The sequence below is a fragment of the Sporosarcina contaminans genome, assembly GCF_042679045.1.
Taxonomy (GTDB): domain Bacteria; phylum Bacillota; class Bacilli; order Bacillales_A; family Planococcaceae; genus Sporosarcina; species Sporosarcina contaminans.
This window is the reverse complement of record NZ_JBHTLT010000001.1, coordinates 57672-115342: the sequence shown is the minus strand read 5'-3', so window position 1 is coordinate 115342 and position 57671 is coordinate 57672. Positions and strand designations below refer to the sequence as shown.

The following is a 57671-nucleotide window of genomic DNA, read 5'->3' as shown; positions in this document are numbered from 1 at the left end:
TCAGCCATAGCGACAAATATATCTTCTTTATTAATCGTATATGGCCATCTACTCCCCTCATCCATAGCAATTACATATATAATAGAAGAAAATCGGTTTACAAATACAATTCGGATGATTTCTCCATCCTTGTTTCGTAGCAACATATTCTCCACTAACTCCATACATGCTCCTCCATTTCCATTAGAGTTAGGTTCTTAACCGTTTCCGAAAGGTCTATTAATTGATTCAAATTTATTCGAATATCTTTTTTCGCTATTAAATATCGGAATAGGAATAAACCAGTTCCCTTTGGTAACCCCTCTGTTTTATCAAATTGTCTTAAAACGTTTCTAACTGGCAAATGATCATTATTAAACAGTTCGCTTAATAAATGAGTAGATAATAAATCTTTATCAAATTCTTCTTCGTTACCTTCCAGTAAGGTTTCTCTGATCCATTCAAGATTTTTTGCAAGTTGTCGAGGCAGTTGCTTTTCTGTGATTACTTTCCACTCAATCCCTTTTTCTCTCCAATATCGCCTTTCTATTTCAAGCTTTTCCCAACTGATTTTCCTCTTTAGCTCTGACGTGTTTTTCACTGTTCGAGCGATAAATTTCTCGTTGCCAGTTTCATCTTTGGTCGTCAGCAAAAAATTAGTCGTAATCACGTAGGGTTCATTTGTTTCTTTATCTCGATATTTATCAAATCTCAAATTGTCTTGATCAATCGTTTCCATTACATCAAGCAACGGGTAAGTTTCCCGAATATCAATCACACTCGTTTGATACTCAAAGAGTAAAAATGCCCTGTACTGTATATCCGATTGCAAATGAAATATACGAGGAATTTTTATCCCTTTTAAACGTGTAGTTCTACCCAAAGATGAATAATCATGAGTCATTGTCCAAGGAAGATAATCTGCCCCAATTCCTTGCCCCCTACCTTCTTTTAAGTATTTTAAGATTTTCACACTCGACTTGTAATATGAAGAAACCTCCATAATGCTTAGATCAGACTCCTTTCGTTAAACTTGTAGATTATCCACTGCATTCTGCTTATCTTCAGCACTGGAATTTACATAGAACCGATAGAGCGTATCAACAGAACTATGACCACTTAATATTGCAACTGTTTTTGGATCAACCTTACCTTCCTTAATGAGACTTGAGCAAAATGTGTGTCTCGCCATATGGGGCGAAACAATGTATTCAAGCTGTGCCATCTTACTGTATTTTTCTAAAACTTTGTTTATAGCAAGTCTCGTCAATGATCCTCTTTGTCCTTGGAGTAGATTATTTGATGCTACATCGGGGCGAACTTTTAGATATTCTCTGATTGCCATGACAACCTGGGCATTCAAATTTACTTTTCTTACCTTATTTCCTTTTCCATTACGAACAACTACAAAGCTATAATTATTTTTTCCATTTCGTTCTGTTAGATGGATATCATCAATTTCAATTGAAACCAACTCGTTGCACCTAACCCCTGTTGCAAAAAGTAGATAATAGATTAAAATATCTCTTTTATTTCCTTCCGCTTCAATTGTTCGCTTTAGCCGATAAAGGTCTTGCTTCTCAACGATTTTCACTTCGTAATCCAGTTCAATGTTGTTTTTCAAAAGAACCTTTCGCAATTCAACTTCAGTCTTGCAAATTCCCTTTTTATGGAGAAAACGTTGAAATTGGACAATACTTTTTAACTTCCTATTAATACTGGTCACTTTTAATTTCTTTATTAGGTTCAAATATTGACGGTACTCACGAAGATCCGTTTCTGTAATCGTTTCTGTTTCAAAACCAATCGTTTCATTTAGCCATTCTAAAAACTGACCGATATCTTTTGAATAAGCTTGGATAGTTAAATGACTCTTTCCATCCTTTTGTAACTCTTGAGTAAATTCCGATAACATTTAATTTCCTCCATTCTTTTTTGGCAAAAAAAAGACGTTATCGCTTTTGGGCAAAATCCCATCTTTTTTTAAAAGATAGAAAAATACCCAAGCAATAACGCCTGTCATTCGTAATTTATTTACTATAACTCTATTATAGTAACAATTCCGTTATTTACAAGAAATAACATTCAATTTCGTTTACATCTTACATTAATGTACAATAATTTTAAGAATGATTCTTTAAAGGAGCGAAGGTAATGGATTTAAACGGTCTTATCTCCACCATTATTACAGCAACATCTGCCCTTGTCGCAATTATAGGTGGATTTTTAGTGAGTAGAGTTATCACATTATCAGGGGAAAGAAGTGCAATAGAAAGAAGATTAAAAGAAATAAATAACGATTTAATTACCAAACAAAAAATGTTAGAGCAAATTGAAAAGGACTTTCTTGAAGAAGATATTAAAGATTTTATAAATGACTATTGCGAAGAAATTATAATAGAGGAAAAAAGTATTCAACAAATTCTTGATGAAGATGATTCAAGCGATTTAACTCTTGAAATTTTAGAACCTTACATTGAAGAATTATTCTCTATTAGGGATGAAATTTTTAAATTAATTGAGAAAACTGATGAAAATTATGTACTTCCCAACAATTTGAATGAACTCATGAAGGATAACAACATAATAATTGAAGGAAAAAAGGATTTGCATGAATTAGTCTATAAAACAATTTATAATTTAATGCCTGATGAGCCTTCAACCATATTTGGAACAAATTTTAAGCTTACTGCTGTAGATCATCGCAACTTGTTAAAAGGCACCAGTGTATTCTCCCAACAAATGCTTAGGGATAGAATCAATGAAAGAAATACGCTTCGAAATGAAGTGCAAACTCTAATAATAAGGAAAAATGAACAAGAGAAAATACTCGGCGATTATGGGAAACCAAGTGGATTATGGGGAGGTTTATGGGTTCTAATATATGCCTGTATTGTCGGGATTGCGTATCCAAGTGTACTATTACCATACCCTAAAAATACTTATGATGACGTTACGACCAAATGGTTTTTGCTCTTCTTATTTTTCAGTGAACTAATTGCACTTTTTATTTATTTGGGTGTATCAATGTTTAAACTCACAAAAAACAATGGCTCACAAAATCTTTAAAAATAACCTCGCAACATAATTCTTAGTTATGAAGAGAGTTGTCTGTTTTCCAATAGAATGAATGTTGACTCGCCAACACTTTTAATAAAATAGGAATCAAAAAACTGTATACATAACTTTTTTAGGCTCAATTTATCGAAGATCTCTTTTAAGAAGTAACGTTTGATCAATGTGGATTGTTGACGTCTGATGACAATCAATTGCTAAAACTTTCTACAAATAATTAGTGTAGAATTAAATTAGATAAATAATCGGAGGTTGATAATTTTGAATGATGAGAAATTCAAGCTGTATCTATCAAAGAAATACACTAATCCAAGAGTGATAGGTGATGCAATTTCCAGATGTAAAAGAGTTGCAAAATACGAAGGGGATTTGGATAGTCACTTTAAAAAGGATCAGGGGAAATCTCTGCTTGACCGACTTTCTTACAGTAAAAAAGATGCTGAGTTACAAATCGAACCAAGGCATACGATTGATATAAAAGGCACAAAAGGATACATCTCCATTTACGAAGGAACATTATCTCTGTACCGAGCAGTTGAGCTATATTTTGATTATAAGAAAAGTAATATATACTAATTTTTGATTTTATTTGGTTGGACATATGGTAAATAAATCATAACTATCTACGTTCACTTCCTAACTCAATTAAACTACTTGTTTTAACAAAGTTTATACGGTTCACTTCCTAACCTTTTTTACTTTTTACTATTTGTCGCAATAAAGGATTTATTAATTCTCCAAAAAGGGTGGCTACTATGAACTTAATTCAAGAAAAACATAAGGAAATCATCAGTGTTATTGAATCCTATCGTAATTGCCAAGTCGTTGTTAGCAATGAAGAAAAACAGATTTATAATGTAGTTAGTACAACTGGACTCACTTGGAAAGCACGTTCAAATAAATGGGGGAAAATTTTCATTGGAGAGGATCGCCTAAGAATTGACTTAGATTATCCTGTTAATTTATTTACTGAAGAAGAGCTGAGAAATTTCACTCAACTTCCTTTAAAAAAGGAGCTATTGAATAAGAATAGTTATTCACATATCAATCCAACTGTCGGGGATATAAAGCATGATGTAGTCCGTATCATTCTTTATGAAGACAAGCTACAGCAGTATGACTTTACATCGTCATCGTTTCGGGCAATACTTCAAAAAATTATTAATGCGAATGTGCTGTGACTATGTAATGTGCTTTTCTTGCAATCGCAAGCTGAAGCACATTATCTTTTTGCTATTTATTATACTAAAATGTTATTTCAAGGAAGCGACTCATAATATTCCTCATAAAATTCATCCAACACCTCTTTAAAGTTTTCAAATTCCATTATACATGCCAACTTTAACGCATCATACATAGCTATACTTCTCCTACAATTCGAAAGTTCACTCTCTACCCTTTTTTCAATTCGATTATAATCTTTGCTTAAATAAGCCAACGGAATATGCCCCCAAGGAAGCCTACCATTATCTTTGCCTCCATATATTAATCCAGTGAATAAATCAAGATAACAGCCAGCTCCTTGAATTCCATATTTCTGATAATTTAAGAGTTTTCTTGCTACTTCCTCATAAGAGATACGGTTAATAAAATACAAAGCAAGTTCTTTTTCTATCACATCTTCACCTGGTTCAAAGTCCTTTTGGTAATTGTTTGTTAGTAGGTTAATAAAGATTTGATAATTCATTGCATCATTATAACTTGTAAATATTACACCATAATCCTCTGCTCCATCTACTCCATCCCAATCGCCTTCTAATCCATACTGGTTCTTAAAATCGTTCATTCGACCAGAATAGTTCCTATCTTCCACAAAATACATCTTTTTTATGATAGCACCTTCTTCTATTGCTTCTTGTACACTCGGTAAATCCTCCATAACGCTATTCTCAAAAATATCAACAATATAATGCCAATCTGTCCAAAACCAATCCTTTTTCTCATAGTCATCTCTGATACAATCAAATTGCTTAGAATAATAATCACAATTAACGTAATTAACATAAGTTAGTTTTAACGCTGTAACTTCTTTCATTTTTGGTCACTCCTTAATTCTAATTTTCTTTATTCTTATACTCTCCAAAGTGGAAATTCAATAGTTTCATTACTTGATCTGCATAGAAATCAATATTGAATCCGTTAAATTCTTCTATCCTCTTTTTATCGCAAAACTTGTACACCTGCTTTAAAAGTAATTCAAGCTCCATTTTTGCTTCATTCAAATTTTTAAACTTTATTTTGATATTTTGCTGAACAAGCGAATGCGTTATTTTTTTCGTAATACGCAATACTTGTTTGCGTATTAGCATTGTTTCGATTTCCCCAATACTTTCTCCATTTTCCTCTGTAGTGCGATATACTTCATGAAATAAATCAAGGGAACGCTGATACAATGCATTTTTTCGAAAATCTGGAACCCACATTATGATGCTTCTCCTTCAATTCTTTCAATACGATTCATCAAGCCAACCAGCATTTTTACGATTTCCTCAGCTTCTTTATCCAAGCATTCATAAGTTTCTTTAGTGATATATTTCTGCATAACGGACATGTCCAGGAAAGCCCGACACTCTGCAATACTACCTAATGCTGTGTTCAACCTGTCATATTCTTTACCATAATAATAATTCGCATTTCCTTCTGCGATGTTTGCGTAGCAACTGGAACTGGCTCTACGTAACTGGTCGATCAAATTATTTCGCTCATAAGATGGAAAACCTTCAATGATTCTATAAATTTTATTACTAAAGATAAGTGCTTTTTTGTACACCTCTAATTCTCTAAAATCACCAATAAACGGTTTCTTTTCTGCCATAATTCTTCCTCCTTAATAACTTTTTAAGTTAGGCATCTTGAAAATAGAAGTGAGTTGGATGATAGGTGAGATGGGTAATTTGAGTTTTATAAGGGGATGTGTTACTTCGAATTATCAGTTTAATAACATACGGGTTAAGTGTTGAGTGGAGTGTTTCATTATTATTGGGAGACAAGTGATTACTAAAGAGTATGATGTTATCAACATTTGTTTCAATTTCTATAGTGGTTCTGAATCCTGCGGTAATTCTTTCAAAGTCACCTTTAGCCAATGTTACATTCATCAAGATGGGTACTTCATATTCATTTGCTATTTTATTGATGGTTCTTATATGAATTTGGTCCCTTATTCGGTAAATAGTACGCTGATAAATTGGCGGTTCTTCCTCATCTAAAAGAATAACAACCTTTGAATTCGTTCTTTTAAAAGATTTAATCATATCCACCAACAAATCAGTATCAACACAATTGTTAGTTTCAACGTGAATATTAGTTAAGATTGGGTACAAGCTTGTTTGATATTCCTGAAGAGTACGGGAGGATGAAGAAATTTTGCTAATAATAGCGGAGAGAGAAGGAGCTTGTTCTCGGTGTAACTTATAATCATGTCTAACAAGTATCTTTTGTAAAATGCTATTTGCTGTGTCATGACTCGTATAATATAAAACTTTATATCCATTTAAAGCAAGATGCTCAGCCATAAATGACAAGAATGCATTTCGTTCATCACCCATTCTACCAATTAAAGCATGTAGCTGAGGTGAAAACCCTCCGCTTAGAGCAACATCTAAGTTTGATAATCCTGCAGAAACTTTTTGCTCATACTGGGTAGTTGCTTCATTAATAAAATCAGTTTCGAAGTAATGCCATAATCCATTCAATGTTTCCTTTAATTCTCTTGATTCAATTTCAACTTCCTTATTCATTAGAATCATTTTTTCTCACCTTTCCTTTTAACTATTGACATTAATTAGCAATAACATTTTTTGCGAAACACAATATGCGAGATTTGTTTGGGAGAGAATGGCTCCCCACGTGAGTTATCCTACTGACATAAAATCTGATAATCAATTTTATTTTGCATAGTGCAGTCACTCCTTAACATTAGATTTTACAGATAATAGGTAATTATGAAACCTATAATCTGTATGTAAAAAATAGTCGGAATTAAATATGTTAATCTAAAGTTGTGGGAGTAATTTAAGAAATGAGTAAATGTGGAATAAGGAGAAGTTTATAGCTTAATTTTATAAAACTATTAAATACTTGTCAATGCTTATATGCAATAAAATTTACTTTATTTAATATAAACAATACACGTATACCCTACAGAGAGCATACTTTTAAAAAGTCGTAAAGCTCATTTACTTGAATAAAAGAAAGATATCAATAAGATTTTCTCTTATTTAAAAAGTCGTATTTTCTATATCTTATATATAAGGGAGAACACTTATTTTACGACTTTTTTATATTAATGTACTGATATCATTGTTCGTTGCTACAATATCAATTGATTTGCGATTATTAGAGAAGCCCTATTTAATTGCCTATTCCCCATAATGATAATGTAAGAACCAGCAACACCTTGATAATTTGAACAATCTCCTTAAAGGTATTGACATTAAAAGAAATAACCCCTTTTAATGAATAAACAACTATTGGTTTATGGATCTACCAGAGAAGCCTCGTAGCTTTTGAATAATAACCAGTAAAAAATGCAACACTCTAATGTAAGTGTAAATAATATAGAACTTTTAATCTATGCAAAACAGATTATAGAAACTGTGCGTTATACCAAGGATATGCTTAAATCTTCTAATCTGTTTTCATAGTTCATTAAAACCTTTATTTAAGCTTCAACAAATGCACTACTCTTTGATATCTTAGCAAAAATGCAATAAACTGATTAAAAGTCATGCAAATAGAAGCTTTTCAGCAACTTATTTAAAGGCAACTGCAAGTTACTCTTCTATTTGCACATATAACTGCCGATTAAAATTGATATAATTGCATTTCATCCTACAATGCTTGGCAATGATTAAAAGTTCTTTTCCATTCCCAAAGGATGATAGCATTAACCCCATATAAAATAGAGATGTTTAATCTTCACAATGGTAATTGTAAATAAATTCACTGTTAATATGAACACTGTCTTTTATTATGCAGAATATCAATACATTTCGCATTACCCTTGATATGATTATTCATCTACTAAGATTACACTGCATTGTGTCTATTATCGGATTGTCTCTATCTTTCAGTTAATCAGAATAAATGAGCTTTACGACTTTTGGGTATAGAAAAACCGCAGAAAATCTCTGCGGTCAGGTGAGCTTACATTGCCATTTTCTCTTCGGTTTCTTCCCCTTGTTCAATATAAACATGTTGCCCCTTTGCATACATCTGATTGCTTATTAAAAACACTTCTATTGATTTTATTAACTTCGCAAAGTTCTTAGCATCGTGGTAGTCAATTACTTCCCTTATTTCTCGCTTGGCAACCTTTTCTTTTCCCTCTTGTTTGCAGTTGTAAAGGAATTCCATAATTTTCTTTTGCCTTTTTTCTGTTTTTGTTTCTTCTTCAGTTTTTCTTGCTGTGTAATCGACGTTTAATTCATACTGATAATAATTAATTCCTGGCATCTGTTGTCGGACTATATCAACGGCATCATTATTTGCAGTAAAAACAATATAGTGAGCATTTTTGCTGTTATCTCGATTTATTCGTTTCATTGCTTGATAAATTTCCCCCGCTATCATTGTTTTTCGAATTTGTTCAACCGTAAGATTTTTAAAGATTGGAATGTCCTCATTCAGATGCTTTAATGGTTTGTAATAATCATGTTGAAGTACATAATCTACATAATCAAAGTTGGGTGTTTTCATTATTACAACGGTTTCATAATCCCGATAATCATTTACCCCAATGATATTCCCGAAGTATTCAATAGTTATGATCTCTTCTACTATTGTTTGAATTTCTTTATCCGTCTTCCCAATCAATACAAGATAATTTTGAATCTCCTTTTTCAAGGTATCCTCGTTATCTTTGTCAGTCACAAATAGGATTTTTTCTTTGAAAGAGAGGGTAAGTTTCTCAAGGGCTTTTTGGTAGAAGTTAATATTACGAGATAAGGCTTCTTTACTTGTTTTAACGCAATAATGAGTGAAGGTTGAATTGGAGTAATCATAGAATTTATCTTGCGGATGAACAACGAAGAGGTTAGATAATTCGTAGCGATAATCGAAACCAGCATTGGCATCGAGAATAATATTGTTTTTAAGGAGTTTAGGCTTTATTTCACTATTAAATGTGTGTAAGACATTATTACTATAGCGACAGCCATTATTTAAAATTTGTAGGATTCTCGATAGAACTTCAGTTTCTTTCAACTGCTGGTAGTTTTTTATTATCGTTGGGAGGGATTGTTTATAAGGATCAAAGTATTTCGAAGAAAAATCGAGGTATGGGAAATTTCGAACATTATGAGGGTTAGTTATTTCTTGAGTGACAATATTTTTTAAATCGGTAACAAGTTTTTCGATGAACTCTTTCTCTTTGAAACGATAGGCATTTTCCCACAACTTGGATAGATCTTTTAATGAAATCGCAACCCTTTCCAAAAAGTCTGGAAACTCATCTATTATAAGAATATGCCTTCCGTCTAATATTTCCTGATGTTTTCCGAGACACACTCGCATATACATGTTGTGAGTAATGGCTAACACTTTTGCGTTTAATTTTCTGTTTCGAATTTCATTTTTTATTTTACTATTTCTTTCTTTATTGTCCTTACTGTCAATATACTCTGCTACCGAATAAACAGCATGGGAGTTGATGGTTTTTACAGTATCTATTAGTGCATCGCCACGTTTAAACTTTTGAACATACAGAACTTTATAATCTGTCCTTACTACCAATTCTGCAATTTCAGCCAGAGTAAATTGACTCTTACCTGTTCCCGCTTCGTGATTAAACACATGAAAAATGTTACTATCCCATCGACTCTGATCTGTGATCTGCTTCTTGAGTTCCACAAAGTAACTTGAATTCACTACTAAACTATTATTTTGCTGATGTGTTGCCTTTAACTTTTCCATGTTAAAATCATCTCCTTTACTAATATCTAAAATAGATAATAAAAGGAGCGTTGTTTTTTGTCAATGCCTATAAACAATATTTTTTGTTTCGTTCCATATAAACAATGTTTTTTAATTTCGCTAACAGAGAAGGTCCTCTATAAATTAATTATCTCTTCCATTTTCGTTATGAAAGTAACTCTATTCCCCTCTATATTTACAACCCAGCTTTCACCGTTTAAATGGACAGTTACGCTACCATGCATAATGTCTAAAAGCTTTGCCCCTTTTTTAGATACCAAATCTTGAATTGCAACAATTACATTCTCTCTATCAAACGAGCTGTTTTGGGATAATACTGCTTTAATATTCACTGTAAATTTAGTGTTCATAAATGGTACTTCAATACATTCGGTAGTTTCACACAAATGTATTTCCCTTAGTTTTTGTATTTCTTTTAACAAAGGAGAAAGTTGACCTAAATCTACTTCTACATATGAAAGTTCAAAAACAGTGTGGATTATTTTAATCAACGTTTCTTGCTGTTCATTGTTAATAATTCGATTATCCAGTGGGTTCTTTAGCTTATGTAAACGAATAAACTCATCTATTGAAAAGACAGCATCTTCATCATAATTTGTAATTAAATGATCAAAACCAAAGGAACGAAAAACTTCTCTCACATCCAGATTAAGTGCTGATGTTAACAAGCAAACTACTTTAAAAGACGGGTTTTTCTGTTCTTTTTCTAAGCGATTTATATAAGATGGATCTATTTCGTTATTTAGCAAACTCGATAGCTTCGCAAGTGATAAACCCTGCCTGTTTCGTTCTCTTTGTACAATAAGACCAAACGTGTTTTCCATGGAAAAACCCCCCATTATTGCATATATACAATATGTTTTTATTATAGCAAAAATTTATGTTAGTACATTGTCAGACATGATAAAACAATTTTTTATTATAAATCCTCCCCTGTCGCATATAAGAAAGAAAATATATTCTAAGGAGGAATCTATCTTGCACAACAAATTTTTTATTGCCGTTGATAGTGGCAAAAGCTATACAAAAGGAGTAATACGCACAGAAAATAAACTAATTGAAAGAGTAAAATTCAGAACAAAGGTGATGGAGGCAAACGGATTTGGTAATGACATATTAATGAAAAATACTAATGTTATCGAATATGAAAGAAAAAAGTTCCTTATCGGTGACTTAGTGAGTGAGGAGTATGTTTCCTATGACCTTACTAAGCAAACAAATGAACATCTTATCTCCATTTATTTAGCAATCACGAAACTATTAGAACGGTCGCAAGAATATACCGCAATGGCAAAGATATATTTGGCTGTAAATATACCGATAAACCTTTACAAGAACGAACAGAAGAGAAGAGAATATGAAGCTTTTATTCAACAGAATGGCAAGGTGATTGGAATAGAGGTAAATGGGAAACCATATTCTTTTACACTCGAAAAAGTGATTGCACTTCCAGAAGCATTAGGACCCATCTATTATCAAAGAAACGATTTTCGTCATAAGCGGGCATTAATTTTCGACATCGGCTCATTAAATACAAGTGTTTTAGAGTGTAATAGACTCATTCCAAACTTTGATAGGATGCTTGTTAGTAATCTGGGCATTAATATATTGCGGTCTTCCATTGCTGAACAACTTTCATCACGATATGCAATCTCTTTCACAAGTGACGACGCAGAACAAATCCTTCGTGATAAACGGATTATAGTAGATGGAACTGAACAAGAAGAAGGAAATGAAATCATTAAAACTGCCTTTGAACAGCATGTAAAGCAAATTATTAATTATGCGAAAAGCCGAAAAATAAGTTTTGCAAATACTGAATTAATTTTTATCGGTGGCGGTTCCATTTTGTTAAAGGAACAGTTTTTGAAACATTTCCCTAATGCAACTTTCACTCCCGAGGAAGATACCCAATTCTCCTCTATCCTCTCATTCTTAATAATTCTTGAGGCGAAATACAATGAACAAAGAAAGGCTTAGATTGAGTATTTCATTTCGTGAAGAATACCGCCATATCTATGAACACCTTCTAAAACAGCCCAATAAAAGTGATTATATTTGCAGAATTCTTCAGAAAGAAATGGAACGGGAGAAATGTCTTGAGGAAAGAATTGCAAGTCTATTAAGTTTCTTTTCTGACAGTAGTATACTTGCAACTACCGAATTACCAAATTCAACCACAAAAAAGGAACAGGAATTGCAAAACGAAGATATTGATTTGCTTAACACATTGTTTTAATTGAGTTATGACAATAACCAAAAAGGGTGGGATTTCTCCCAACCCTACATAAATTTTGCTATTGCATTTTCACTGAATAATGAAACTTCTAACTTACTCCCAACGCCTTATATACAGCATCAATCGGATCTGAATAGAAAATAGGTTGGACTTTTACTAATAAATCTGAAGGCACTGCTTGTAAATCAACAATTGAAATGGCTGGTATTAATACTCTTTTTGCACCTGCATCCACACATACTTGCAACATGTTCGCAAACTCTTCAACTTTTGATATCGTGCCTCCTACAGTCATGTTTCCGAGGACAACTAATGACTCTTGTACTGGCTTTTCTAAGGCTCCTGAGCATAAACCGATGAGTTCAGCTATTGCTAATTCATCTGTTAACCCAATCCCTTGCAAATCGCTTATATGCATCAAATAGTCTTTTGTCTTTGTACTGATCGTGTTGCTAATTGATTTGCTATTCGCCGTAAAAAAGCGAAATGCTGTATCAAGGCTTTCCTTAGCTCCTCGATGAGAGCCTACACCTGATTTATCGAATTTCCCTGTCCCTGATACGACTTGGTTTTCCAGCTTGTATACACCGATCATTCCCGAATTACCATGACCAACTACGTATACGTGTCCATGTCGCCCCATGCCTTCGGGGATTAGCTTACCTCCACCTTGTTCGGGTACAGAAACGTATTCTTCAGCCATTGTTTCTTTATCAAGATAGGAGAACATGACATCATAGAACTCCATGCCCCCTATTTTCTTGAGCTGTTCCTTCACACGACGACGACCTTCCAAGGCATATTGTAAAATTTCTTCAATATCTTCCCTTGTATATTCACCATTTGGGTAAATTAATTTAACTAATCCTGATACCGTTTTACGCACAGCTACTGTATCACGTTGATTTAAGTTGTTGCCAAGTTTGAAATAACGGTCAATTGCATCCGCAAAAGAACGCTTCCGCATTTCTCTAAAGAATTCAGCGATATAATCCACAATGAAACCATATTTATCGGTAAAATATTCAGGTCTCATTTTCGGTATCTCCCAACCTGCTAAATAGTAATGCATACGATCAAAGAACGCTGTATCATTTGCCATTTCTGGTGGGAATGGTGCAAATAAGTGAGATGTTTTAATTAAAGTGTCCACACTTTGGTTGATGTTCCCCACGAACACCATAGAAGCAGAGGCGGACTTTTCTTCCTTTCCTCTGGCAAAAGAACCCGATGCCATGTAGTCTTTCATGATCTGAATTCCATCTTTATCTTTAAAGCGAATTCCTGCTACTTCGTCAAAAGCAACACAGTCCCAAAGCCCAACAAGTCCTACTTTTCTTGAAGACATGTTATAGAAGAGGTTAGCAACTGTCGATTGACCACCCGAAACAAGAATCGAATTAGGTGAAACTTCTTTATAAACATGAGATTTCCCCGTACCTCTTGGACCTAATTCACACATATTATAGTTATTTTCTACAAGAGCAACGAGTCTTAACAATAGATGCCATTTCACACGCTCTTCTAATTGTGTTGGCTCCATTCCAATAGAACGAATTAATACATCTATCCATTCCTCTTTCGTAAATTGCCTTCTGCCCTCAAAAACCTCGTTAATGTCCATATTGGGCATTTGAATTGGCTTTAAGTTATTCACTGTAAACGGACTAATATTCCGTACTTCTTCATCATAAAAGTAATCAAGCTTGATCATGCACCAAATACCGCCCACAAGTAGTTTATCAAACTCTTTCACATAACTTGCTGGCACTGGTACTCCTTTTAAGCCCAAATTCGAAAATTCCGCCTCATACGTATCAATTTTCGGGTTCAATGCAACAGTTACTTTATCAATAATGGAATATTGACCAAGTTCTCGAATACGTGATTTTATTTTTTCTGCTTCGTCAGGGCGAACGAAATTGTCCGATAAGATTTTTTTAACACGTTCTACGCCTTCAAGAATACTTTGTTCATCATCAGTAGCACAGTACATACCGAGAAGATACTCCAACACATAGATAGGAACGTTTGCCCCTTCTTTAATGAGCTTTGTCAAATCTTTACGAACAACTCGACCTGCAAAGACACTATTTAACTTTTTATCAAGATCAAGTGTCATTGTCTCCTCTACCTTCTCATCCATTCTCACCCCTCCAATCTATTAGAAATCAAAATCACCGACAATTCCCAAGTTAATCGTGAACGGAACTTTTTCTGTAATTACTCCTGTTTCTGTATCTTTGATGATTAAATAATAGGTCTTATTCCGATCATACGGAATGCTTTTTAATACAAACTGTATCTTGAATGTACGGTCGGCAGGATTATCAAATGAACGATCACCAATAATGGTTTCTTCATTTGAGAGTACGTTCCCTTCTTCGTCAGCCATATAAATGACAACAGTCCGAGGTTTTGTTTTTTCTTCCACTTTTTCTGTTTGGAAGAAGTTTAAGTTAAAGATGCTATTTGTAATTTTTTGTGCCGTACTTGTCAACTTAATATCGACTTTTGAAATCGCCTGAACTCCCTTTTGACCAGCACGTTTATTCTTGAAGGATAGGAGTGGCACAACTATTTCTTGTAGACTTGCCCCTCCATGGTTGAAATTCACACCAGAACCTTGCATACGATTGCGAAGAATTCCATTTGGCACATAAGCGTATAGTTGCTGTTCATTTTTAATAACGGAAGCCAAATCAATCGTTAATTGCCCTGGAATGTCCTGTTTTTCTTTAGATAAAGCGTAACGGCGTTTTATTTCGATTGTTTCCAGTTGTACTTTTTCTATTTTATCGCTTTCTTCTAAAGCTTCTCTTTGATAAAGGAAGCCATGATCAGCCGTTACTAAAATATTCGTTCCTGATAGGTCGTCACGGATAATTTTTATAAGCGTAGATATTTCATCCAGTGCTTTTTCTACCGCATTAAACGTATAAATCTCCGTTGATGCTTTATCACCCATTGCGTCAATGGAGTCGTGATAGATATAAATCAGTTTCTTACCTTTAAATGTTTCACGTCTTCCAGCTTTGTTCATATTCACAACATCTTGGAAACGAACTGCCATACTATCTTCAACAGTCGATTCAATAATGGCTTTGCGGTTGTCCAGCCCAGATGAATCTTTGTCATTGACGAACACTTGTCCCTTCGAATCAAAATCAATAGATTTATGTGGGAGCAATGATGCCATACCTAACTTCGTAACAGAAGGGATAACGCCAAGCATGGCTTGGATATCACATGTACCAATCGTCTCAGCGTTTAATCGTTCTGTCAGTTCTACCCCAATTTCATATCGAAATGCATCGGAAATAATGACAAAAACTCGCTCACCTTTTCGAATATGCGGAGCTACAATGGAAGAATAAAACTTTTGTTGGTTTAACACGCCTGGTAATGACCATTGTTCCGTCATTTCAGCCTTTACTGCTTGCGACCAGTTTGCACTTAGCTCGCCCATAAACCAATGTGTATAGAGATGCTCCACCACTTCTTTTAATTTCTTAAGTATCTCATGATTACTTTCCTCATCATAAGCTACATAAAACTTACGATAATACGTATCCATCAAATAATATTTACTCTGATATGCTTCATAAATATCTATTGCTTGACCTGTTGGAATTCCTTGTTGGAACTCTTTATAGAATTCCTGCATTTTAACGGTGTAAAAAAGTGCCTCGTAAACATTTTCATATCGTTCGTAAAAATGTTTTGCCCGTCTTAGCTTAATTAATTTTGTATACTCGTCGTAATCTTCGAGTTTCTCAAGTAAATTATTGGCAATGTAAATGATGATTGCTCGGTCAATATAAGGGAACGTTTCGGCTTTCTTAAACTCGTCAATTGGCACTGTTTTCAAAACTTGTGACAGCTGAATTTCCTTTTCTGCCATTTCGACATATTCATTGAACACTTCAAAATCAGTTTTATGGTGCATCCAATGGTCAATGAATACAAGACAGTTCGTTCGATTACGCACAGCAATAAAATCTTTTATACTTGTCAAATATTGCTCATTTACAGAATGACTAAATGCCGTTACAGCCATATGTATAAACAATGTTTTTAATGTCTTAGAGTCACGTTCATAGCCATACTGTTTGAATACATACTTCCAAAATACTTCTATATCGAAAAACTTGTCCATCTGAGTTAAAAACTTATTATCACTATCTTCCAGCGTATCCATTAGTACAGTCTTTAACACTTCTTCAAAATCAGGAACTTTCACGTTACATAACACACTCATAATCGCCAGCTCAATCATTTCTTCACTGTATGATTCAATACCCAATGCTTGAAACTTACGATATCGTTCCTTGTTATGGAAGAAACGCTCATATTTTTTAATAACTCCACGTAGAGAAGAATCTATTTGAAGCTCATTTAAAATAAGCGAAATGCGATCTGCATAAAACGTCTTGGAATAGTACACCGTATCAGCTAACCAGTTATCTTCTAAACCTAATTCTAAGGTTGTATATATCAAATAATGAGAAGATGGATCTTCTTCCTCTAATAAATGTTTTAAATAAAATTGATTGTTTTCCGATAATGTTTGGACTTTAACTCCATCTATTGTCAATTGATCAATTTCCTCAATAAACTCTTGATCCTTATCCATCCAAAAGACAATTTTTCGTTGCTCCCCATCTTTTAATTGTTCTCTATAAATATCTTGTAAGGCAGAAACGATTTGAGTAATATTCAAGGTGTCACCTTCTTTCTGTTACGAGTTATGGCAAATAATTTACTTATTTCAAACCTCTACCAAAGTCTCATTAAAAATAAAGCTTCTATTATTTTTCGTTGGGGTTAATCTAATTAATTTACAGTTTAACTTTTGTGAAATGATTTTTAAACGACTTTCATTTTCTACGTTACATCTATCCGTAATGTAAATGGCAGTTGGTTTTATAGGAAGTTCTACAAGGTTTTCATTTTCTAAAAACAATAACCTCCATTCACGTTCATAAGACCAACTAATATGCTTAATTAAGTTCTTGTAAAACAGTAATCTTAGTAATGAATGATATTGTCCTTTTACAGCAACTTCAAATAAAAGTTGTAACACTTTACTTATATCTTCTCGTTCTTCTCGATATATAACAGGATATAACTGCTTTGTAAATTCTGATTCAATGTCCAACTTTTTAAAATCATATTCTACCACTAAACCAGTACCACTCTGGGCGTAATTTCCCCAAAGTGGTAGATTGTATAATTCACTGCTAAAGCAGGTGATTTTTAGTGGTGCTAATGCATTTTTGAACATAGTATCCATTTGGTCATCCAGATAATCCAGGCTATAATTTAAACCCTGTTTGTCTGAAATGTCTTTGAGAATAGATGTATCCCACCAAATCCCTAAACAATCAAAAGGATCATTAAAATTTTCGGCATCACTCATGTAAATCTTATTTTGTTCCAATGTATCTAAACGCACGTCTTCAAACTTTTCAAAACGAAATAAGCGATTAGGGATAGTTTTATACTTCTTCTCATAAAATAGATTCAAATCCCCTTTTACCGATTCCAAGAGAAAGTCATATATAGTCTCATTATTTATCAATTCATCTCTACTCCCAATAGTTAAATCTTCGCCACCAAGCCCTTAAACTTCTCATAATTTACTTTCACACCGTCATCAAGATCTATTTCGATTTGCATGTCTGCCATGTGGTGCAATAGTTCATCGTAAGCTTTCAACTCGTCGATTTTTTTATCGAGTGCTTTTAACTCTTTCTTGGCATTGCTAATTTCTTTTGCTGTATAGTCACCTTCAATGATTGTCAGTAAATCTTTCTTCTCAGCATCCATCCGTATTTGCACTTCATGTAAATAATCTGTACGAATACGAGAAAGCGTTGTTTTATCGTAACGATGCATATAAATTAGACAATTAAACGCCTTTTCTTTACCAGAAGTAAATAGCCAATAAATCGGTCGCTTCTTGTAAACTTGGACATGATCCTTATAGAAATCATTTAAGAAATAACGACGCAATGCTTCCCTTGCTGTTTCATTCGCTTTCCGCCCAATTGCATCAGCAATAAAATCAAGGTTTTCCTCAAGAGTCTCCTCACTAAACGATACACGCACAAAATCAACAAATCTTGTCACGATATCATCTTCAAAATATGCACCTGGTAATATCGGCAAGATGTTATCCTCATCCGCTGGGAATGTCTGATAACGAGAAGCATCAAACTCGCCACCTGCGTATACAAGTCCATCTTCATCGAGTGAATATCTCCCAAATAAATTACCTATAAAATACGAAATAAAGTCTTTTATTGCACCAGATTTCGTTAATATTTCTATTTCTTCTGACTCTGTATCAAAATTGGAATTTTCACCAATTTCATATAGCTGATAAGTAAGTGTATTTATACATACTTCATTTCTCTGTAAATTATTTAAAGTTATCGTATGTGATTTTTGATAATCCGAATAACTTTCCATGATAGTTTTTGATTTAAACTTTAATAGAGCATTTTTTTTGAAGTCCCATGAGATTTCACTATTATCCCATTCTTCCCTTGAAAAATTAATATTCTCTTTCACTAAATTTATAAGTTCTTCTTTAATTTCAGATTGTATTTTATATGGTATTTTTTTTATTTGACCAACTTCAAATCCTATTGTCGGTGATAGTATTTCTAAAGTTTCTTCAACAAATTTAGAATTTAATATCCCCAATAGCCAATAAAGTTCATCCATATTATTCTTTTCAAAAGGTATAAATGGTCCTTTATGCCCTGATAAATAATTTTCATCAAAATAACGAAAAGATGGTTTGCCTGAAGAGATTAACCCCCAAGTAATACCAGGTTTTAACATATGCTCAATATTCTGTGGTCTTGATTTCAATTTACCTCTTTCATCTTTATAATGCCTAATTTCATGACCATCGTTTTCCCAGTCAATTACATAGTAGTTATTACCATACCATTTTCTAAATTCTCCACCTTTATTATACGGATACCACTTACTCGCTTTAGAATTTTTAATTGTAAATCTTTCTGAATTAATTTCATACCAGTATCTAAGGAATTTATCATTATCTCCACTATAAAAACCCTGCATAGGAGTTGCTTTTTCTTCTAATAAAGGAGTATTCCAAAATGTATTAAGCATACTCTCAGATACCCAATACGCAATAGGGGTTCCAGGAATTTTATTAAAGTTTTCTTGGTTAATTGAATAACGGTATGAAACATTAGGATTTTTAATAGCCTCTAATGTTTTTATAGGTTGATTTTCTGGACCTCGAAAATCAGAAAGTCTTACGTATTCACCTTTAGTATTGCTAAAATAATTTCTTAATGTAAAGGTACCTATAGGCACTGTCGCTCCATCAAAACCAGAATACTCAAGTTGAATTAAGCTACTGATAGTTCGATCGTTAATAATTTTTTTTCTAAGTTTTTCATAAGAAGAAATAAACATCCACACAAACGGTGTCATAAAGCCCATCTGCCCATTTTCTTTTGTTGCATTGAAACTATACTCAATAAATGACGAAAACAAATCCGATTTTACATCTGGATAGTTTGTGTTCAAATAAGCAGACACTTCTGGCGTTAAATATTTACTACCTGCATATGGTGGATTTGTGATAAATACGTCATACTTTATTTCCATTAATGAGGCTTGTTTTATCAGATTTTCAAACAATGATAATATACGTTCTTTCATTTCTAATTCAAATAAATCGCCTGATAGTTCTTCAATTGCTGTTAAACGATTTTGTAGAAAATGTTTGTCGTATTCTTCCAATTTAATCAGAGAACCAATTGCTTTTGCATGTTTAAACTGATTGATAAAAGACTTCATTTTTTCATATGGCTCACCAGACGATTCACCAGCTAAAAACGCCACTTCTTCATCTGTCAACATATTCGTTTCCTGAATGGATGCTAAATTCATTGTTAATCCATCACGTTCAATACTTCTTAAAAAGCGTCTGTTATATTGTAATGCTTTCATGACAATTGAAAAGCTTGCTAATTGATAAGCTCTATCATCTATGTCTAATCCATACAAATTTTTCTCGATGATAAGACGTGGAATTTCTCTCTCCATATAGCCACATTTACTATAGATTTCAAAGAGAACATCAAACATATAAACTAAAATATGACCGCTTCCCATTGCAGGATCAAAGCATTTTATATCTTCTACATTCAACTCTTTATTGATGTACAGAGCTAATTTTTCTTCAAAATCAGGATCTGGATTTGGGTTTTCTAAATAGAACTCCCAATTTTGTATTAAGTCCCGATGTTCTGGATGAGATTCCACCCAATAACGACCTAATGCATTTTGCACCATGTAACGAACAATCCATTCAGGCGTGAATAGCTGTGTCGCAAATGGTAATTCCTCTGCTTTATAACGTTTTTTCGCCTTTATAACTCGCTCATTTTCCTCAGAAATGTAATACTGATATAACCATCCAATAATCTCGACATTTTCCCAGTCACTTTCTGCAATCACATCGGTGTTTGTCATTTGACGTACAAACGAATCTGTACCAAGTAAGCCTTCTGGAAATAAAATTTCCTTATAATCTTCCAGTGTTTCAAACATGAACGGCATGTAACGGTTTAAGTCGTTACAGTGCATTTTTATGAGGTACTTGAACAGTTCGTCTGTCTTGTTGTTCATTTTCAGGTCATACACATATTCTTTATCCAGGTCTAAATCAAGAGACAGAGCCTCTTTCATCATATCTGGCTCTGCACTTTCTTCATTTGCTGATGATAAAACCCGAACTTTTGTAGGAAGGTAGTCATTCACTTCCATGAAGCGTAACGCTATAAAACGGTTAAACCATGTATATGCTGTTTCTTCCATAACTCGATTAAAACCAATTTCGTTAATTCGAACAATCAGTTTGTTACGTTGTCTCCTTTCCAAATCCGAAAGCTGTCTGCCGTCAATAAAGACGGCATCCGAACTTTCTATATTCGCTTTTTGGATAGATTCAGCAGTAATCCCGATTTTCCTTGCTTGTAGCTCTACTCGTTCCAGCAATTCTTTTCTTGCTTCTGTTGCAAACTTTTTCAATGCACTTTTATTCATCTATTTCACCCTTATTCAATAAACTCAATCTGTTTATTTGCTTTAATTATCTGCTTTAGCTTATGAGAAAGCGTATTGATGTACAAATCAACCTCTTCTTCTGTTGACAATGTTTTCACCGTCACAAGCTCTTTTACTTTCACCGTCTGTTTCTGAACAACTGGTTCAATTGGTGGCTCTACAACTGTGCCTGCAATTTTCTTTTGTTCTTCCGCTTTTTTTCGTTGCCATTCTATAATTTCTTGTCGTATCTCTTTTAATGTCTTTTCTTTATAGCTGTTACTTTGCGAAATCGTTGCATCCACCTTGAATATATCAGTAAATTGCTCAAGGCTCGCCTTTAATCCTTGATAATATTGTTCCACTCGTTGTTTCGTTTCATTTGAAACACCATACTGAGTTGCTTGTAAAACTAACTCATTATAATCAGCTTGTAATTTTTCATGAGCATTCGCTTTTTTCTCTACTAACACATCATCTATTTGTTGCTCTAATGCATGTAGTAAACCAGGGATTTCCCTAATATTCTTATAAGGAATCGGATCTTCGACAATGTTACGAAGTTGATGCATTGCTTTTTCTACTTCGTTACCTGATAAGTAGGATTTATTTTCTTCGTACTTTACAAGTCCTGCTAAACCTCGGTCAAAAATTTCCTTTTGATTCGATTCGAAGAAGCTCTTTACATACACAATGTCTTCTTCCCAGTCCGCTAAATCATCTTCCATTTCTTTCAGTTTTAAGAAGAAAGATGCGTTATCAAGCTGTTTGTTAAATTCTCCAAAGTATTCTAACCCTTTGTTTAAAAGACTTAAGCCAGGATATCTTCGTCCTTCATAACGTGCTTTGAACGAGTTGATTTCATCTACTTGCTTGGCAATAAGCGAACGAATATCCTTCGCCAGACCGTCTTCATCATCTGCTAAATCCGTTGTATTAAATACTTCTTTGCAAATTCTTCTCGCAGTACGAAGAAGGGCTTCATCCACTTTCACTCGTTTTGTAATGATCCCTTTATCCGCTTCTGCTGTTTTTCCGAAAACCGTCAACAATTTGTTTGTGTCAATTTCTGGCTCTAAATACTCCGAATTATAACGAATACGGATACGTTGCTCTTTTAGCAATTGTGCAAGGAGACCTGCTATATCAAGCTGTTTCCATCCATAAGGTTTGTCTACGAAACGATCATATATAAGTTTCACTCGGACTTGCTTGTTCAATTGCTCCTGCAAGTCGATATATTCATAAACTTCACTTTTCGCAAGAGAATTTGGACTTTGAATCATTTGTTCGTCAAAAGAAATTTGTTGGTCATCAGAAGCTAAAATAGAAATGAGTTCTCTTTCATTTTCCAAATGCTCTTTTACATAGCCTAATTTCGTGTAGACGTTATCGACTAAATGCTTAAATGCTGTATTTATTTTTTCTTTTACAGTAGAGCCTTTAATGTCCATTTTGTCGCCGTTAACGAAGAATGCACCGTCTTTTATTGCTTCTTCTAACAATTCTCGCACTCGTCGTCTTCTCTCACGTGCTTCAGCTTGTTTGTTATTTAATATATTTTGGATGTTTTCAGGTAATTGTGTGATGTTCTTTTTCTTGCGATATTCTTCAATACGTAATGCTTCCTCCATTTCCTCAACATACGCTTCGTTGCCACCCAGTTTCAATATCGTTTCCCCATTGCCTGATGACATCATCATTAGCTCTTGGTCAGACTTAGCATAATGGTCTGATAGTGGTGACAAGATTTGAATGCCGATGTTTGACGTTTGATTGCCATAAGGCTTTTCATCCATTACTTGATTGTAAGAGAAAGAATATTGTTTTGAATAAGTGAAACGTTTTTCTTCGTATAAATCATTAAAGATATATTGGGCTAATTCACGTTTTACCAAATTTTCATCAACATTCAACTGCTTGATTTCTCGGTTAATATCTTGTTCATCGTCAGTTAAGAATAGGTAGCTGTCCCCGTTCTTTCCGATCAATGTTTGTGACATTAACTTCCGTAGTGCCACTTTGATTTTTTCTTTTAACTCCAATTTATCTTCGTCAATATGTGTGACCATAAGAGTAGCGATATTATCAATGTTTGCTGGAAGTTCTTTAATGTACTTGATCATGAACAGCACTTTTAACAAATCAATGTTAAACGGATCATCTTTTAAAGCAGGATTCATGCTTGCCCCTTCGATTACCCTTGAAATAGAAGGATTTAAAAATTCTTTGATCGTATCGTAAAACGCATAAAATGGGATAAGTGAACCTTCTTCTGCATCTTTATATTGAAGTCCCGCTTCCTTAAATGCAGATAACATCGAACGTTCCCCTTCAGATAAGTGCTTTCCTGAAGAACCATGCTTTCGTACTTGTTCGAACACGTTTTGTAGTAGCTTAAATTGATACGGTACGAACGGATACACTTCGGCAAATTCCATATCATCTTCATAACCACGAAGATCTGCTGTACTTTCTTTAAAGCTAATTAAATTTTTCAAGATGGCACTTTTATTTGGATAATCGGCTCTTAACTTGTCCAACACATGAGGATATTTCTCTAAAATACGCTTTTTGATCACTTCATCAACCGAGATAGATGATAGGGATAATCGTGTGTCAAAACGACCTTGGATACGTGAAAAGTCATCCCCTTTGACTTTAATAATTGAGTCAATACTTTCTTGAGAAGTGACCATAATCCATACTTTCCCTTGTGCATATGTCCCTAAATCTTCTGTTAACGTTTGTAAGTTCAGCATCAAGTTACGGTTATCCCCAATGTACTGTCCAATCTCGTCAACTAAAAACACCAGATGAAAATTTGGACCTTTACTATCAATGTATCCCTTTACATCTTTTGCGAATTTCTCAATGCTAATTTCAAAATTATTAACTCCACTTTCAAACCAATTACGTGCAGATTCTTCTGTCATATTTGTCGCTTTTACTAATGCTCCAATGACATAATCTGCATCGAAATAGAAGCTGTTTCGACGTTCTTCCCATGATTCACCCGCAAGAGCATGGAATTCGGTTTTAAATGTTTCGTAAACTCCCTGCTTATCTAAATACTTTTCCATCTCAGCAACACCAGGAATATCGCCGTAGTAGCCACGATGCTCGTAAAATACCTTCATGAACACACGTAAAATGGCATCTTCTTTTGATTTGTTATCTAATGAACTTTTGGAATCAATGTTAAATAGGATGACTTCTGTATCGACGTCTGCTGTTCGCTTCATATTGGCATACACAAGGGCGTCTTTTATTTTTTCTTCAAAGAAAGCAACAGGCTTCTTTCCTTGCACTGCTCTGTTTTCTAAAAGGTACGCAAGGATTTTAAGGAAGTGCGATTTACCTGAACCGAAGAATCCGCTGATCCAGACCCCCATCTTATCCGTATTACCTTGGACTCCTTTTAAATAGTTTTCATAGAACTTAGAAAAATGTTTATGTAATTCCTGTGTGACAACATACTCGTCTAATTCTTGATAAATATCCGCATCGCTTGTTTGGGCAACTTTAATAACCCCACGAATATCACGTTCAATATCTTTTAAAAACATCTCTTTAAGTAGCATCCAATTTCCCCTCTTCCATTAATCTACTAAGCGGAATGCACGATAGTAGTTATCGTCTTTAATTTTGCTAAATAATTGAAGTGATTGACCGTCATATTGACCTGGAAAAAACATGATGACGGGTGTTTTATCCAATACCTCTTGAAGGTTATTCAAAATATTGTGTGACCGTACGAACGGGTATACTTTCCCTACTCCTGTCAAGAGGACAACATTATGGTCTTCAATCTGCTCCTTAATTTTTTGCAGAAAAACATCTGGCTTTGCAAAGGTTGTCATTGCTTTGAACAGTGCATCTTTTCCTTGCCTTTTCTCCATCTCAAATATCCGATCAAAAATTCTCTTTTCTTTTGTTATTTCAATGAGCATTTTGTATAGATCAAACTCAATTATTCGTCTGTTCGTACCTTCATAAGAAAATTCTTTTTTTATGTGCTTCACATAATCTCTGACTTTTAATTCATGTTCAGGTTCATAGTCAAAAACATAGAAGCTTATTTCATTGCCAAGTCCTCTTCCTTCAATGAACTTGTCCTCTCTTATTTTAGGAATAATTTTATCCAGTCTGGCATTGATGTTTGTCATATTCTACTCTCCCATCGCATGGACATACTGTGCATCACCAATATGGATTAGATGCTCTCTTAATTGCTGATCAATGATAAGGCGATCTAACTCGTTACCACGTCGTTCCTTCAATATCCCGCTTTCATAAAGCACTTGCATATATGCCCGTTTCAATTTTTCCGTATTAATGGCACTCCAACTTGCAACCTTTTCACTTTGTTCAGCTTTTGCAGTGAAAAATACGTTCATATCTTTTTTCTCAATGAGGTAATCATTATGACGAAATTTCTCGCTTATGACTTCGTTCATAAATTCAAAGAACAGTAAATCTGTTTTCATAATGGCGTACAAATTAATCACTTTACTCATTTCAATTGAACCCTCTAACATAAGATCTGCTAATACAGGGTCTATTACTTCCAATCTCCTCATAATGGAGGGTAATGTCCGATTAATTCTTCCCATATTCTCAAATTGGAAAAGGTTTTCTTCAATCACTTTAGCTCTTATTTCTGATGATGTTAAACCTATTCGCTTTAATTTAACAACCTGTTTAAGTTCAAATAATAAATAGGACGCACCATTCAAACTTGAAGAGTATTCTAAATCTATTGTCATTCAATCCTACCTTTCACACAAGACTATTAACCTATTTCTTTTTCTAAAATTTTTCCAACTACCGCTAATCGTCTTTTTCCGCTTTGCTGTTGAACCACCTTGGTAAACTCATTATTCTTTATCAGCTTTTCCTGATTATGTTCGTACATACTCTTTATGCCTTCGATAAGTTCATCTTCCCTTATTTCTTCCTGCCAATATGCATCAACTATCTTGTTTAACGCTGTAGCCAAATCTCGCTGAGTGCGGTAAAAAAGCCTTACTTCCACGAAGTTCACCTCGTACAATTGAATTTCACTTAACTCTTATTTTACTCTTACTCTATCTTTAATTCAATTTTATCCTGGGCATTCGTCATATTCTCCAAAAATGCTACAAGAAACAAAAAAGACTTCACATCTCAACAGATATGAAGCCTTTAATGGTGTTACTTTGTTAACAACAGTTCGGATAATTCCTCCATCTGGATTCTATAACTGTCCTCAGTTGGAAATGGTTGCTCTGGTAACTCGATTGGAACTTGAACAAACTTTTTCATTATATACTCTTCCTGATCCTCTACTGAAACAGACATGCCAATTTCTTTTCCTCCAAGAATATAGGGGGAGAATCCATCTATCATTTTTTTAAAGACTTCTGCAATTTTCTCGAAGGTTTGTTCATAATCCTCCTCTGGCTTGAAATAAACCCCAATTCTCCTTTTCCTAAAGCACAAGTCCTTGTGGATAGTAGCAACGAGTTCCCTTTCAATACCTTTAAATGATTCGTACCAATCCTTTTCTGCTATATCGAAATACATCTCAACAAATGCGAGATTGCGAACATCCTTTGCCGAGCATCTATAGATTATTCCAGATTTCCCTGCACCAATTGTAAGGATGCGATCATTTTGATTTGTTTTTTTATCGTAATGGAAGTTAAGAAAATATGGGATTCGAGTCCGCAACTTCCTTAGCAAAGCCCTTTTCACGTCTTCAGGACGGTTATAATCAATCGTTGGTGGATTGGTGTTCATTTGACCACAGTGCTGTGAATGAATTTGTTTATGCTCTAACTCAACAGTTAGCAATGGATTCAGTTCGGCTAATAGATGAAGATTCTCATAGATATCCAGATTATGCATTTCGTTGAGTCTTTCCAAAACAGACGTGGTATCTTTATGAAGCGATAAAGCATATACATCAACGAATTTTTTATGGTGCAATGAAAGCCAGTCCCGCAGTTCATTCATAACCTTTTTATCAAATGCTCTGGCAATCCAGACAATAACGGATTCATTATATTTTTCAACCATTTCTTTTATACGGTTCAGATATTTCTTATTAGCTTTCATGAGCTGAACTTCGATAAAAACAGGAATTCTCCGTTGGGAATCAGCCCCACGAATATCTATGTTATTGTAAGCAATTCGATGTTCGAGAGTTATATTATCTACCCGAAATCCAAGTGTATCTTGAAGGATGTGCGGACGCAATTTCAAATATATTGAAAAAATAGACTCTTTAATTGAACCATTTTTACTCAACTTTTCCACCCTTTCGAAATTCCATTATTCCTTGCAGTTCAAATTTGGTAAAAAATAAATGCATGAAAAAAGCACCTACCAGATTCATTAATAAATTCGGTAAGTGCTTTGCCTTTTACTTATAAAATTGTTCTTCTGTCGGTTTTTTAAAACCATCTTTTCCACCTCATTTTCGCTATTTTCTGTGAATTATAAAGAGGTTATTGGCTATAGTCAAGCAATCTAATTTAACATTTATTCGGCTCAAAAACCATATGAATAACATCTATATATGTTCTATATATGTTATGTAAAGTTCTATATACCTGGTATCAGAGTAATCTATATTATATATGAAGTTTATCTATATATCTTTAATAACTTATATCTAATCTGTATGTAAACGGCAACAGATTATCTGTTACCGACGGAGAATTATAGGTCTTTTAATTCGCTGACCATTTCCCCGACTGCTTGGAGATCAGATAGAATGCTTTCTTTTGACCATTCTGCATCCAAAATAAATTCAATGATATCAAGTAGTAATTCCTTTTCTTCTGCAGTTAGCAATTTTCCATCATGCTGGATTTGATGATTGAATATCAATTCCTTAATGCTAATTGTCTCACCCTTGTCCCAGCTCAAACTGGAGCCAACCAATGTCCATGGTTCAACTTTTAATGCCTCTGCAATTGCCATAAGTTTGGTGAATCCTGGAGATTTCCTTTTAGACTGTTCCAACCTATTAAGGTAACTTGGGGAGATTCCTGTTAACTCTGAAAGCTTGCCAAGAGACATTCCTCTCTCTTCTCTCAGTTTTTTCAGCATTTTCCCGAAATCATCACTCATTTGTTCCTTTTTCAAAACTATCCTCTCCTTGTTCACGTTTTCCAAAATGGAAATCCTGTTTTCTGATCGGATGATCTTTATATAATAGATAAGAGAGGGATTTTGATAACTTTATATTAATAAGGATCTCTTACATTTCTATTATTTTATTTTGTGAACGCAGTAAGGATAGGGAATAATTATGTTCAAATTCTAACTGCTTCGGAATCAGCCAAAAAAACAGCCACTCATTTTAAGGATGAGTGACAGGTATGTCATTAAGTAGTTTCTTTTCCTTTTTGTTCATTTATGACTTTCCATACATAATTTGTGTAGGTCTTTAACTCTCGTGCAATTTCCACCTGCTTCACCCCCTTTTTATGAAGCCGTAGTATTTGCTCTTTCTTCGTCATTTTCTCATATAACATTTTAATCTCCCTCCGCAAATGTTTAAGCAAATTATATCTTGAAATAAATAATTGCGATAGTAATCGGGAGGTGTGATTAAAGAGTGTGATTGGTCTTTTTTATTGTTGTATTTGCTTTTTTAACGAAATGATTCGCTCTTTAGGAAGATGTGTTTTTTCTGCTATATAATCAATTTCTTTATGCTCTTTAAGAAGTTCAATTGCTTTAAATACATTATCCAACGCTTCCGCTTGGCTTCTTTTCGCAATTTCTTCGTATAATGATGTCATTTCAATCACCTCTAACATTTTATTAGTTTCGTCTTCCGATAAAAATTTATGCGAAATTTTACTTGCGATTTGAGCTTAAAAATATAAATTAAGTTCTGCATATAACCAGAAAAACTCTTCTGGTTATATGCAGATAAGATCACCTTTCTTAATATAAATTAGATGGCTCTATTATGAACACTTACAATAAACCCAGTAGTTTCAAATATTCCTCAGTATAATCTATAGCTAAAAAGTCATACTCATTTATTGAGAAGACACCAGGATAATCAGGTACTTTCACCTTGATTTTTTGTTCTGAGGTATCTATATTATGAACTTCAATTTCTATTTCAAATATTTTATGTTTAACACCGTTTGCTAACTCGTTTTCCCCAGTATTCAAAATTTCATAATGTCCAGACATAATTAATTGAATGTCCGAATCATATTTCACAAAAATTTGATTCGGAATATGTAGCCTTCTTACACGTTTAAGATTATCTTTTGAAAATTCCCCAACAAATTCATATTTATCTTCTTCAAAAGCAAATACACCTTCTTTACAAACTACAAAAAAGCCATTTCCTCCTTTCTCCACATAGTCACTTAATGGGCTATCTTCTTCTAACTGGAATGTGTTCGGAATAAAACGGATGAATATCGCTTGTTCTTCTAATTCTTTCTCTAAATCTTTAACACTTGCAAATTCCAGTTCATCAATCATAGTTGTTGATTCAAATATTCCTATATTGGGAGTATTGTATATGTAACGAACTTCTTCAAATTCAAGGTTGTTCTTATTCATAAGCCCTATCCCCTTTCACAAAAAACTCCTATGATTTCAATTAATATTATATTTTGTGATTTTTATTTTGCAATAAAAAGAACCACCCGAATCCTGGAAAGCGGGGTGGCTCTATACATGGATCTACTTTTGCCGAACCGAACCATCACAGTTCAGTTAGCGATAACGATACTCACCATATCGTATCAACCCAATTATAACCAATCTTCATCATTTTTAAAAGCCTCTAACAATTCACTGCACAAAAGCCAATCTTTCCACCTTAAACCTGACACCTTTGAAAAAACAAGAAAAAAAGTTTAACTTTTTCCCGTTTTTTCTTTTCTACTATGTTGCTTTAAAATAATCTCACCACATCTTTACTCCACGCAAACCCGCATTCCACCGTTGCCGTTTAAAATAAAATCACGCTATCTTTCGCTCATTTTCACACATTTCCGATCACGTTTTGACCGTTTTTCCGCCCTTTTTTCACGCTTTTTGTTCACGTTTTTTTCGATTTAAAAAGAAGTTGAGTAGAAATAAGGATACCAGGAACCGAGTAATGACAAGGGTTCCAGGGATTTTTGATACAGGACTTTATTTTAAACACGAAATAAAAGATGTTGCGACTTTTTTATAAAGTACAGGAGTTTATTGCTTGTCTACACTTCAACTCTATCAACGCCACGCACTCCACATGGGTTGACTGTTTTTGCAACATGGATTTTATAAGGCGGCATAAGTGGCATTTGGCCAATGAAAGAACGTTGATCTGACGGCATTCTTTCATTGGCCGTTCTTCTTTTATTTTGTACGGGCAACATAACTAATCAATAAATCTAACGCTTGTCCGCGTGTCATAGTATCGACTTTGGACGTGTGATCTTCGCTGAATACTTTTTCCTTGTACGCTTTAGCAAGCAGACCTTTCATGTCCGCTTTCTGCGTATTCGGCAATGGCTGGGCCATCTCGTCAACCTCCTTCTCCGGTGGTTCGGCTGCTGTTGCGCCCGGCTTCTTTTTCAAACCGAAATACTCCGCAACACTTTCAGCAATCGCTTTTCCGGCAGCGTCCAGGATCTTGTCATCCCGGAGCTTCACAATGTCAATGGTGCTGTCCATATAGCCGCCTTCAATCAGGATGGCCGGCATGGCGGATTCCCGCGTCATATGGAAATTGGCTTTCTTCAAACCGCGGTCGCGTAAACCGTAAACAGCGACCATCTTCTTCTGAACGATGGCGGCAAGACGTTCCGCGTTCTTCCAGCTGCCTGTATACGTATAAGTTTCCGTTCCTGTCCAGCTGCCCCACTTACCTGTATTGGCATTATGGTGCATGGAAATGAGGATATCGGCTTTCCACTTGTTCGCCTTATTTGTCCGGGTTGCAAGCGGCACGTCCGTTTTTCCTGTCGGATCGTCCAGGCGCAATACTTCCACGTTCGGATAATCTTTCAGGTATTTGATGGCCGCGGCAATGACCTTGCTGTTGAAGCTCCATTCGCGTTCACCGTCCGGAGTGCGCTTACCTGGTGTATTAATGCCGTGACCGGCATCCAGCGCTACTTTTACCATGTTCGCATTCTCCTTCACTTTATCATATTTTGCCAGATTGTACTGTTCGATTATCGCAATCAGCTTTTCAGGGTACTTCGGATCCGTGGCGTACCCGGCGGCGAAAACCGCATGAGCGGCTTTTTTATAATCCGTCTGATTGAGGACGGCTGCATACCGGTTATGCGATTCCCAGCCCGTGCCGTGCGTATATTTGTAGCATAGATCCTTGACCGCGCCCTCATAGGACGGGTACTTTCGAAAGTTCGCTTTCACCTGGTACGGTGTTCCGTTGGCGCGGTATTCCGTGGTGCTCTTCGCATAGACAGCACCGGTCCAGCCGGAACCTTCTTTGATGCCGAACAGGTTATTCGCTTTGACGGCAAGATCGGACGTACCACTTGCAGATTCCAGGACCCCCTGGGCGATAATCAAAGACGGCAAAACGCCGCTTGCCTGCCCAAGCTGGACCGCAAACGGCGCTAAACGTTCGATGAAATTCAATTTTGACGCTCCTTTCTGTGCGGGGCGTAAACAAAGTAAACAATGTAAAGGCGTTTTCCATCATGTATACGGATATAAGGGTTTTAAGAATATATACGTGTATATGCGTATATAGACGCCCTTATTTTCTTACCTATACTACTTTAATAGAATATATTGTTTACATTGTTAACGGTAGACCGCAAAGCGTTGGTATGACAAGATTAGAACCGTTAACAAAGTGCGTTAACAAACCGAAATAGTTTGTTTACATTGTTAACGGTCAGGCTGTCAGGTGTAAACAAAGTCTGAAGCGTAAACAAACTTTGTTTACGGCAGTTTCGATCCGCCGGCTCCTTTTTTGCTCGTTCCGTCCTGGTTGTCGAACAGCTCAAAAAGTCCTGTCGCGGCCAGTCCGGCAAGCGCACCGGCCCATAAGCGCAAGACGATATCCAAGTCTGTGAAAGGTGCGGCAGCTACCCCGACAAAAAGACCCACCGCAAAAGCGATGAGTGAAATCAGGTTATTTTTGACGTTAACTGATTTTTTAATGAGTTGCACCACCGCCAATATGACAGGCGCCAGCACGGTTGCAAAGGCTAACACTTCAGTCATTTAGATTCCTCCTTTTCCTTTTTCAATTCTTGTTGTAAAATCTCATTTTCTTTAAGCAAAGCCACTTTGTCGATTCTGTCCATTTCCGGATGGCGTTCCAGACGCTTTTCTTTACCGTAAGGATCTTTATGGAGCTTTTCCAAAGCGTTATATAAAATCGGCGGGATCGGCAAGCCAATCTGAGCACAATTTTCTAAAATAGAAATGCCTTCATTAATGATAAAAAAGCTTGTCACACCGATGATGACAATGCCCTTGCTGTCTTGGCCAACCGACATAACCATGTATTCGATGGCGCCTGCCATTCCTATTAACAGAAAGACAGCAAACTTCTTAATGATCCCCGACATACCGACAGTGCTGTTCCATGATTTTGTCAAAAACGATCTCAGTATGCCCGTCACCATATCCAAAAACATCAGAAAAACAAGGACAATAATTGCCTCGTTAATGATCCCAAACATGAACATGGTGAAGCTGGTAATGAGTGCGCCAATGCTCTTAAATCCAGCAATTTGCAATCGCGTCACCTATCCTCTCTCCTCCCGCCACTCCATTACCCCTTCCCTTCTCTAAATGAGGAAAGGCGCCCGGAAAGGACGCCCTTTTTTCTCTATTATTTCTCCGGCGCTGTGTACTTATCGCCTGTGATTTCTTGGTACTGCTTTTCCGTAATCTTCCCGGCCACAACAAAGACCTTCACTTGATCTTTCGTATAGAATCGCGGGTAGTACGCTTTGGCTGCATTGTAGTATACATCGTTCATTGGGATCCCTCCGGGTTAAGTAGTAACAGGAGCATTTCTGCCTGGACTGCTTCAATCATGTCAAGCCTGATATCTTTTTCAAGCAAGGAGAAAGTCAGGTTTGCGTTTTCGGCTTCAAGCCTTGCAATCTTCTCTTTGTCCGTTTCTCCGCCGAACGGTTTGACCGGATCGCCAAAAGAGCCATCCGGTAGACGTCGTTTAATTTCCAAAGCCATGCTTTTCACCCTTTCCTGTTCGTCATGCCTGGAATGCTCCAGACACCTTGGCAATGTTCCCGTCTGAAACGGTCAGCTTCAGAACAATCTTGCCTTTTGCGGCAGCTGCTAAATGGTCAAATTCATCTTCAGTGATATTGTCAAGAAGCTCCACTGTGTTGGTCTTGTCCATGGCTACGAACTGTTCAGCTTCTGCCGGATCCGTCATAGAGACAGCTGCGGCCAAAGTTGCTGCCGTATCACGTTCAATCCAAGTGACGAGCCCCTGGGCTTGTTCGGTTGCAGGGTGCAAGCCGAAACGTGCCACGGCTTCCGTCAATTCCGTTCCGTTGAACTCCCGCTTGATAGCGAACGTTTTCTGCGTTGTGAAGTTGAACGTGTCCACGGCTTGAAGGGTTAGCGTGTTGTTTCCATCCACCAGGGAAGAAACCGGCAAGGTGAAGCTGAACGGGCCTGAAGCACCGCTGTACACCTGGACAAAGCTTCCGCCGTTTAACTTGTAGCGGAGCGTCACGTCATTGCCGTCCGGATCGCTCACGTTTCCGCTGATCGTCATAAGCTCCGATTCAATAACACCGGTCTGCCTTTCAAAGCTGTTCACCTGGATAGCCGGCGGACGGTTTGCGACAATGTGGAAATTTCGTACCTGGACGGTTGATTTCCCACCCTTGTCATCTTCAGCCCATACTCTCAGGACATGGCCAACACCTTCAGCCAGGGTATCGGTTACGGCTGTAGCTCCGTCAAGGATCTTGCTGCTGGTGAACTTCAGCGTCTTGCTGTACGGAATCGGTGAAGAGCCATCAGAAACGCCAGCTTGAAGCGTCCGTTCAGTTCCGTTGTTGATGCTGTATTTGATACTTACAACGTCCCCGGCGTCTGTATCAATCGCTTGGCCAGATAGGTTGATAGTATCTCCTTCATAGAGTGTGCGGCCGTCTACTTCTTCAAGTGTGACCGTAGGAACAGCGTTCCACGTAATCACGTAAGCGCCGTCTGAATCCGGGTTATCCGATACTCTGATATCAGATGGTAGATTCAAAGCGGGACGAACGCCGCTGAGCCCACTGTACGCGTGGCTGCTGGAGATAACCCCAGAAGTGTGCACGAGACGCGCGCTGTACGAGTTCCCGGCATGCGGGGTACGGAGCCACCAATGCCAAGGTGAATTAGCATTCAAGGAAGTGGTAGTGTAGTTTGAATTTGCTACCGCTTCAGGTGCCGGGTTTGCAAGCCTGGACGAATCAGCCGTTGTGAATAAGGCAAGACGTGAACCTTCCGCAATGTTGCTCTCATTGGTCAATCCTACTTCCGTATTGGATAGAAGGAAAACTTTATCCTGGACTGTCTCGCTTCCCCCGCCATCTGTAACCGTGTTTCGTGCGACCGTAAGCGTTGTGGTCAATAGGCGGTTCTTGAAATGAGCTGAGAAGTTGGCCAAGAAACCTCTTTCAGTGTTGTACGGATTGTATGTTACTCCTGCCGTGTTAGGTTGGGCGTCAGCGCCGTGCTGAGCGGAATACCAAGGGTTTCCATCCTTGTTGAGCCATTGACGAATATTGGAATGTAGATACCTGTTATTTCCGTAGTTCTTTCGGTTGGCATCGGTGTTGCCCGGCTCCTTGGCGTCAAAAGCTTTGATTGAAATGATTCTTTCGGTTAACAAGGTAATTGCGTTCACCGGATAGCCTGGATGATTCTTTGCGGCTACCTGGAAAACGACAGGCTTCCCGTTATATACCGTTCCGGGATCTTTTACCTTTGCCCCTACGGGCAGGCTGCTTAATAGTTGCGCCATTCTTTTCACCAACTCCTTCAAAAATTCTTTCAAAACGAACGTTCATATTTTGGATCAGATAGTAGCAATTTCCATGGGCGGCATGAGCGGCCCAGCTGCCATAAGCCTGTTCTATCTGCTCCTGTGTACGTTCTCCTTTTTCGTAAAGCTCTTGGAACTTCTTCAGCTTTCGTTTCACGCGGTCCTTGCTGTCCCGGCGTACTTTCTTAATGACCTTACCTGTATCGGTCAGATACAAGTGAAAGCCCAGGAAATCGACACCGTTCCGCAAAGGAAAAATGTGTGACTTGTGATTGAGCTCCAGTTCCAAGCCTTTCAGATATTCAACAATCGCCCGCTTACAATCCTGGAGGAAAGCTTTATCTGGATGGATGAGAACAAAATCGTCCATATATCGGATATACATTTTGACGCCCAGGCGCTCCTTGATAAAATGGTCAAAGTCATTGAGGAACAAAATTGAAAACCATTGGCTTGTCTGATTGCCAAGCGGCAGCCCTTTTCCTCCAGGCGTGGAATCAATGATATCGTCCAGCAGCTTCAGGACCCGTTCGTCCTTGATATGCTTCCGAATCATCCGCTTCAGGATACGGTGGTCTATCGAATCAAAATACTTTTCGATATCGCACTTCAGGACCCAGCCTTCCAGGCCATGCTTGCGGTAGTGTCTGCGAAAGAACTCACTTGTCCGATCAAGACCGGCATGAGTTCCCTTGCCTTTCCTGCAAGCGTAGCTGTCAAAGATGAACGACCTTTCAAAGACAGGCTCCAGGACGTTGTTGCATAGCGACCGCTGGACAACCTTGTGCTTGAATTGGATTGACTTGATATCCCGTATTTTCGGCTCATAAATCCGGAACACGTTATACGGGCCAAGCTTGTAGGTTTCATTCTGCAAAGCCCGCTGGAGCTTCTTCAGTTCAGCCATGGCGTTTATTTCAAACCGGGCCGTGGCATTCTTCCAGCGCTTGCCTTGCTTAGAAGCGGTATAAGCTTGAAACAGATTGTTGAAATCGTAAATCTTTGAATATAAATCCACACCGTTTGTAGCTTCGGTGTCCAAAGTAACCATTTGAAAACCTCCGCATCAGTGTTCATGTGTTTGCGCCTTGGCGCGGGATACGTCCTCCTTTGAATCTACAAATTCAAAAATAGTTTTCGGCTCAAAGGCTTACTCAGTCTATAAAATGATTCAGATCGGGACGAACGCCGTTGTTCCCATTGTTCGCGTTGTTGTTGGAGATAACCCCAGAAGTGTTCACGTTACGCGCGTTGTTCGAGTTCCCGGCATTCGGGGATGCAGTACAGGACGTACCCCCATAAGTGAATAGGTTGAAAGGCTACAAGCTATATATCTTGAAATCTTCTGCTATCAGATTACATCCATTTGGCAGTGAGCTTTTGAATTTCCTCAACTAAACCGGACCAATAGCTTGCTGAATTAGGTTCTATTCGTCCCTGCTCCAGACTTAGTTCAACCAAAAATAACACTTGCTTACTAATGGCAAGTGTCTTGCGTTGATATCTTTTCCGCTCCCGAATATCCTCTTGGTCAATGGGGAATATTTCATTGGCCATCAACAGGTTTTCATACATCTTCAAAACCATATCTTGCAAACGGTTTGTGATGGTGAAACGGATCTTCTTCGGGAATCGGTTTGTGTTATTTGTGATCTGCAAAGAGTAAGCAATCAAATCTTTGCATCTTGTGAAAACAGTCATTTCCCCTGGAATTTTCTCTCTGTAACCTCTTGTGATCTGTGATGCCCCTCCTTGATGTTAGACAACTTCATACATAGTAATGGAATAGGTTCCCCATCTGCCCGGCTTCAACCGTTGCTGTACGGTGTCAAGCTCCGCATTTGAACGGGCAATGAAAGCCCCTTTCAAGTAACTGTTTTTAGTAGGCTTCACTGTGAGGGTATTCCCGGCAATGGCCGTGATAAGAATATCCTCTGAGCTTGTCCCATCATACAAGGTGATTTCAGACAGCTCTTTGAAGCCTGTAGCGTCCACCACTTCCAAGGACGTTGCCCCGACATTGACAGCAGCTTTCACTACGGTTTTCGCCCGGTCAAGTTCCATCTTTCGTGGATCTTCACCGTCAAGTGTGTCGTAAAAAACAAGCTCACTGTTGGCCCGTTCTTTCAAATCTAACTGAACACGGATCCGCTGATTCTCACGTTCCGTTTGAATGATACGCTCATAGGCGTCATAGATTCCGTGTTCAATACGGTTGCCGTCCTCAGCTGTCCAGACCGTCCCTTCTTCCAGGACTTTATCCGGATGGCCGTCCGGCAGCGTAGGATCTTCTATTTGGTCATACCATTCACCCGGTTTATAAGGGTTCTTGAATTTCTCGCTCATTCTACCACCTCCGGAATTTCATCTTCGCCAGGCTGAATCAGCCCGATGGTTTGACGGAACGGGAACGCCAGGATAAAACCGTCTTGGCCTTTATCGTAGCTGTAGTTCTTGACTACCCACTCCCTGCCTTGTACATCGACAAGCGCGGCCCTGGTGATACGTCCCTGGTCTGCCTTGTTCAGTCTCACGTACTTCCTAACAGTGTCGCCTGTGAACCTGGTTTGCCAGATCGGGAAGTCACGTTCCACGCCGTCAATTACAACCTTTGCGCCTTTGATTGAGTTACTGAAAAAGTTCAGAATCTCAGATACGGCAACCTGTTGGATTTCAGACAAAAGCATTCACTCCTTTTGGCCTTTTCCCTGTAATCATTTTCCCCGTAACGGGGTAATTGGCAGCGAACGCATACGCTTCACCAATTGAAGTGAAGCCCGTTTCATCTGCTACGATTCCAGGAACGGAAGCCGTTCTCATTTTGTTGGTTCTTGGATGGTTGACGGGGAAAGAATAAGCAGCACTTTCCATGGTGCCTTTTTCCACTTCACGGCCCATTCCTGGGACGGAGGCCGTTCTCATTTTCCCTGTCCTTGGATGAATCACTTCAAAGCCGTAGGCTTTACTGCGGAGGACAAGAAACTCTTTTATGAGCAGGACTGCCGTTGTGATGGTCACGTTCAGCGGCACCAATCTTTCCAGGATCCGTAGTACCTCCAAATAAAAAGAAGCACTCTCCACATGAACGAGCGCTTCCAATTCAAGCTTTACTACATCCCTTTCAATCTGCGTCATGTTTTGGCCAAGCAGACTGTCCAGCAATTCCTTCAGGTATTCATCCGTGTACGGCGGGTTGTCCTGCATACGGGTTAGCAGACGCCTTTTCCGAAAGGGCAGCGTCTCAACCGTCTTGTCCGGGACAATGCTGAACTGTTTCTCCCGTCTTTCAATGGCCGGCTCACTTGAAGTCATAACAAACTGATCGTTCTCAACTTGCTGGAATGAAGCTTCAAGGCCGTCATACTCTTTTGAGACGGTCCCGGAAAGCTCCCTGAACTCCCGGATATCTTTATAAAGCGCGGGCAAGTGATCCAATAACCTACTCATTGACCGTCACGCTCCCTGCTACCGGTATTCCTGATTCCAGTATGATGTTCTCCGCCAAACCGTTCAAAGTCGTTCCAGTGATATCCTGGACACCTTCAATGGATAGAATGCGGGATTCAATATGCGTCATCCGAACGACCAACGGCGTAACAGCCAGGCTGCCGTTTACAAAACGGTTAGCCGTAACCCATTCTTTCCTAACTTCAGCCAGGTAGTCCGTAAACGCCGCTACGACAAGCGGCTCCACTTGGCCAAGCGTGACACCGGATAAAGTTAGTTGAGCGTTGAAGTCAACCGTGACAGCTGCAACTCCGCTGATTAGAACTTCATGGCAGATAGGCGCGGTGCCGTAGCCTTCGCCCGTATATTCGATTGGATCAATCTTCTCCTGGACGAACTCTATCAGCTCCTGAGTAGGCTCATTGTAAGTAGAATCAATGATAATGGCCCCAACCGTACCACCGCCCTGCGGAGCACGGAAGAGCTGTACACCACCTACGCCCTGGATTTCCATGATTTTCTTCTTGTAATCTGCCCGGTTCCCTGCGAATGCTTTCTCCTGGATATGCTCCTGGTACTTGGCATAAAGGGATTCATCTGATTCCTCGTTCTCACCTGGAATCAGAACGTCTTGCAAGATTGCGGCACCCAGGCCGTCAACCGGTTCAACGGGAATCATTTCACCAAAGTCTTTGTTCCCCGCTTCACCCACCGTTTCAGCAAGCACCCGGAAAGCTCCAGGCTCAATTCTTTCTGTGACGATATAGACGATATCGTCTAAACGGAAACGGCGGCCAACCGTAACATCAAACGGCTCTCCTTGGCTATTTGTGAAGATAGCTTTCCGGATGGCTGCTGAAGCCTTTTTCCTTTTCACCCCATGCTCCCCGACACGCCTTTCCAAGTCGTCCCCGTCTGCCGTATCTGCGAAAGTCCTGATAAGCAGTAGATCCATATTGGAATAAGCTTCAGCCAGCTCCATGGCTGTTGGCGCCAGGGCGTCATAGATAATAGATCCTTCTCTTTTGTCTACGTCATCCGGCACCCGGTCCAACATTCCCTGGAGGATGAAATCAAACGTCATATGTTCAAACAAACGGGATCGCCTCCCTCAACACTTCTACGTCACCATAAATGGTGATTGCGGTCAGGCTCACATAAGCTTCATCTTTTTCAAATTCAAGCCGGAAGTTCTCAATGGACGTGATCCGCTCGTCTTGCAGCAAGGCTTCCTTTATTCGCCTTGGCAGCTCACCGCGAACAAAAAGCCGTTCGTAGCCGATCATGTTCTGAAAACCGTAGTAATCAGAATAGATCAGATGGGCGAACCGCTTTGTCTGCAATACTTTCCGAATGGCCTGTTCCATAGCTTCTTTCCGGTCTATGAAGCCTGAGCATCTGCCGCGCTCAAAATCTATCTTGTAGGTACGGGTAGGAAGCTGGGCTTCGCTCACCACTTCCAAATCTTTTGTAACGGTTATACCGCCTACTGGTAGGACCATACTTCCTCACCTCTCTTGTATCTATCGTAAACTAAAAAGCGGTGACCGCCTTGTACTCTCAGCAGCACCACTTTGTCACCTTTTTTCAGACCATCTTCAAAAACCATTTTGGCATATTTCAAGTTGTAATCTGTATAGCCTTCAGAAGAGCTTGTGTCTTTTGCCGCGTCACCGATAGCCGTCTCCGGCCACTTCTTCGGGTTCTGATAGTCAAGCGAAATAATGCGCTCATGCCGGGTAAGGTGCTCAGCTACGTCCAGGAACTCTTCCGTAAGCTTCAGCTTTTCGTGTATGCGGATTTCCAGCGGCTTTGCTTTCTCCACTGTCCCATACAGTACGTTAACCGGGTTCATGGCAAGGACAGCTTTCACGGCCGCTCTTTTCACGTTGTCATACATCAAATCACCTTCACTTTCAATTCCATGGTGTGTACGCCCTCATTCCAGCGGTGAGTACATTCATCAACCATGACATACGCTTCAATGCCAATCTTTTCAATGTACAGGTAGACCATCCGGCCAGCCCGAACTTTCCAATTGCCCAGGCAAGACAGTTCAAGGGTTTTCGTTTCTTTGTTATAGGCTTTGATTGAGCGCTCCACCAATTCCTTGATCTGGGCGTCTGTCATATTCTCGTCCACTTTTCTGAACTGTTGCAACAGACCCCATTTCTTGATGTTCGCTGAATCTTGCGCTATGAAGGTTTCCCTTTTGGCTTTCTTTTTGTTGTCCCGGACAAACTTTATTTTGTTATAAGTTTCCTTGTCTATCGACTTGGTAAAATCGTAATCATAGAGTAGGCTATCGTCACCGATATAAAAATCATCAGCTGGGATAACCAAGTTTTCAATACTGCGTAAATCAAGCTTTCCGAAATTATCAAACAGAATGAAGTTCCGGTTTGTCGCAATCAAAGTTGAATCCAGGAACTTAGCCACCACATCGAAAGCTTCTTTTTCATCCTCTACGATTCCAGGAACGGTGAACTTTGTATCTTCCAGAACACCGGTGCTCAGATTTAGCATTCCAGCGATTCTTTTAATGGCTGCCGTTGCCGTGGATGATGGCATGACGTAAGTGTCCTGGTTCTTCAGATAGCGGAGCTGGTCATAAGCCTTGACGGACATATCACCGCTCTTCTTTATACCATCCTCAAAAGCAAAGCCGTAGAAGATCTTGTCTTTGCCTTCAGTCACCCGGATGATGGCTCCACCTTCAATGGGAAATTCCAAAGGCTTATCATTGTACATGTCAGCTTCAAAGGAACTTGCCTTCCCGATCCGTTCCGTTTTCCACTCAAAAGACTTGACGGGTATTTCAAATACTTCGCCTTTCCGGTTATCAATTAAGATCTCCATTCATCCCACCTCATTTCTTGGCCCAGGACGGAGGGATCTTTAATTTCAGACCGATGGCCAGCTTTCGGTATTGGCTTGGCTGAATATTGTTCAGCTTGGCCAGCTCCGGATAGTTGTTCCCGTTGCCCGTGTACTTCTGAGCGACCTTCCAAAGACTGTCACCCTTCACCAATGAATAGGTTTGCGGGACGGTCTTTTTATTCTGCGGCTCCGGTGTTTTCTTTTTAACTGCTGCCGGCTTCTTTGCTGCGGCCGGAGTAGCTGCTGGTTTCGGTTTGGCCACTTTCAGTTTCTTCGGCCCGAAAGGGACAAACTTTTTCATGGCCATGGTGTAGTTCACGTCTGCGGTTCCGAAACGCTCGTCATAATCAAACGTCTCTATCGTGACAAGCTCATTAATTACAAAAGAGCCGTCCACGTAAATGTAACGGACCGGCTCTTTATCGTTCATCCATTTTTCAAGCTTTTCCGTGTAGAATGATGGCTCCTTGTAGTCCGTTTCAAGGAAGTGATATTCCTGGGCAGGAAAAAAACCTTCAAGATCGAACTCTTTCAGCTCTACGTCTTTCGGGACGTTGACTGATCCAAGTTTTGCAATCTTAAAGGTTTCCCCATCTGCTGCATTCTTCACGTTCACGACTTCAGGATTGACAGGAAGGCGAAACCCCTCCGTGTCGTTTTTCACGCTGAAATAGATTCCCCTCATGTCACCACCCCTTCTACACTTCGAGCCATTTCATCTTCAAAGTTTTTGTTGATCTTGGAAATCACCTTGTCAATATCCGCTTCCTCTTTCATCGTCACGTCTTTGAACGTAACAGACGGGCTGAGCGTGATATTCACTTGGTTGATAGATCGGCTGTCTGCCATTTCAAGCAGCAGCTTTAAATCTTCATCAGCAATATTGATCTTGTCCTCAATCTTGCCGATCTTGTCCAGCTTTCCGCCTGTCGGATTGTTGCCTTTCTTCTTCCCTGCTGCCCCTGGTGCTGTCTTACCTCCAGGAGAAGCGCCGCCAAGTGTCGGATCATAAGCGCCTGTTGGCACCTCCCCGGCATTCAGCAAAGAGCCTTGACCTGGACCGGAAATGAATCCCGTCACTTTGTCAATAGCCCCTGTCAGCTTCTCGCTCGCCTTCAGGGAAGCGTTGGTTCCTGCTGCCTGCCCTTTCGCGAAAGCGTCACCCAGGTTCTTATACTCCAGGCGGCCAAAGCTTGCCTGTTCCGGAGCAGACGGCATCTTCACGCTGCTCATATAGTCGCCGGCCGTGTTGAAAGAGCCAAGACTAACAGGAGCAGATTTTGTTGGTGCCTTCAGGTTCGCCTTAATGTTGTTGATCTTGTCAACGGCTGCCGTGCTCGCCTTCAGATCCACGTTGCCAATCTCACCGATGTTCACACCCGGAATATTATTGATAAGCCCGATGAGTTTATTCACTCCGCTGATCGCCCCGTTGATTAGGGTAGACAGGGCAGACAACGCGTTATTCACGACACCCACCACACCGGAACCTACTCCGCTCATGATAGTGAGAATCGCTTCAGCCATCTTGTGGAAGAGAAGCTGCACGCCGTACACGCCGTTGTTCCAGGTATTCATGAAGAACTCAGCCGTCCGGAGTGCCGCGTTCCCGATGGCGTCAAAGACCATACGGACCATTAAGTTGAAAGCTATCCAAGCCATCTGAACCATGAACACCGCTTGATTCCACGTGTTCACGAACCACTCAGCGACCATGATTCCGAAGTTCCCGATACCCATGAGGATATTGTAGAACACGGCGCCCAGCCAGTAGACAGACCCGACAATCGCCCCGACGACCGCGGCGGTTGTATCTGCCCAATTGACCATGGCATAGATGACAAGGGCAATGACAGCCACAATAATGAGCAGCACCCAAGTAATAGGGCTTGTCAGATACGCTGCGTTGACAATCCATTGAGCCGCTGCCCAGGCAAGCGTAGCCAGTCGAATCAAGCCAAGCACGGCGTACTTGACCAACAGGATTGCTACTATTGTGCCGATGACAGCACCCATGACCGTGAGGATAGGCGCAATCCAGGACCAGTTGTCCGCAAAGATTCCAGCTACCCAAAGCGCTGCTTGCCCCATCCAGGAAAGCATAGTCGCTATAAAGGTGATGGAAGCGCCAAGCCCTGCAAAGATCCCGTCAAACCGGTTGCCGCCGAACGTCTCATTGAACATGTTGATTAAAGGTTCAAAAGCCGCAACAGCAGGCCCGATGTATTGAGGGATTTTCTTGTACAGATTCGTGACGGTTTGAACAGCCGTAACAAGCGGACCGTTCTCCCTCATCAAGTCTTTCGTCATGGCAGCTCCGGCATTCCGGCGCGCGGAGTTCATGGAATCAATCGCTCCGGCCCAGGTGCCTTTCAAGCCTTCCATCATGCCGCCGAATTTCTTGTCAATGCCCGTGACCAATGCTTCAATGGCCGTTCCGGCATCCACGGCGCCTTTACTGATTTCCTTCCGCATTTCATCGGCCGACTTACCCGCCGCTTCGCCCAGGATCTCGAAAGCGTTAATACCGTAGGAACTTAACCGGTTCACTTCCATTGCGGTGATACGACCCTGGGCTTGAATCTGCCCGAAGATATCCGCCATGTTCTGCATTTCAGCATTGCCGCCCCCGACAGCTGCCACTGCGTCACCAATCGCCTGCATGATCGGGAAAGTGTTTTCGGCGGCTATCCCGAACGCAATCATGTTCCGGGATGATTCAAGCAAATCAGGATATGCAAAAGGAGTTTTGAGGGCGAAAGCATACATATCATCCATGTAGGCCTTTGCCTTCTCTGCGCTCCCCAGGAACGTGGTGAATGCTATTTCAGCGCCCTGTGTAAAGGCGTGGAAATTGATACCACGTGACAGCATATCCGATAGCGTGTTCTTTGCTGCATTGAAAATCTTATATGCGCCGACGGCTGCAAGCAGACCCGCCGCATAATTCTTGATAGTAGAAAGCCCGTCACCAAGAGAGTTGTTGAATTTCTCCTGTTGACGGGCTGCGCATTCCGCACCTCTGCCGGCATTATCCATGGACTTACGCAAACGCTCCAAGTCTGCGGAAGCGTTGGAAATGTTCTTCCGCGCATTCGCCAGGCTCTTCTGGTCCAGCTGCTGAGTTGCGGAATCCATCTGTTCCATGACTTTAATCGTACTATCCATGGCCCGCATTATTTTCATCAGCGGACCGGTCAGCTTGTCTTGGAGTGAGAGGGTTGTTTGTGCTCCTGCCAATGTCTCACCGCCTTTCGACAAAATAAAAAAAGCACCCAATTATTGAGTGCTTACTTTTGCTCTATATTCGCCGCTTACATGTTTGAAAAGCTTTGTTTTGCAGTTCGGGCATTTAACTGTATTTGAAATCAGTTTTATTTCCGTTTCACACACGGGGCAAGGTACAGGCTTCGCCTTTGCCATTTTAAATGCCGCGACCGGAATCATGAGGATGACGCAAAGAAAGAAGAAACCGAACAAAAACATCAGAATCATAAGAACCCCTCCTTTAATACCAATATAGCACAAAAGGAGAAATTTAACTCCTATTTCTTTTTCTTTTTTGCCCGTTTCGCTTCTTTCTGCTCTTCCTTTATCCGGATATCAATACTTGCAATCACAAAAGCTTTCTCTTTCCGGTCCATGTCAAAAAACTCTCTGGGCCGGATCCGTAAACGCTGGAGGGCAAAATGAGCGTAGACCGCTTCAGGATCCTGCTCATCCGACCCGCCGCTTATGAGTTTTTTGCTTCTTCAATATCTTCGTTCAGACTGCCGCCGATACCACTGATTTCCGTCACCTTTTCAAGAATCTGGGCTGCTTCGCCCAGGTAGAACATTTCTGAGAAAAGATTCTCTGCGCCACGCACTCCGTAAGATTCCTGGAGAGCTGCATCGTTCAGATCAGGGTAGACGATGGAAGCCGTATTGATTCCGCGGTTATATTTCACGACGTCAAAGACGCGCTCCATCTTCCCTTTCGGACCCGGCTTGTTCACAAAGCAGTGTTCGTTGATCTTGTCGGCTTCCCCGGCAGTCAATGGGCGTAACTCAATCGGCTCAGGGAAACGGTCAAGCTTCAGCTTAACCGTCTCAGTTTCTTTTACGTTACCCTTCATAAAAGCATTAAATTTACTCATTCGAATATCCCCCTATTTTATCAATCATTGATAGTATTAAACTGATCCAAGAAATCAAAGTCCTCGAAGTCAAAGTCCGTCTCGTCTTTCAGGACGTCATCTGAATCGCCGTCCAAGGACGCAAGCAAAGCGCCATCCGGAACAAGATTCTTGATGAGGACCGTCTGCTTGCCTGCACGTGAAGTCATGTCCGCATTGACCACCTGGACGTCCAGGATCGGTTGCTTACCGGACTTCACGTATTCAAGCGCCAGCTGTCGCATTTCCGGGCGGTGATAATAGAACTCCATATCTCCCGTACCTTCTGCGCCGACAACTTTCACGCCTTTCATACGCTTGCCGACACCTTTCACATCGGCCTTGATATAGTCAAGGCGGGCATTGAATTTAATCAATTCCGCGAACTCATGGACCGTACCGTCAATGGTCATGTAGGCCATGCCTTCCTTTGCGGAAATCGTGTCGCTTGCCATAATAACTCTTGGCATTCAATCCACCTCCATTTATTTACATTCAACAGTCATGTATAGTTTTTCCATTGCGTCAACGAACTTCAAGCCCATCGTCGCAAGCACGGCGTCTTTCTCAGCGCCCTGTTGCAGATGGATGTCGTCCGGATCATACGGTTCAATCGCCCCGCGGCGTACAAGCGGATCCAGGATGACGGTCATGATCTGTCCTTTGAACAGGTTCCGTCCGTCCACGTTGTTGTCCACTTTCCCGATAAAGAATCGGGAGAAGATATGCTGTACGTTGTTTGAAACAATATCCATTTGACGGACGATCTTATTTTTCCGGAAGTCCTGGTTTTTGATCGGTGTGAAGGAACGGAACGTGTTGATATCCTGCTCCACCACAACCTTGTCCACGCCGTCCGCGCCCTCGTTATACGTGTAGACGATATGACCGTCTCGCAACGCCTTGACAATCGCTTCATGGCTCAGGCGCTCACAATCAATGGCTCCGGGGTATTCCGCATAGGTAAGTGAATTAGTAATCGCGTTGGCGTATGCCGCACCATACCAATACACTGCATCTTTCGCGGACAGCTCTTCGCCGCCGTCCAGCGTCACGCCGTTCAGGACGGACACAACGCCTTCATGGTCAGCTGCCTTGTAATTGTTCGTGATGAAGGTGACGTTCTTTCCTTCATTTTCTCGCCATTGTTTTACTTTCAAGGAGAACAGCAGCTTGACAGTTTCGTCATCCGTACCGATGGCCAGCGTCTTGAATCGTTGTGAATCCAATCCAGCAGCCAGATCGGAATAGGATTCATTCGTAGCTGTTACGGTCGTGCCGCCCGCCAGGGTAAGCGTCGCTTCATCTGCCGGTAGTTCTCCTGAGAACAGCACGTATGCGTTCGGCACAAGATCCGCGCTTGAAATGACTTCCTGGGAATCTACTGGACTACCGTCAAAAAAAGTTTTAACAGTAGCGCCGCCATCAAGGCCAGGAGCAACCGTGACCACAATCTTGTTTCCATCCGAACCTCCATGAACCGCTGTTGCGGTGAATGTGCCGCTTGTCGCTGTGGCTTTTTCGCCCTTGCCGTTAATGTTGTAGACCAACACGTCACCCGTGCCTTTGAACGCTTCCCGGATAGGGATAAGATCGCCCAGCGACTTCCCGAACAGCTCCTTGAAGCGTGTATTCGGAGAAACGCGGATGAACTTCCCTGTTTCGCCCCAATCCGTTTGGATAGCGACTACTTCAGTACCGCGTGAATCCAGGCCGGTGGTAACTAAATCATTTGTTTCAAAATTGACATACGCACCTGGACGTACCTTGTTTTGCGTTTCCCAAAATCCTCCTGCCATTAAGATTCAACCTCCCTTTTCTTCCAATCCTCTACAAGCTGAGCGGCTTCTTCTTTCGTGTATGAAGAGCCGTCCTTCAGAAGGACTTGCAGAAGCAGGCGTTCATTCGTGCTCTTGGCAGCATTCAAAAAGGCTGCCTTCCCGAACTTTTGGCCCGGCGTTGTTTTTGTTTTACTCACTCGTAGCACCTCCATAATGCAATTTCTGCATTTTCGTTCCAGTTTCGATTTCCCGGACAAGCTTGTTCACGGTGAACGTGATGACAAGCGTTCCGTCATGCTTCTCAGCTTCCAGACGGTTCACATGGAACTGATTTCCGATATAGCGGAAGTTCTCTTTGAAAACTTGGCTCACCTTATCGGATTCCGTGTATGCGTTCCGTTCATCTTCCGGAAAGTAGGTGACGTTCACCATGTACTGCAATTCGGACGTTTTCCCCAGCTTTCTTTCCTGGGTGTCTTTTCCGATAAGCACCAAAAAAGCAGGGGTTATAAGCCCCTGCCTTACCGGTTCGTCATATACTTTTATATTTCCGTAGACTTCTTTCAGCTGTTGGATGATGAGGGCTTTCAGATTATCCACCAAGAATACGTCTCATCTCCTTCTCCACCTTCTCCAGCCAGGCTGCGGGCGCGATAGCTTCCATTTCATCCATTGTGAGCTGAAGCATGAAACGGCCTTCAACCCATCCAACCGTTTTGCCGTTGCGGACAATACGATGGCCTTTCTCAACGAAAGACGCATATTCGATAGTGTTGTAAATGATTATGGTGTACGTATCGCCTTTTTTCAGAATGTGATATTTCCAGTTGTCCCGTAAATCACCCTGGTCAACAGGTGTCATTTTCTTGACGCGCCGGATCGCCATCTGGGCAAGTTGTTTGGCCACTTTCATATGAACTCCTGCCGTGGCCTTCGTCAGCTTCACCATGTTTTCCTTCAGACGTACCATTTCACTAAACTCAAAACCCATCACGCATACCCCTTTCGGAGAAGCATGACTTCCTGGTGTGAAACGTACTTGAAAGGCTCCTTGGCTGATTCAAATTTCTCGCCGTTCACGATGACAACATCACCGGCTTTTACGTCATAGCTGCTGGAGAGGAAAAGCTTCACATCATACTGGATGGTGTTGGCTTCTTCCTGATCGGTGTTATTTAATGCCGGGTTAGATATGCGACAAGGAACGTCTGCATAGACTGGAAGCCAGTCCATGCCATCGGCTCCGCTCTTTTTCACTACCGGCAAGTGCCGTTTGATGGTGGCTTTCTTGTCGTACATAAATTCAACGGCAGCAGTGGCCTTGGCCATGATTGCGCTTATGTTCTTCATGCCTACCACCTGAACTTTCTATGTCGGTTCAGCTGATCGGAGTAGTTGAACATTAGCGCTTGCGTGGCCAGCTCCCGGCTGTCCGCTTTGACTGAACCGAATTGGACAGTCACGTCCCCTTCCTTGATGGAGGAAACGGCAGCCTGCCCCTCCGGATCGTCTTTCCTCTGCTCTCCGTTTATAAAGTCTATGACCATATTCGCATAGACAAAAGAAAGCGCTGGAGGGATATCAGACCGGTTCAGGTACGTCTTGATGGATTGGCCAACCTCTGCGATATACAACGCAAGAAGCGTGTCATCCATCTGTTGTTCCGCCGGAAGCTTGGCCTTCACAATCGTGAATACGTCCATGACGAACCTCCTTACTCTTCTGGATCTTCTTCAAAATCAGAACCAGGGTCGTTTTCTTGCTCCTGTTCGCTTTGCAGAATAGCTGCTAAAATATCATCTTTCTTCTTGGCTTCTCCAAGATCAATATCATGCTCAGCAGCATACTCTTTCAATTCCGAGACAGTCATTTCTTCAACTGTTTTCGGTTCAAATGTATCTTCCTCCGATACTTCTACCAGGGAATCAATGACGTGTTCAGCTTTCATAGAAAATTCCTCGTCCGGTTGATAGGTTGTACCTTCATACCGGACAGGAACAGATTTCACTTTTACTTTTGGCAAAGCGTCCGCCCTCCTTATGCAATTGGTTGAGCCTGGAATACATTCTGAGCTCCTGAGAAAGAAGGAATTGTTGTAGCTGCCGCCTTGACCCAAGTAGAAACAGGATCTTTCCCTTCTTCATACACCATCGAAATTACTTTCCCGACAGCAGATACATCGGCTCCGTCAAGAACCATGCGCGATTCCTCCGGAGTAGGACCGTAAAGAGTTTCTCCTAAAGGTCCATCACCAAACATGACGAATTTGTTATCAGGGAAGTAGCTCTTTGTTGTATACGTACCATCTGCATTCTGTTCACGGTACTTAGTGTTCGGCCCGTTATCATATACCGCAATTGTCGGCAATCCTTGCTGAGTCAAGAAAGCATTAAGATCTGCCAAGTTGGCTACGCGGCCAGAACCCGCTCCGTACAGATAGCCGATTAGTTTTGAATTGCGGAGCATAATACCCGCCAGTTTTCTGGACGTAAGAGCGCGCGTAGGAGTAGCGCCCAAAGCTTCTGTCCATCGTTCAATATCACCAAGAATATCTTCCGTGCCAGTTCCCCAGATATCTGTCCCGGCCAGGGCTTCTTTCTGTCCAGACGGCACATGATAATCAACGGTTAACTTCTTCTCTTCTCCAGGTACATGCAAATTCAAATTCAACTTTCCTTCAGTCAAAACTTGCATACGCATGATTTCCGCTGTGGAACGCACTTCTTCAACAGCTTTGTCGATCAGGTTAAACACACGCTGCGTAAGATAGCGCTCTTCCTGCGGAGTACGCGGGAATTTCAAGGCGATTAAGTCTTTCTCTTTGATCTGGTATTTCTTTTTCACATAGGCTGCTTCAAGAACTTGCTTAGCGGCTTCAACAGAACCGATTTCAGCTTCTGTGTCAAATGCGTGTACTTTTGCCGCAACAGGCAAGTCGTTTGCGCCAACAAGATATTCAAATTCGAGCGTGTCATGCTTCACTTCAGGGAAAAGCATTTCTCCGACAGTGTAGGCTTGTGGCTGCCTTTCTTTCATATAGTCCAATACAGTTTTCTGGTTAAACAGTTCTAAAATATCCGGCATAGTTTTGTTCCCTCCGATTACATAAATTTAATTTCTGTCAATTCCGCTTTTGCTAAAGCATCGACTGCTGCCGGCAGACGATCCTCCAAAATGTAAGCTTCAACAATTAAAGAACCAGGCTGCGGCCCTTCTGTGACATCTACATCGTTGTACAGAATGCCTTTTGCTGTTGCATCATTTGCCGGCAAGACTGTTCCGGCTTTCACGATTTTACGGCCGTCAGCCCCTGCGGCCACTCCCACATCACTTACTTCAGTCGTAAAAGCTTGTACTTTTGCAGAAGCTAAAAAGTTTACACGTTCAAATTTCTGAACTTTTCCTACGTATGGCATTTATAGCCCTCCTTTGTTTTAACCCCAAGGGTTCTTTCCTTCCGGTACGTTCACTGTTTCCCTCTCATTGGCTGTCTTGGCGAAATCCACTCCGATACTTACCGATGGCGTTCCTCCCGGATTGCCGTCAGCAGGCTTGGCCCCTTTGAAAGCCGGAGGCTGATTCCCCGGATCTTGGACAAACAAAAAAGACTTCGATTCTTGCAGGGTTTTAATCTGCTCATCAAGTCCTTTTGCAACGTTCCCGTCTTTATCCAGTTCAATGGTCTTGCCGTCAATGAGAGAAGCGACAAGATCCGCGTCATGCACTTTGCCAGCAAGGGCAAGTTTAACAGCGCTGGAAAGTTGGGTTTCCTTCAGTTTGGCTTCATATTCCGTCTTGGCCGTTTCGTTGGCTGCCTGGAGCTCGTCAATCTTTGCCTGCAATCCCTTGGCATCGACTTTCTTCAGTTCCTCCAGCTGTTTGTCCCGGTCCTTGATCTGATCGCTCAAATCTTTGACTTCCTGGATCTTCTCATCCAATCGGCTTTTCGGAATCATTTGGCCAAAACCGGCCACAACTTTATCAGCTTGCTCTTCGGACAGACCAAGAGCGATTAATTGTTCTTTGTTCAATGTGTTTTCCTCCTAATTCGTTTTTTACGTGTAACGACACGTTAGGTATTTGCTTTGAATCTTTTACGTCTGCAAATGCTAAAAAGACGAATGGTTTACTGCAATGAAGTATTTGCTTTTAAATCTTTCTCGAATTGCTCATTGATCTTTTTTACCACTCTATCTACGTCAACATCGGACTGAGTATTTATGTGAATATGGTTGGCTGTTTGGGACCGACTTGAAGCTTTGTTTTGTTCGTGTAATGAAGCCAGCAAAAACGCCCGTGTCTTTTCATCCCGTAACATGTATTCAGCACCTTCAACGGAAAAGCCATATGTGCGAATAACGTAGTGAAGCTCTGAAAGGCTCACTCTTTCCACGTAATTGCTTTCAAATTCTTCAGGGCTCATGAAAGCAGCATATCCGTCCTCGTCCCTCACAATATAGTCACCCGGGTTCAAATCGGGGCTTCCCTGCCCTTTAATAGTTTCAGTGAAGCCTTCATGGACGTTGCTTAGGCTCATGTGAATATTCTTGCAGCCAATCATGTAGTCTCTGATATAGTGCAAAGGCATTCCGTGGTATGTCCTCAAAGCAGTGACAGGCTTTGTCTTGACTTGGTAATTCTTTACGTTTTCCATCTTGTCCACTCCCTCTTTTTATTACTGCGTAACCGGGCAGCCTCCGGAGACGTGTGGATCTCCGTTCCTTTCCGCATCGACTAACCCAAAGGCTATGCTCTCAATGGCTTGCTCTTCAAACATCGAATACAAAGAGTTACCTTCTCCAAAATGTTCATGAATTGGTGCCAGGTGCAAGTGTAGCAACTCATGAACTAAATCGTTCTCCATGTCACGCTCACCCATAAGTTCAGGTGGATAATCAATTTGATCCAGGATATGGACGGAAGCCATCTTCTTAGGTAAAACCCAATTCACTTGCGCGGCGTAGTCACCGTCCAGTTCTCTTTCGCGGACAAGCCGTACTTCAATGATCCAATCTTGCAGCCGGAGCCGTTTCTGCCAATATCTCAGTTTCTGTTCAAGCTGTTCCTGCGTGAGTACCATAACCCCACCTACCTTATTGGTTTTCACTTCTTTGCATGGCCCGTACAAGAAATTCACTGTACTGTCGCTTTGCTTCCTGTTGAACTAACAATCTATCAAGCTGGGTGCTGATTATTGTGAGAATCAGAAGAACCATAGCTTGAAAGAAAGATAAGCTGCCAAACATAAAAAGAACCGCAATCAGTATCAAGCTGATTACAGGCCAAAACCTGGTATAAACTTGTAAAAACGTTTTCATGGTCAATCCCCCTGTTTTACATACTTTTCATGCCATTCTTCATAAGTCATGGAATCAATCAATCCGTTTGCCGATTGCCTTTTCTCCCCAACCATGTACTCCGATTCATCGAAATAAGGGATGGTAGTGGAGCGACAGCGGACGTGAAACGGTGGCGCATTCACGCCAGGCTTGTAGTCCTTCTCTGCATACACTTCACCGTCCTGTGCTCTGCATATGTCGGAAGTTCGCCGGTCAAGCGTGGCCAGGATTTCATAGCGGTCAATCCCTGCGTCAACGTAACTGCGTTGAGCAGCTGCGCCGTGAAAGAAATTTGATTCAGTACGGACAAGCGCTTCAACCCGGGAACGGGTAACGTCCGTCACGCCCATGATTGCCTTGATTGTTTTTTGTGCGGAACGACCGGAAGCAAAACTGCGTTCCAGTTCCTTGCGGATGGCCAGGCGTGTTGCTTCCTGGTGGCCCCATATACGTTTGGAGAACTCTTTGCCACTCCAGTTATACGTCAGGACTTCCTCCAACGTCTTATCCGTCAATGCGGTGACAGTCCCGGTCACTATGCCTTGCTTGGCCAAGTCGAACATGGATCGGTAGTAGGAATCCTGATAGACTTCGGACAGCCCGGTATAGGTGTAGCGTTGCAATCCATTGGCGCCCCCATACAGTTCAGCCATCCGCATTTCAATGGTCAGGTTCAAAGCTTCCAGGCGTGATATGCGGACCCGGTAGCTTGTCGCGTTCAGGATCCTGTCATACTCCGGATTGCCCGAAAGGGACAGTTCCCGGAATCGTTTCAAATCAATATTCTTGAAATCTTTCAGCTCTTTTGCCGTCAGATACTTCCGGGCTTCTGCAATCGTCACCTGGTTCTCAATGGCATAGCGTTGATAGAAAGCTTCAATCTGCCGGAGAACGTCCTGCTGTGCTTCCCGGAGCCGTTCATCCATACGGGCCAGGAACTTGCTTGCTATAAGCTGGGCTTCCTGTTCCCGTTGAGCGGCCCGGTCTTTCCAGTAGTCCTTACTCATCGGCCTTCACTTCTTCCGGATCTTTAGGAGGAAACGCTTTTTCGTATTCCCTTTCAATCTCCTTCTGAATTTCCGCTTCCTGGTTCTCCAGGCGTTCTTCAACTTCTTCCGTGTACCATGGATGGTTTTCACGGATCGTCCGGTCATCCAGGATTCCAACGGACTTGCTGCAATTCTCAATTGCTTCGGTTTCGTTGATGATGATATCCCGGTTGAAGATGATGTTCACCGTCTCTTCAGTGAAATCGCCTTGGCCCGTCATGAGAAGATGATGATTGATGAACCAAAGCATATGCTCAATGCTGGACTGCATTTCCGTTTCAAGAACGTTACAATCCAGGTCAAGGTCTGCGTATCGGTGTTCCATTGCCTTGCCGGACGCATTGCCCAGGTCCTCGTCTTTCGTATCGACACCCCGGCCAAACTCATAGATGGCTCTGCGTGTACGGGCCAGCTCCTTTTCAACGGCTTCTGTTTCAATGTCTGCCTGGAGCTTGTCCACGTCCCCGCCGGTGTCCGTCTTGACGGCCCGGTACTTCTGCAGATCGGAAATGAACTCTGCCAGGTCTGCCCCTCCATAGTTCACAATCTTGTAAATGAACTTCGGAATGTCTGCCAGCAAATCGGCATTCGTGGACGCTTGTAGATTGTAGTTATCGACAAGCGACTTGATACTGTCAATGAGGGGCTGTTCTTCCTCGTTATACTTGAAGTGAATCAGCGGGATCCGTTCCCAAACATACGGCTCACCGTTTATCAGGAAATGATAGTTTTGATCTGCGCCTGCCGGAACGTCCAGCTTCAGCTTCCCGGCTTCAAGAACGTAATACGTCACACCACCGGAATGATAGTATTCTACTTTCGTCTGCGTCTCTTTCTTGCGGTTCATGTAGATATCCTGGTCATAGACGCGGAGGAACGCCGTCACTTCCATGTGTTCGTTATCGCCCCAAAAAGGCAGGATCTGTTCGGATGGAAACTTGGTGAAAGATAAATCGCCGCGCTCGTTAAAGTACGGGTGCAGATAAGCGATTCCTTTGTTGATAGCTTCCTTCCCAACGTTCTTAATCTTCTTCAATAGCCCACGGTCAAACGTGTCTATCATGATTTCCCGGTAGGCTTCATTTTCTGTGCCGAATGTCGGCTCTTTGGATAGCAAGTAGCCTATCTTTTGGTCTACAAGCTTTTTCGCAAAGCCGTGGGACAGCTGCTGATTGGCTTTCCAGTCAAGCGGCTGCTCCTTCTCCAGGATAGCCGTCTTGTTCAGGTAATACAGGCCACCGGTAATCATATTCTGCCGGCGCTCGCTTTTCAGCCATTCCTGGACTTCCTGTGCAAGCATTTCCTCATCCGTAATCACATTTTCAACCATGTCTGTTATGACACTCACCATCCTTTCATGCCAGGGCGCCCGGAACAGGTCCTCTATCAGCATTCATAATCACCTCTACTTCAGTACGGAAATTCCACCTTTGTTGAACAGAACCGTATTCACAAAATAGCGGTCCCCATCCATATGGTGGTCATTCTCTTTGACCGGTTTGTCCTCGCCTTTGTCAGCTGCTTTGGCGTCCCATACGTAGGAAGAAAACTCCTTGAAGGTTTCCTTGCAGCAATCGTTGTATTTGATTAAGCCCTCAGACAAAGCTGTGGCCACGTTGCGGATTCCGTCCAACACGTCATTGATCGCCTGCCTTACGTGAAAACCATCCTTCTTCAGCTGTGCAATGAAAGAAGCTGCGGATGGATCCACAATGATAGTTGCTCTGAGCGGGCCCAGGAACTTCCGTAAATCTTGGCTGTATTCAACGTCCGTTTTCTGCTTCCCTTGCCTGCCTTCAAAGTGATACTCCTTCACCTTGTACCAGGTTCCTTCAAACAAGCCCCATAGCCCGAACGTTGTCGGGTTCTGTGTTCCATAGTCGATGGAAACAAAATAACGGGTGTAGCCCCGGTCAATCGTTGGGACAACATGCTTGTCTTTATTGAACATGTCATACACGATGCCTTCAGCCATGACCCATAAGCCCAGGATATACCGCTGAAAGAACACACCGGAGAACATACGGCGGAATCTGTCTTTCACACGATCAGACAGGGAAAGGTTGTCATCCATCGTGAAGTGAAGAACGTAGATTTTCTTTTCTTTCGCTTTGTCAATGTACTCCTGTTTGAACCAATGGTGCGGTCCAGCTGGGTTACAGTTCAGGAATATCTTCGCCTGGTTGCTTCCCGTCTCAGCAGAACAACGGCCAATAGCCTGGTCCACGAAAGACTGAGGGAACAAAGCAACTTCATCCAGGTACGCTCCAGCTGCGGTCAACCCTTGCAGCGTGTCTTGGCTCGCTTCATTGTTCGCCCCGAACAGGTAGTACGTATTCGATCCGATAGATACATAGGGATCACCGGAACGATGATAGTAATAGTCAATGCCTTTTGCCGTCAGGATCTGAAACATAGGTTCAAGCACGTTACGCTTCAGCGCTCCCATCGACTTCCCGGCAATGATGAAGTTCTGGTCCTTATGTTTGGCCAGGGACCATGTAACGAATGAATCAATCATGGCCACGGTCTTGCCGGAACGGATGGATCCATGACAGATAATCATGTCATAGTCTTTCTTCGGGCTCTTATCCGTCCACCACATGAGAAGCTTCTTCTGCTTCAGACTGAACGGGCGGAATTTGAAAGTGGTATTCTTCTTACGCTTTCTCATTCTTCCACCTCATCCGCGAACACGTCCTCCACCTGGGCATTCAACGCTTCTTCATAGCTGCTGCCCTGTTCATGGGCGTCCCCGTCCGTATCGCCACGTAATTGGCTGATCTCCATCTTCAGCTTCTCTTCTTCAAGCTTTCGCTTCTGAGCTTCAGGAAGGATCTCCGTAAACTTGGATAGGAACTCCAGGGCTTTCATCTTGTCGGCCAGCTTCACTGCTAAACCGTCCTTGCCCATCCGGACTTCAGTGAGGATTGTTCCATCCACCTGGTCAAAGTCTTTGAAATCAACATAGTTGAATTTCACTTCCTTGTCCTCATGGATCGGGTTGTCCTCATCATCGAAACCAACCAACACTTTCCGTTTCTCTGTTTTTTGCCCAAACTCTACGAAATCGGTAATGTCAGCAAAAGCAATATCAATGTACTTCTGAAGCACGGCCTGAACGTCAAGTTTCAACTCTCCAGCCTGTTCAGCTTTCAAGCGGTCAATTTCAGAAGAAATCTCAGCTTTTCTCAGTAGACTGTGGCCATTGCTCATAGCTGTAGAATAAGCACAACCATAAGCACGTTGATACGCCTTAGTCGCGTTAAAATATTTAATGTAATAAATACAAAAAAGCCGTTGCTTATCAGTCAGATCTTCCGACTTCACAACCGGCTCCTTTTTCGTTGCAACACGCTTGCGTTGCGTTGCGGTTTTCGTTGCGTTGCGTCCCTCTTCTCCACGGGACCACTTTTCGCGGTTCTTCCGGCTTCGGATTGTGGAATCCTTCAAGCCGTGCTTTTCCGCTAAATCTTTAAACGTTATCTCGCTGCTTTCCCACTCTTCGCGGATTTTTTCCCAGTTTGCCACTTCACACCACCACCACCTCACTTATGCTAATTGCATCAATTCCACACATCAAAAAGCCCGCACCAATTAAGGCACGGGCTAAAAGAGGGGGAATGTATTCTGTGGAACAAAGAATGGCTAACCAACCAATAAAGTCT

At 40.7% G+C, this 57671-nt stretch carries 64 protein-coding genes (1 of these 64 only partly in view); 5 read left to right on the top strand and 59 right to left on the bottom strand.

All coding sequences use genetic code 11. The features are described from left to right. The 3 genes in view from ACFQ38_RS00610 to ACFQ38_RS00600 are tightly spaced (at most 24 nt apart) and all read right to left on the bottom strand, a layout consistent with a single transcriptional unit that may run on beyond the window. Positions 1-164, bottom strand: partial view of a Mu transposase C-terminal domain-containing protein gene (locus ACFQ38_RS00610; RefSeq protein WP_381479512.1) — the beginning only. The gene continues 1966 nt to the left of window position 1, outside the view; only the first 164 of its 2130 coding nucleotides appear in the window; its start codon is at positions 162-164; the stop codon falls past the left edge of the window. After that, a complete protein-coding gene (locus ACFQ38_RS00605; RefSeq protein WP_381479511.1) occupies positions 155-982 on the bottom strand; it encodes a TnsA endonuclease N-terminal domain-containing protein in 828 nt (275 codons plus the stop codon). Before ACFQ38_RS00605 ends, ACFQ38_RS00610 begins: the two co-directional genes overlap by 10 nt. Before the next feature lie 24 nt (positions 983-1006). Beyond that, complete coding sequence (locus ACFQ38_RS00600) at positions 1007-1894, bottom strand: tyrosine-type recombinase/integrase (protein WP_381479510.1); 888 nt, start codon at positions 1892-1894, stop codon at positions 1007-1009. A gap of 239 nt (positions 1895-2133) precedes the next feature. Here ACFQ38_RS00600 and ACFQ38_RS00595 point away from each other — a divergent pair, with 239 nt between their 5' ends. The 3 genes from ACFQ38_RS00595 (at position 2134) to ACFQ38_RS00585 (ending at position 4235) form a co-directional block, all read left to right on the top strand. Further along, positions 2134-3048, top strand: coding sequence for a hypothetical protein (locus tag ACFQ38_RS00595; protein ID WP_381479509.1), 915 nt, complete (start codon positions 2134-2136; stop codon positions 3046-3048). A gap of 267 nt (positions 3049-3315) precedes the next feature. Continuing rightward, positions 3316-3630 carry a hypothetical protein gene (locus ACFQ38_RS00590; protein WP_381479508.1) on the top strand — a complete coding sequence of 105 codons (315 nt, stop codon included), beginning with the start codon at positions 3316-3318 and terminating at the stop codon, positions 3628-3630. A gap of 179 nt (positions 3631-3809) precedes the next feature. Next, positions 3810-4235, top strand: coding sequence for a hypothetical protein (locus ACFQ38_RS00585; RefSeq protein WP_381479507.1), 426 nt, complete (start codon positions 3810-3812; stop codon positions 4233-4235). Between the two features lie 77 nt (positions 4236-4312). Here ACFQ38_RS00585 and ACFQ38_RS00580 read toward each other — a convergent pair whose 3' ends face one another. The 6 genes from ACFQ38_RS00580 to ACFQ38_RS00555 form a co-directional block, all read right to left on the bottom strand. Next, positions 4313-5089 carry a hypothetical protein gene (locus ACFQ38_RS00580; protein ID WP_381479506.1) on the bottom strand — a complete coding sequence of 259 codons (777 nt, stop codon included), beginning with the start codon at positions 5087-5089 and terminating at the stop codon, positions 4313-4315. Between the two features lie 19 nt (positions 5090-5108). After that, a complete protein-coding gene (locus ACFQ38_RS00575; RefSeq protein WP_381479505.1) occupies positions 5109-5477 on the bottom strand; it encodes a hypothetical protein in 369 nt (122 codons plus the stop codon). Beyond that, on the bottom strand, positions 5477-5869 hold the full coding sequence (locus tag ACFQ38_RS00570) for a four helix bundle protein (protein WP_381479504.1): 393 nt from the start codon (positions 5867-5869) through the stop codon (positions 5477-5479). Before ACFQ38_RS00570 ends, ACFQ38_RS00575 begins: the two co-directional genes overlap by 1 nt. 28 nt (positions 5870-5897) lie before the next feature. Continuing rightward, the gene (locus ACFQ38_RS00565; RefSeq protein ID WP_381479503.1) at positions 5898-6803 is read right to left on the bottom strand and encodes a hypothetical protein; all 906 of its coding nucleotides are present in this window, start codon (positions 6801-6803) and stop codon (positions 5898-5900) included. A gap of 1399 nt (positions 6804-8202) precedes the next feature. Beyond that, entirely contained in the window at positions 8203-9969 is a 1767-nt protein-coding gene (locus ACFQ38_RS00560; RefSeq protein WP_381479502.1) for a hypothetical protein, read from the bottom strand. A gap of 137 nt (positions 9970-10106) precedes the next feature. Then, positions 10107-10814, bottom strand: a complete 708-nt coding sequence (locus ACFQ38_RS00555; protein WP_381479501.1) for a helix-turn-helix domain-containing protein — start codon at positions 10812-10814, stop codon at positions 10107-10109. Here ACFQ38_RS00555 and ACFQ38_RS00550 point away from each other — a divergent pair. After that, entirely contained in the window at positions 10813-11970 is a 1158-nt protein-coding gene (locus ACFQ38_RS00550; protein WP_381479520.1) for a ParM/StbA family protein, read from the top strand. The two genes, ACFQ38_RS00555 and ACFQ38_RS00550, sit on opposite strands and share 2 nt — an antisense overlap. After that, a complete protein-coding gene (locus ACFQ38_RS00545) occupies positions 11951-12229 on the top strand; it encodes a hypothetical protein (RefSeq protein WP_381479500.1) in 279 nt (92 codons plus the stop codon). Before ACFQ38_RS00550 ends, ACFQ38_RS00545 begins: the two co-directional genes overlap by 20 nt. Positions 12230-12317: 88 nt before the next feature. On the opposite strand, the gene brxL is transcribed toward ACFQ38_RS00545, so the two are convergent. From brxL to ACFQ38_RS00295, 50 genes are all read right to left on the bottom strand, one after another. Next, the gene (brxL, locus tag ACFQ38_RS00540) at positions 12318-14375 is read right to left on the bottom strand and encodes a protease Lon-related BREX system protein BrxL (protein ID WP_381479499.1); all 2058 of its coding nucleotides are present in this window, start codon (positions 14373-14375) and stop codon (positions 12318-12320) included. Between the two features lie 18 nt (positions 14376-14393). Continuing rightward, a complete protein-coding gene (pglZ, locus tag ACFQ38_RS00535; protein ID WP_381479498.1) occupies positions 14394-16952 on the bottom strand; it encodes a BREX-1 system phosphatase PglZ type A in 2559 nt (852 codons plus the stop codon). Positions 16953-17000: 48 nt separating this feature from the next. Next, on the bottom strand, positions 17001-17813 hold the full coding sequence (locus ACFQ38_RS00530) for a DUF2971 domain-containing protein (protein WP_381479497.1): 813 nt from the start codon (positions 17811-17813) through the stop codon (positions 17001-17003). Between the two features lie 20 nt (positions 17814-17833). Continuing rightward, positions 17834-21331, bottom strand: coding sequence for a BREX-1 system adenine-specific DNA-methyltransferase PglX (gene pglX / locus ACFQ38_RS00525; RefSeq protein ID WP_381479496.1), 3498 nt, complete (start codon positions 21329-21331; stop codon positions 17834-17836). A gap of 11 nt (positions 21332-21342) precedes the next feature. Further along, the gene (gene brxC, locus ACFQ38_RS00520) at positions 21343-24915 is read right to left on the bottom strand and encodes a BREX system P-loop protein BrxC (protein ID WP_381479495.1); all 3573 of its coding nucleotides are present in this window, start codon (positions 24913-24915) and stop codon (positions 21343-21345) included. Positions 24916-24933: 18 nt separating this feature from the next. After that, positions 24934-25500: a DUF1788 domain-containing protein gene (locus ACFQ38_RS00515; protein ID WP_163243256.1), complete on the bottom strand. Its 567-nt coding sequence runs from the start codon at positions 25498-25500 to the stop codon at positions 24934-24936. A gap of 3 nt (positions 25501-25503) precedes the next feature. Further along, positions 25504-26100, bottom strand: coding sequence for a DUF1819 family protein (locus tag ACFQ38_RS00510; RefSeq protein ID WP_381479494.1), 597 nt, complete (start codon positions 26098-26100; stop codon positions 25504-25506). Between the two features lie 26 nt (positions 26101-26126). Next, a complete protein-coding gene (locus tag ACFQ38_RS00505) occupies positions 26127-26369 on the bottom strand; it encodes a TIGR04540 family protein (protein ID WP_381479493.1) in 243 nt (80 codons plus the stop codon). 158 nt (positions 26370-26527) lie between these two features. After that, positions 26528-27625 (bottom strand): hypothetical protein, encoded by a 1098-nt coding sequence (locus tag ACFQ38_RS00500; protein ID WP_381479492.1) that lies wholly within the window; start codon positions 27623-27625, stop codon positions 26528-26530. 414 nt (positions 27626-28039) lie between these two features. Beyond that, positions 28040-28468, bottom strand: coding sequence for a helix-turn-helix domain-containing protein (locus ACFQ38_RS00495; protein WP_381479491.1), 429 nt, complete (start codon positions 28466-28468; stop codon positions 28040-28042). A 242-nt stretch (positions 28469-28710) separates the two neighbouring features. Continuing rightward, a complete protein-coding gene (locus tag ACFQ38_RS00490) occupies positions 28711-28860 on the bottom strand; it encodes a hypothetical protein (protein WP_381479490.1) in 150 nt (49 codons plus the stop codon). A gap of 99 nt (positions 28861-28959) precedes the next feature. After that, positions 28960-29130: a hypothetical protein gene (locus tag ACFQ38_RS00485; protein ID WP_381479489.1), complete on the bottom strand. Its 171-nt coding sequence runs from the start codon at positions 29128-29130 to the stop codon at positions 28960-28962. A 181-nt stretch (positions 29131-29311) separates the two neighbouring features. After that, positions 29312-29917, bottom strand: coding sequence for a hypothetical protein (locus ACFQ38_RS00480; RefSeq protein ID WP_381479488.1), 606 nt, complete (start codon positions 29915-29917; stop codon positions 29312-29314). Between the two features lie 786 nt (positions 29918-30703). Then, entirely contained in the window at positions 30704-31957 is a 1254-nt protein-coding gene (locus ACFQ38_RS00475) for an N-acetylmuramoyl-L-alanine amidase (protein ID WP_381479487.1), read from the bottom strand. A 309-nt stretch (positions 31958-32266) separates the two neighbouring features. Beyond that, positions 32267-32551 (bottom strand): holin, encoded by a 285-nt coding sequence (locus ACFQ38_RS00470; RefSeq protein ID WP_381479486.1) that lies wholly within the window; start codon positions 32549-32551, stop codon positions 32267-32269. Then, entirely contained in the window at positions 32548-33081 is a 534-nt protein-coding gene (locus ACFQ38_RS00465) for a phage holin family protein (protein WP_381479485.1), read from the bottom strand. Before ACFQ38_RS00465 ends, ACFQ38_RS00470 begins: the two co-directional genes overlap by 4 nt. Before the next feature lie 86 nt (positions 33082-33167). Then, complete coding sequence (locus tag ACFQ38_RS00460) at positions 33168-33317, bottom strand: XkdX family protein (protein ID WP_381479484.1); 150 nt, start codon at positions 33315-33317, stop codon at positions 33168-33170. After that, positions 33314-33532, bottom strand: a complete 219-nt coding sequence (locus ACFQ38_RS00455) for a hypothetical protein (protein WP_381479483.1) — start codon at positions 33530-33532, stop codon at positions 33314-33316. The genes ACFQ38_RS00460 and ACFQ38_RS00455 overlap by 4 nt, the downstream gene beginning before the upstream one ends. 22 nt (positions 33533-33554) lie before the next feature. Next, positions 33555-35363: a DUF6273 domain-containing protein gene (locus tag ACFQ38_RS00450; protein WP_381479482.1), complete on the bottom strand. Its 1809-nt coding sequence runs from the start codon at positions 35361-35363 to the stop codon at positions 33555-33557. Next, a complete protein-coding gene (locus ACFQ38_RS00445; protein WP_381479481.1) occupies positions 35266-36402 on the bottom strand; it encodes a reverse transcriptase domain-containing protein in 1137 nt (378 codons plus the stop codon). The genes ACFQ38_RS00450 and ACFQ38_RS00445 overlap by 98 nt, the downstream gene beginning before the upstream one ends. 305 nt (positions 36403-36707) lie before the next feature. Further along, complete coding sequence (locus ACFQ38_RS00440) at positions 36708-37052, bottom strand: four helix bundle protein (protein ID WP_381479480.1); 345 nt, start codon at positions 37050-37052, stop codon at positions 36708-36710. Between the two features lie 57 nt (positions 37053-37109). Beyond that, the gene (locus ACFQ38_RS00435; RefSeq protein ID WP_381479479.1) at positions 37110-37697 is read right to left on the bottom strand and encodes a hypothetical protein; all 588 of its coding nucleotides are present in this window, start codon (positions 37695-37697) and stop codon (positions 37110-37112) included. After that, complete coding sequence (locus tag ACFQ38_RS00430) at positions 37694-38032, bottom strand: hypothetical protein (protein WP_381479478.1); 339 nt, start codon at positions 38030-38032, stop codon at positions 37694-37696. Before ACFQ38_RS00430 ends, ACFQ38_RS00435 begins: the two co-directional genes overlap by 4 nt. Continuing rightward, positions 38025-38798: a putative phage tail protein gene (locus tag ACFQ38_RS00425; RefSeq protein WP_381479477.1), complete on the bottom strand. Its 774-nt coding sequence runs from the start codon at positions 38796-38798 to the stop codon at positions 38025-38027. Before ACFQ38_RS00425 ends, ACFQ38_RS00430 begins: the two co-directional genes overlap by 8 nt. Beyond that, positions 38791-39753, bottom strand: a complete 963-nt coding sequence (locus ACFQ38_RS00420) for a baseplate J/gp47 family protein (protein ID WP_381479476.1) — start codon at positions 39751-39753, stop codon at positions 38791-38793. Before ACFQ38_RS00420 ends, ACFQ38_RS00425 begins: the two co-directional genes overlap by 8 nt. A gap of 133 nt (positions 39754-39886) precedes the next feature. After that, positions 39887-40300, bottom strand: coding sequence for a DUF2634 domain-containing protein (locus ACFQ38_RS00415; RefSeq protein ID WP_381479475.1), 414 nt, complete (start codon positions 40298-40300; stop codon positions 39887-39889). Continuing rightward, complete coding sequence (locus ACFQ38_RS00410) at positions 40285-40698, bottom strand: DUF2577 domain-containing protein (RefSeq protein ID WP_381479474.1); 414 nt, start codon at positions 40696-40698, stop codon at positions 40285-40287. The genes ACFQ38_RS00415 and ACFQ38_RS00410 overlap by 16 nt, the downstream gene beginning before the upstream one ends. Continuing rightward, positions 40698-41657, bottom strand: coding sequence for an XkdQ/YqbQ family protein (locus ACFQ38_RS00405; RefSeq protein ID WP_381479473.1), 960 nt, complete (start codon positions 41655-41657; stop codon positions 40698-40700). Before ACFQ38_RS00405 ends, ACFQ38_RS00410 begins: the two co-directional genes overlap by 1 nt. A gap of 10 nt (positions 41658-41667) precedes the next feature. Then, positions 41668-42363 (bottom strand): LysM peptidoglycan-binding domain-containing protein, encoded by a 696-nt coding sequence (locus tag ACFQ38_RS00400; protein ID WP_381479472.1) that lies wholly within the window; start codon positions 42361-42363, stop codon positions 41668-41670. Next, positions 42360-44918, bottom strand: coding sequence for a tape measure protein (locus tag ACFQ38_RS00395; RefSeq protein WP_381479471.1), 2559 nt, complete (start codon positions 44916-44918; stop codon positions 42360-42362). Before ACFQ38_RS00395 ends, ACFQ38_RS00400 begins: the two co-directional genes overlap by 4 nt. 39 nt (positions 44919-44957) lie before the next feature. Beyond that, complete coding sequence (locus tag ACFQ38_RS00390) at positions 44958-45206, bottom strand: DUF2614 family zinc ribbon-containing protein (RefSeq protein WP_381479470.1); 249 nt, start codon at positions 45204-45206, stop codon at positions 44958-44960. A 205-nt stretch (positions 45207-45411) separates the two neighbouring features. Further along, positions 45412-45816, bottom strand: coding sequence for a phage tail assembly chaperone (locus ACFQ38_RS00385; RefSeq protein ID WP_381479469.1), 405 nt, complete (start codon positions 45814-45816; stop codon positions 45412-45414). 20 nt (positions 45817-45836) lie between these two features. Further along, on the bottom strand, positions 45837-46304 hold the full coding sequence (locus ACFQ38_RS00380; protein WP_381479468.1) for a phage tail tube protein: 468 nt from the start codon (positions 46302-46304) through the stop codon (positions 45837-45839). A 15-nt stretch (positions 46305-46319) separates the two neighbouring features. After that, complete coding sequence (locus ACFQ38_RS00375; RefSeq protein ID WP_381479467.1) at positions 46320-47633, bottom strand: phage tail sheath C-terminal domain-containing protein; 1314 nt, start codon at positions 47631-47633, stop codon at positions 46320-46322. Further along, positions 47633-47812 carry a hypothetical protein gene (locus ACFQ38_RS00370; RefSeq protein WP_381479466.1) on the bottom strand — a complete coding sequence of 60 codons (180 nt, stop codon included), beginning with the start codon at positions 47810-47812 and terminating at the stop codon, positions 47633-47635. The genes ACFQ38_RS00375 and ACFQ38_RS00370 overlap by 1 nt, the downstream gene beginning before the upstream one ends. Next, on the bottom strand, positions 47805-48215 hold the full coding sequence (locus tag ACFQ38_RS00365) for a phage tail terminator family protein (RefSeq protein ID WP_381479519.1): 411 nt from the start codon (positions 48213-48215) through the stop codon (positions 47805-47807). Before ACFQ38_RS00365 ends, ACFQ38_RS00370 begins: the two co-directional genes overlap by 8 nt. Beyond that, positions 48208-48606 (bottom strand): HK97 gp10 family phage protein, encoded by a 399-nt coding sequence (locus ACFQ38_RS00360; protein ID WP_381479465.1) that lies wholly within the window; start codon positions 48604-48606, stop codon positions 48208-48210. Before ACFQ38_RS00360 ends, ACFQ38_RS00365 begins: the two co-directional genes overlap by 8 nt. After that, positions 48606-48965 carry a thioredoxin domain-containing protein gene (locus ACFQ38_RS00355; RefSeq protein WP_381479464.1) on the bottom strand — a complete coding sequence of 120 codons (360 nt, stop codon included), beginning with the start codon at positions 48963-48965 and terminating at the stop codon, positions 48606-48608. Before ACFQ38_RS00355 ends, ACFQ38_RS00360 begins: the two co-directional genes overlap by 1 nt. A 2-nt stretch (positions 48966-48967) precedes the next feature. Next, the gene (locus ACFQ38_RS00350; protein WP_381479463.1) at positions 48968-49270 is read right to left on the bottom strand and encodes a head-tail connector protein; all 303 of its coding nucleotides are present in this window, start codon (positions 49268-49270) and stop codon (positions 48968-48970) included. 59 nt (positions 49271-49329) lie between these two features. Further along, a complete protein-coding gene (locus ACFQ38_RS00345; protein ID WP_381479462.1) occupies positions 49330-49638 on the bottom strand; it encodes a Rho termination factor N-terminal domain-containing protein in 309 nt (102 codons plus the stop codon). 14 nt (positions 49639-49652) lie between these two features. Further along, entirely contained in the window at positions 49653-50699 is a 1047-nt protein-coding gene (locus tag ACFQ38_RS00340) for a major capsid protein (RefSeq protein ID WP_381479461.1), read from the bottom strand. A gap of 17 nt (positions 50700-50716) precedes the next feature. Beyond that, positions 50717-51031, bottom strand: a complete 315-nt coding sequence (locus tag ACFQ38_RS00335) for a hypothetical protein (protein WP_381479460.1) — start codon at positions 51029-51031, stop codon at positions 50717-50719. 18 nt (positions 51032-51049) lie between these two features. Further along, positions 51050-51646 carry a phage scaffolding protein gene (locus ACFQ38_RS00330; protein WP_381479459.1) on the bottom strand — a complete coding sequence of 199 codons (597 nt, stop codon included), beginning with the start codon at positions 51644-51646 and terminating at the stop codon, positions 51050-51052. 95 nt (positions 51647-51741) lie between these two features. Next, positions 51742-52269, bottom strand: a complete 528-nt coding sequence (locus tag ACFQ38_RS00325) for a hypothetical protein (protein WP_381479458.1) — start codon at positions 52267-52269, stop codon at positions 51742-51744. Between the two features lie 21 nt (positions 52270-52290). After that, positions 52291-52695, bottom strand: coding sequence for a hypothetical protein (locus ACFQ38_RS00320; protein WP_381479457.1), 405 nt, complete (start codon positions 52693-52695; stop codon positions 52291-52293). A gap of 13 nt (positions 52696-52708) precedes the next feature. Continuing rightward, positions 52709-52933, bottom strand: coding sequence for a hypothetical protein (locus tag ACFQ38_RS00315; protein WP_381479456.1), 225 nt, complete (start codon positions 52931-52933; stop codon positions 52709-52711). A 2-nt stretch (positions 52934-52935) separates the two neighbouring features. Next, positions 52936-53961 carry a minor capsid protein gene (locus ACFQ38_RS00310; protein ID WP_381479455.1) on the bottom strand — a complete coding sequence of 342 codons (1026 nt, stop codon included), beginning with the start codon at positions 53959-53961 and terminating at the stop codon, positions 52936-52938. Next, on the bottom strand, positions 53954-55396 hold the full coding sequence (locus ACFQ38_RS00305) for a phage portal protein (protein WP_381479453.1): 1443 nt from the start codon (positions 55394-55396) through the stop codon (positions 53954-53956). The genes ACFQ38_RS00310 and ACFQ38_RS00305 overlap by 8 nt, the downstream gene beginning before the upstream one ends. Before the next feature lie 12 nt (positions 55397-55408). Further along, positions 55409-56677 carry a PBSX family phage terminase large subunit gene (locus tag ACFQ38_RS00300; RefSeq protein WP_381479451.1) on the bottom strand — a complete coding sequence of 423 codons (1269 nt, stop codon included), beginning with the start codon at positions 56675-56677 and terminating at the stop codon, positions 55409-55411. Continuing rightward, a complete protein-coding gene (locus tag ACFQ38_RS00295) occupies positions 56674-57534 on the bottom strand; it encodes a terminase small subunit (protein ID WP_381479449.1) in 861 nt (286 codons plus the stop codon). Before ACFQ38_RS00295 ends, ACFQ38_RS00300 begins: the two co-directional genes overlap by 4 nt. Positions 57535-57671: the final 137 nt, after the last annotated feature.

Excerpts from the sequence above, each read along its gene's own strand:
- ACFQ38_RS00405 (WP_381479473.1), bottom strand. The coding sequence starts at position 41,657 with ATGGAGATCTTAATTGATAACCGGAAAGGCGAAGTATTTGAAATACCC.
- ACFQ38_RS00380 (WP_381479468.1), bottom strand. The coding sequence starts at position 46,304 with ATGCCAAGAGTTATTATGGCAAGCGACACGATTTCCGCAAAGGAAGGC.
- ACFQ38_RS00325 (WP_381479458.1), bottom strand. The coding sequence starts at position 52,269 with ATGGAAAACGTAAAGAATTACCAAGTCAAGACAAAGCCTGTCACTGCT.
- ACFQ38_RS00510 (WP_381479494.1), bottom strand. The coding sequence starts at position 26,100 with ATGACAATAGATTTAGAATACTCTTCAAGTTTGAATGGTGCGTCCTAT.
- ACFQ38_RS00545 (WP_381479500.1), top strand. The coding sequence starts at position 11,951 with ATGAACAAAGAAAGGCTTAGATTGAGTATTTCATTTCGTGAAGAATAC.
- ACFQ38_RS00400 (WP_381479472.1), bottom strand. The coding sequence starts at position 42,363 with ATGAGGGGAATCTATTTCAGCGTGAAAAACGACACGGAGGGGTTTCGC.
- brxL (WP_381479499.1), bottom strand. The coding sequence starts at position 14,375 with ATGGATGAGAAGGTAGAGGAGACAATGACACTTGATCTTGATAAAAAG.
- ACFQ38_RS00565 (WP_381479503.1), bottom strand. The coding sequence starts at position 6,803 with ATGATTCTAATGAATAAGGAAGTTGAAATTGAATCAAGAGAATTAAAG.
- ACFQ38_RS00410 (WP_381479474.1), bottom strand. The coding sequence starts at position 40,698 with ATGTATGACAACGTGAAAAGAGCGGCCGTGAAAGCTGTCCTTGCCATG.
- ACFQ38_RS00550 (WP_381479520.1), top strand. The coding sequence starts at position 10,813 with ATGGAAAAACCCCCCATTATTGCATATATACAATATGTTTTTATTATA.
- ACFQ38_RS00445 (WP_381479481.1), bottom strand. The coding sequence starts at position 36,402 with ATGGTTACTTTGGACACCGAAGCTACAAACGGTGTGGATTTATATTCA.
- ACFQ38_RS00455 (WP_381479483.1), bottom strand. The coding sequence starts at position 33,532 with ATGGCTTTGGAAATTAAACGACGTCTACCGGATGGCTCTTTTGGCGAT.
- ACFQ38_RS00480 (WP_381479488.1), bottom strand. The coding sequence starts at position 29,917 with ATGAATAAGAACAACCTTGAATTTGAAGAAGTTCGTTACATATACAAT.
- ACFQ38_RS00485 (WP_381479489.1), bottom strand. The coding sequence starts at position 29,130 with ATGACATCATTATACGAAGAAATTGCGAAAAGAAGCCAAGCGGAAGCG.
- ACFQ38_RS00425 (WP_381479477.1), bottom strand. The coding sequence starts at position 38,798 with ATGAGTAGGTTATTGGATCACTTGCCCGCGCTTTATAAAGATATCCGG.
- ACFQ38_RS00320 (WP_381479457.1), bottom strand. The coding sequence starts at position 52,695 with ATGGTACTCACGCAGGAACAGCTTGAACAGAAACTGAGATATTGGCAG.
- ACFQ38_RS00375 (WP_381479467.1), bottom strand. The coding sequence starts at position 47,633 with ATGGCAGGAGGATTTTGGGAAACGCAAAACAAGGTACGTCCAGGTGCG.
- ACFQ38_RS00585 (WP_381479507.1), top strand. The coding sequence starts at position 3,810 with ATGAACTTAATTCAAGAAAAACATAAGGAAATCATCAGTGTTATTGAA.
- ACFQ38_RS00310 (WP_381479455.1), bottom strand. The coding sequence starts at position 53,961 with ATGAGTAAGGACTACTGGAAAGACCGGGCCGCTCAACGGGAACAGGAA.
- ACFQ38_RS00605 (WP_381479511.1), bottom strand. The coding sequence starts at position 982 with ATGGAGGTTTCTTCATATTACAAGTCGAGTGTGAAAATCTTAAAATAC.
- ACFQ38_RS00595 (WP_381479509.1), top strand. The coding sequence starts at position 2,134 with ATGGATTTAAACGGTCTTATCTCCACCATTATTACAGCAACATCTGCC.
- ACFQ38_RS00470 (WP_381479486.1), bottom strand. The coding sequence starts at position 32,551 with ATGACTGAAGTGTTAGCCTTTGCAACCGTGCTGGCGCCTGTCATATTG.
- ACFQ38_RS00420 (WP_381479476.1), bottom strand. The coding sequence starts at position 39,753 with ATGGATCTACTGCTTATCAGGACTTTCGCAGATACGGCAGACGGGGAC.
- ACFQ38_RS00340 (WP_381479461.1), bottom strand. The coding sequence starts at position 50,699 with ATGCCGGATATTTTAGAACTGTTTAACCAGAAAACTGTATTGGACTAT.
- ACFQ38_RS00335 (WP_381479460.1), bottom strand. The coding sequence starts at position 51,031 with ATGCCATACGTAGGAAAAGTTCAGAAATTTGAACGTGTAAACTTTTTA.
- ACFQ38_RS00305 (WP_381479453.1), bottom strand. The coding sequence starts at position 55,396 with ATGCTGATAGAGGACCTGTTCCGGGCGCCCTGGCATGAAAGGATGGTG.
- ACFQ38_RS00315 (WP_381479456.1), bottom strand. The coding sequence starts at position 52,933 with ATGAAAACGTTTTTACAAGTTTATACCAGGTTTTGGCCTGTAATCAGC.
- ACFQ38_RS00560 (WP_381479502.1), bottom strand. The coding sequence starts at position 9,969 with ATGGAAAAGTTAAAGGCAACACATCAGCAAAATAATAGTTTAGTAGTG.
- ACFQ38_RS00360 (WP_381479465.1), bottom strand. The coding sequence starts at position 48,606 with ATGGGTTTTGAGTTTAGTGAAATGGTACGTCTGAAGGAAAACATGGTG.
- ACFQ38_RS00350 (WP_381479463.1), bottom strand. The coding sequence starts at position 49,270 with ATGGATGACACGCTTCTTGCGTTGTATATCGCAGAGGTTGGCCAATCC.
- ACFQ38_RS00490 (WP_381479490.1), bottom strand. The coding sequence starts at position 28,860 with ATGTTATATGAGAAAATGACGAAGAAAGAGCAAATACTACGGCTTCAT.
- ACFQ38_RS00415 (WP_381479475.1), bottom strand. The coding sequence starts at position 40,300 with ATGGTCCTACCAGTAGGCGGTATAACCGTTACAAAAGATTTGGAAGTG.
- ACFQ38_RS00570 (WP_381479504.1), bottom strand. The coding sequence starts at position 5,869 with ATGGCAGAAAAGAAACCGTTTATTGGTGATTTTAGAGAATTAGAGGTG.
- ACFQ38_RS00555 (WP_381479501.1), bottom strand. The coding sequence starts at position 10,814 with ATGGAAAACACGTTTGGTCTTATTGTACAAAGAGAACGAAACAGGCAG.
- pglX (WP_381479496.1), bottom strand. The coding sequence starts at position 21,331 with ATGAATAAAAGTGCATTGAAAAAGTTTGCAACAGAAGCAAGAAAAGAA.
- ACFQ38_RS00300 (WP_381479451.1), bottom strand. The coding sequence starts at position 56,677 with ATGAGAAAGCGTAAGAAGAATACCACTTTCAAATTCCGCCCGTTCAGT.
- brxC (WP_381479495.1), bottom strand. The coding sequence starts at position 24,915 with ATGCTACTTAAAGAGATGTTTTTAAAAGATATTGAACGTGATATTCGT.
- ACFQ38_RS00355 (WP_381479464.1), bottom strand. The coding sequence starts at position 48,965 with ATGAAGAACATAAGCGCAATCATGGCCAAGGCCACTGCTGCCGTTGAA.
- ACFQ38_RS00515 (WP_163243256.1), bottom strand. The coding sequence starts at position 25,500 with ATGACAAACATCAATGCCAGACTGGATAAAATTATTCCTAAAATAAGA.
- ACFQ38_RS00580 (WP_381479506.1), bottom strand. The coding sequence starts at position 5,089 with ATGAAAGAAGTTACAGCGTTAAAACTAACTTATGTTAATTACGTTAAT.
- ACFQ38_RS00435 (WP_381479479.1), bottom strand. The coding sequence starts at position 37,697 with ATGAGCGAGAAATTCAAGAACCCTTATAAACCGGGTGAATGGTATGAC.
- ACFQ38_RS00440 (WP_381479480.1), bottom strand. The coding sequence starts at position 37,052 with ATGACTGTTTTCACAAGATGCAAAGATTTGATTGCTTACTCTTTGCAG.
- ACFQ38_RS00600 (WP_381479510.1), bottom strand. The coding sequence starts at position 1,894 with ATGTTATCGGAATTTACTCAAGAGTTACAAAAGGATGGAAAGAGTCAT.
- ACFQ38_RS00385 (WP_381479469.1), bottom strand. The coding sequence starts at position 45,816 with ATGAGTAAATTTAATGCTTTTATGAAGGGTAACGTAAAAGAAACTGAG.
- ACFQ38_RS00460 (WP_381479484.1), bottom strand. The coding sequence starts at position 33,317 with ATGAACGATGTATACTACAATGCAGCCAAAGCGTACTACCCGCGATTC.
- ACFQ38_RS00575 (WP_381479505.1), bottom strand. The coding sequence starts at position 5,477 with ATGTGGGTTCCAGATTTTCGAAAAAATGCATTGTATCAGCGTTCCCTT.